Source organism: Peptostreptococcus faecalis, assembly GCF_900240845.1.
In the GTDB taxonomy this organism is placed as follows: Bacteria; Bacillota; Clostridia; order Peptostreptococcales; family Peptostreptococcaceae; genus Peptostreptococcus; species Peptostreptococcus faecalis.
On sequence record NZ_OERU01000006.1, the window covers coordinates 1 to 53,834 of the forward strand.

The 53,834-nt window shown below is 29.5% G+C and carries 58 protein-coding genes, 3 tRNA genes, 1 other RNA gene and 1 other annotated feature; of the genes, 43 read left to right on the plus strand and 19 right to left on the minus strand.

All coding sequences use genetic code 11. The features are described from left to right. The 6 genes from C0982_RS08055 to rpmH all read right to left on the minus strand — a co-directional run. Positions 1-2,818, minus strand: a 2,818-nt coding sequence (locus tag C0982_RS08055; RefSeq protein ID WP_180946916.1) for a cell wall-binding repeat-containing protein, incomplete at its 3' end; no start/stop codon positions are given. 407 nt (positions 2,819-3,225) lie between these two features. Continuing rightward, positions 3,226-3,969, minus strand: a complete 744-nt coding sequence (jag, locus tag C0982_RS08060) for an RNA-binding cell elongation regulator Jag/EloR (RefSeq protein ID WP_101773718.1) — start codon at positions 3,967-3,969, stop codon at positions 3,226-3,228. 13 nt (positions 3,970-3,982) lie between these two features. After that, complete coding sequence (locus tag C0982_RS08065) at positions 3,983-4,684, minus strand: YidC/Oxa1 family membrane protein insertase (protein WP_101773719.1); 702 nt, start codon at positions 4,682-4,684, stop codon at positions 3,983-3,985. 47 nt (positions 4,685-4,731) lie between these two features. Further along, a complete protein-coding gene (gene yidD / locus C0982_RS08070) occupies positions 4,732-4,941 on the minus strand; it encodes a membrane protein insertion efficiency factor YidD (RefSeq protein WP_101773769.1) in 210 nt (69 codons plus the stop codon). Positions 4,942-5,006: 65 nt separating this feature from the next. Continuing rightward, positions 5,007-5,360 (minus strand): ribonuclease P protein component, encoded by a 354-nt coding sequence (gene rnpA / locus C0982_RS08075; RefSeq protein ID WP_101773720.1) that lies wholly within the window; start codon positions 5,358-5,360, stop codon positions 5,007-5,009. A gap of 99 nt (positions 5,361-5,459) precedes the next feature. Beyond that, positions 5,460-5,594 carry a 50S ribosomal protein L34 gene (rpmH, locus tag C0982_RS08080; protein ID WP_101773721.1) on the minus strand — a complete coding sequence of 45 codons (135 nt, stop codon included), beginning with the start codon at positions 5,592-5,594 and terminating at the stop codon, positions 5,460-5,462. 520 nt (positions 5,595-6,114) lie between these two features. Between rpmH and dnaA the strand changes: the two genes are divergently transcribed. From dnaA to C0982_RS08145, 13 genes are all read left to right on the plus strand, one after another. Next, positions 6,115-7,485, plus strand: coding sequence for a chromosomal replication initiator protein DnaA (gene dnaA, locus C0982_RS08085; protein WP_101773770.1), 1,371 nt, complete (start codon positions 6,115-6,117; stop codon positions 7,483-7,485). A 269-nt stretch (positions 7,486-7,754) separates the two neighbouring features. Continuing rightward, positions 7,755-8,858, plus strand: coding sequence for a DNA polymerase III subunit beta (gene dnaN / locus C0982_RS08090; protein ID WP_101773722.1), 1,104 nt, complete (start codon positions 7,755-7,757; stop codon positions 8,856-8,858). Positions 8,859-9,100: 242 nt separating this feature from the next. Continuing rightward, a complete protein-coding gene (yaaA, locus tag C0982_RS08095) occupies positions 9,101-9,307 on the plus strand; it encodes a S4 domain-containing protein YaaA (RefSeq protein ID WP_180946917.1) in 207 nt (68 codons plus the stop codon). 75 nt (positions 9,308-9,382) lie between these two features. Next, positions 9,383-10,498: a DNA replication/repair protein RecF gene (gene recF, locus C0982_RS08100; RefSeq protein WP_101773723.1), complete on the plus strand. Its 1,116-nt coding sequence runs from the start codon at positions 9,383-9,385 to the stop codon at positions 10,496-10,498. Continuing rightward, positions 10,499-12,406, plus strand: coding sequence for a DNA topoisomerase (ATP-hydrolyzing) subunit B (gyrB, locus tag C0982_RS08105; RefSeq protein ID WP_101773724.1), 1,908 nt, complete (start codon positions 10,499-10,501; stop codon positions 12,404-12,406). It begins immediately after the preceding gene. 17 nt (positions 12,407-12,423) lie between these two features. Then, positions 12,424-14,871 (plus strand): DNA gyrase subunit A, encoded by a 2,448-nt coding sequence (gene gyrA / locus C0982_RS08110; RefSeq protein WP_101773725.1) that lies wholly within the window; start codon positions 12,424-12,426, stop codon positions 14,869-14,871. 15 nt (positions 14,872-14,886) lie between these two features. Further along, a complete protein-coding gene (locus C0982_RS08115) occupies positions 14,887-15,204 on the plus strand; it encodes an STAS domain-containing protein (RefSeq protein ID WP_101773726.1) in 318 nt (105 codons plus the stop codon). Positions 15,205-15,227: 23 nt separating this feature from the next. Further along, positions 15,228-15,644: an ATP-binding protein gene (locus C0982_RS08120; RefSeq protein WP_101773772.1), complete on the plus strand. Its 417-nt coding sequence runs from the start codon at positions 15,228-15,230 to the stop codon at positions 15,642-15,644. Next, complete coding sequence (locus tag C0982_RS08125) at positions 15,613-16,392, plus strand: SigB/SigF/SigG family RNA polymerase sigma factor (protein WP_101773773.1); 780 nt, start codon at positions 15,613-15,615, stop codon at positions 16,390-16,392. Before C0982_RS08120 ends, C0982_RS08125 begins: the two co-directional genes overlap by 32 nt. Positions 16,393-16,492: 100 nt before the next feature. After that, positions 16,493-17,314: a mechanosensitive ion channel family protein gene (locus tag C0982_RS08130; protein WP_101773727.1), complete on the plus strand. Its 822-nt coding sequence runs from the start codon at positions 16,493-16,495 to the stop codon at positions 17,312-17,314. A 60-nt stretch (positions 17,315-17,374) separates the two neighbouring features. Then, positions 17,375-17,583 (plus strand) — a binding site (T-box leader). 101 nt (positions 17,584-17,684) lie between these two features. Then, positions 17,685-18,965: a serine--tRNA ligase gene (gene serS / locus C0982_RS08135; protein WP_101773728.1), complete on the plus strand. Its 1,281-nt coding sequence runs from the start codon at positions 17,685-17,687 to the stop codon at positions 18,963-18,965. A gap of 313 nt (positions 18,966-19,278) precedes the next feature. Beyond that, positions 19,279-19,749 carry a nucleoside deaminase gene (locus tag C0982_RS08140; protein ID WP_101773729.1) on the plus strand — a complete coding sequence of 157 codons (471 nt, stop codon included), beginning with the start codon at positions 19,279-19,281 and terminating at the stop codon, positions 19,747-19,749. A 57-nt stretch (positions 19,750-19,806) separates the two neighbouring features. Continuing rightward, positions 19,807-19,896: transfer RNA gene (locus C0982_RS08145), tRNA-Ser, on the plus strand. A gap of 152 nt (positions 19,897-20,048) precedes the next feature. On the opposite strand, the gene C0982_RS08150 is transcribed toward C0982_RS08145, so the two are convergent. The 4 genes from C0982_RS08150 to C0982_RS08165 all read right to left on the minus strand — a co-directional run bounded on the left by C0982_RS08150 (position 20,049) and on the right by C0982_RS08165 (position 23,783). Beyond that, entirely contained in the window at positions 20,049-21,233 is a 1,185-nt protein-coding gene (locus C0982_RS08150) for a tyrosine-type recombinase/integrase (RefSeq protein ID WP_101773730.1), read from the minus strand. A gap of 23 nt (positions 21,234-21,256) precedes the next feature. Further along, on the minus strand, positions 21,257-21,691 hold the full coding sequence (locus tag C0982_RS08155) for a type II toxin-antitoxin system death-on-curing family toxin (RefSeq protein WP_101773731.1): 435 nt from the start codon (positions 21,689-21,691) through the stop codon (positions 21,257-21,259). Next, the gene (locus C0982_RS08160; RefSeq protein ID WP_101773732.1) at positions 21,691-22,689 is read right to left on the minus strand and encodes a DNA-binding protein; all 999 of its coding nucleotides are present in this window, start codon (positions 22,687-22,689) and stop codon (positions 21,691-21,693) included. The genes C0982_RS08155 and C0982_RS08160 overlap by 1 nt, the downstream gene beginning before the upstream one ends. A 320-nt stretch (positions 22,690-23,009) precedes the next feature. Beyond that, positions 23,010-23,783 carry a helix-turn-helix domain-containing protein gene (locus tag C0982_RS08165; protein ID WP_101773733.1) on the minus strand — a complete coding sequence of 258 codons (774 nt, stop codon included), beginning with the start codon at positions 23,781-23,783 and terminating at the stop codon, positions 23,010-23,012. A 174-nt stretch (positions 23,784-23,957) separates the two neighbouring features. On the opposite strand from C0982_RS08165, the gene C0982_RS08170 reads away from it, so the two are divergent. The 11 genes from C0982_RS08170 (at position 23,958) to C0982_RS08220 (ending at position 30,922) form a co-directional block, all read left to right on the plus strand. Further along, the gene (locus tag C0982_RS08170) at positions 23,958-24,164 is read left to right on the plus strand and encodes a helix-turn-helix domain-containing protein (RefSeq protein ID WP_101773734.1); all 207 of its coding nucleotides are present in this window, start codon (positions 23,958-23,960) and stop codon (positions 24,162-24,164) included. A gap of 36 nt (positions 24,165-24,200) precedes the next feature. Next, positions 24,201-24,947 carry a Rha family transcriptional regulator gene (locus tag C0982_RS08175; protein ID WP_101773735.1) on the plus strand — a complete coding sequence of 249 codons (747 nt, stop codon included), beginning with the start codon at positions 24,201-24,203 and terminating at the stop codon, positions 24,945-24,947. Between the two features lie 77 nt (positions 24,948-25,024). After that, entirely contained in the window at positions 25,025-25,453 is a 429-nt protein-coding gene (locus C0982_RS08180) for a hypothetical protein (protein ID WP_101773736.1), read from the plus strand. A gap of 43 nt (positions 25,454-25,496) precedes the next feature. Continuing rightward, on the plus strand, positions 25,497-25,811 hold the full coding sequence (locus C0982_RS08185) for an excisionase (protein WP_101773737.1): 315 nt from the start codon (positions 25,497-25,499) through the stop codon (positions 25,809-25,811). A 12-nt stretch (positions 25,812-25,823) separates the two neighbouring features. Beyond that, positions 25,824-26,690, plus strand: a complete 867-nt coding sequence (locus C0982_RS08190; protein WP_145994512.1) for a hypothetical protein — start codon at positions 25,824-25,826, stop codon at positions 26,688-26,690. Between the two features lie 135 nt (positions 26,691-26,825). Further along, positions 26,826-28,166, plus strand: coding sequence for a DnaB-like helicase N-terminal domain-containing protein (locus C0982_RS08195; RefSeq protein WP_101773739.1), 1,341 nt, complete (start codon positions 26,826-26,828; stop codon positions 28,164-28,166). 175 nt (positions 28,167-28,341) lie between these two features. Next, a complete protein-coding gene (locus tag C0982_RS08200) occupies positions 28,342-28,653 on the plus strand; it encodes a hypothetical protein (protein ID WP_101773740.1) in 312 nt (103 codons plus the stop codon). Between the two features lie 20 nt (positions 28,654-28,673). Then, positions 28,674-28,985 carry a hypothetical protein gene (locus C0982_RS08205; protein ID WP_101773741.1) on the plus strand — a complete coding sequence of 104 codons (312 nt, stop codon included), beginning with the start codon at positions 28,674-28,676 and terminating at the stop codon, positions 28,983-28,985. Positions 28,986-29,058: 73 nt separating this feature from the next. Beyond that, positions 29,059-29,724, plus strand: a complete 666-nt coding sequence (locus C0982_RS08210; RefSeq protein WP_101773742.1) for a sigma-70 family RNA polymerase sigma factor — start codon at positions 29,059-29,061, stop codon at positions 29,722-29,724. Positions 29,725-29,747: 23 nt separating this feature from the next. Further along, entirely contained in the window at positions 29,748-30,398 is a 651-nt protein-coding gene (locus C0982_RS08215) for a hypothetical protein (RefSeq protein ID WP_145994513.1), read from the plus strand. A gap of 137 nt (positions 30,399-30,535) precedes the next feature. Beyond that, a complete protein-coding gene (locus C0982_RS08220) occupies positions 30,536-30,922 on the plus strand; it encodes a helix-turn-helix domain-containing protein (protein WP_101773744.1) in 387 nt (128 codons plus the stop codon). Positions 30,923-30,994: 72 nt separating this feature from the next. Here C0982_RS08220 and C0982_RS08225 read toward each other — a convergent pair whose 3' ends face one another. From C0982_RS08225 to C0982_RS08235, 3 genes are all read right to left on the minus strand, one after another. After that, the gene (locus tag C0982_RS08225) at positions 30,995-31,756 is read right to left on the minus strand and encodes an SDR family NAD(P)-dependent oxidoreductase (RefSeq protein ID WP_101773745.1); all 762 of its coding nucleotides are present in this window, start codon (positions 31,754-31,756) and stop codon (positions 30,995-30,997) included. Between the two features lie 418 nt (positions 31,757-32,174). Further along, positions 32,175-32,663, minus strand: a complete 489-nt coding sequence (locus C0982_RS08230) for an AraC family transcriptional regulator (protein ID WP_101773746.1) — start codon at positions 32,661-32,663, stop codon at positions 32,175-32,177. A gap of 32 nt (positions 32,664-32,695) precedes the next feature. Beyond that, positions 32,696-33,058 carry a helix-turn-helix domain-containing protein gene (locus C0982_RS08235; RefSeq protein ID WP_101773747.1) on the minus strand — a complete coding sequence of 121 codons (363 nt, stop codon included), beginning with the start codon at positions 33,056-33,058 and terminating at the stop codon, positions 32,696-32,698. 421 nt (positions 33,059-33,479) lie between these two features. On the opposite strand from C0982_RS08235, the gene C0982_RS08240 reads away from it, so the two are divergent. From C0982_RS08240 to C0982_RS08290, 11 genes are all read left to right on the plus strand, one after another. Continuing rightward, the gene (locus tag C0982_RS08240) at positions 33,480-34,457 is read left to right on the plus strand and encodes a hypothetical protein (protein ID WP_101773748.1); all 978 of its coding nucleotides are present in this window, start codon (positions 33,480-33,482) and stop codon (positions 34,455-34,457) included. Continuing rightward, the gene (locus tag C0982_RS08245; protein ID WP_101773749.1) at positions 34,426-35,145 is read left to right on the plus strand and encodes a TraX family protein; all 720 of its coding nucleotides are present in this window, start codon (positions 34,426-34,428) and stop codon (positions 35,143-35,145) included. The genes C0982_RS08240 and C0982_RS08245 overlap by 32 nt, the downstream gene beginning before the upstream one ends. Before the next feature lie 170 nt (positions 35,146-35,315). Further along, positions 35,316-35,900 (plus strand): hypothetical protein, encoded by a 585-nt coding sequence (locus C0982_RS08250; protein WP_101773750.1) that lies wholly within the window; start codon positions 35,316-35,318, stop codon positions 35,898-35,900. Positions 35,901-36,112: 212 nt separating this feature from the next. Then, positions 36,113-36,553, plus strand: a complete 441-nt coding sequence (locus tag C0982_RS08255; protein WP_101773751.1) for a GNAT family N-acetyltransferase — start codon at positions 36,113-36,115, stop codon at positions 36,551-36,553. 19 nt (positions 36,554-36,572) lie between these two features. After that, positions 36,573-37,007 (plus strand): GNAT family N-acetyltransferase, encoded by a 435-nt coding sequence (locus tag C0982_RS08260; RefSeq protein WP_101773752.1) that lies wholly within the window; start codon positions 36,573-36,575, stop codon positions 37,005-37,007. Positions 37,008-37,517: 510 nt separating this feature from the next. After that, on the plus strand, positions 37,518-38,213 hold the full coding sequence (locus C0982_RS08265) for a CPBP family intramembrane glutamic endopeptidase (RefSeq protein WP_101773753.1): 696 nt from the start codon (positions 37,518-37,520) through the stop codon (positions 38,211-38,213). Between the two features lie 463 nt (positions 38,214-38,676). Then, positions 38,677-39,375, plus strand: coding sequence for a pirin family protein (locus C0982_RS08270; RefSeq protein ID WP_101773754.1), 699 nt, complete (start codon positions 38,677-38,679; stop codon positions 39,373-39,375). A gap of 325 nt (positions 39,376-39,700) precedes the next feature. After that, complete coding sequence (gene hisA, locus C0982_RS08275; protein ID WP_101773755.1) at positions 39,701-40,432, plus strand: 1-(5-phosphoribosyl)-5-[(5-phosphoribosylamino)methylideneamino]imidazole-4-carboxamide isomerase; 732 nt, start codon at positions 39,701-39,703, stop codon at positions 40,430-40,432. 33 nt (positions 40,433-40,465) lie between these two features. Next, on the plus strand, positions 40,466-41,230 hold the full coding sequence (gene hisF, locus C0982_RS08280; RefSeq protein ID WP_101773756.1) for an imidazole glycerol phosphate synthase subunit HisF: 765 nt from the start codon (positions 40,466-40,468) through the stop codon (positions 41,228-41,230). Further along, on the plus strand, positions 41,227-41,913 hold the full coding sequence (gene hisIE, locus C0982_RS08285) for a bifunctional phosphoribosyl-AMP cyclohydrolase/phosphoribosyl-ATP diphosphatase HisIE (protein WP_101773757.1): 687 nt from the start codon (positions 41,227-41,229) through the stop codon (positions 41,911-41,913). Before hisF ends, hisIE begins: the two co-directional genes overlap by 4 nt. Further along, on the plus strand, positions 41,910-42,719 hold the full coding sequence (locus C0982_RS08290) for a histidinol-phosphatase (RefSeq protein WP_101773758.1): 810 nt from the start codon (positions 41,910-41,912) through the stop codon (positions 42,717-42,719). Before hisIE ends, C0982_RS08290 begins: the two co-directional genes overlap by 4 nt. Before the next feature lie 134 nt (positions 42,720-42,853). Here C0982_RS08290 and hisB read toward each other — a convergent pair whose 3' ends face one another. The 5 genes from hisB to C0982_RS08315 are packed head-to-tail and all read right to left on the minus strand — an operon-like array spanning position 42,854 to position 47,601. Further along, complete coding sequence (gene hisB, locus C0982_RS08295; RefSeq protein WP_306456942.1) at positions 42,854-43,459, minus strand: imidazoleglycerol-phosphate dehydratase HisB; 606 nt, start codon at positions 43,457-43,459, stop codon at positions 42,854-42,856. 59 nt (positions 43,460-43,518) lie between these two features. After that, complete coding sequence (hisC, locus tag C0982_RS08300) at positions 43,519-44,571, minus strand: histidinol-phosphate transaminase (protein WP_101773759.1); 1,053 nt, start codon at positions 44,569-44,571, stop codon at positions 43,519-43,521. Between the two features lie 22 nt (positions 44,572-44,593). Further along, positions 44,594-45,874: a histidinol dehydrogenase gene (gene hisD, locus C0982_RS08305; protein WP_101773760.1), complete on the minus strand. Its 1,281-nt coding sequence runs from the start codon at positions 45,872-45,874 to the stop codon at positions 44,594-44,596. Continuing rightward, positions 45,871-46,488 carry an ATP phosphoribosyltransferase gene (gene hisG / locus C0982_RS08310; protein WP_101773761.1) on the minus strand — a complete coding sequence of 206 codons (618 nt, stop codon included), beginning with the start codon at positions 46,486-46,488 and terminating at the stop codon, positions 45,871-45,873. Before hisG ends, hisD begins: the two co-directional genes overlap by 4 nt. After that, on the minus strand, positions 46,489-47,601 hold the full coding sequence (locus tag C0982_RS08315; protein WP_180946918.1) for an ATP phosphoribosyltransferase regulatory subunit: 1,113 nt from the start codon (positions 47,599-47,601) through the stop codon (positions 46,489-46,491). Between the two features lie 313 nt (positions 47,602-47,914). Between C0982_RS08315 and C0982_RS08320 the strand changes: the two genes are divergently transcribed. The 6 genes from C0982_RS08320 to C0982_RS08345 all read left to right on the plus strand — a co-directional run bounded on the left by C0982_RS08320 (position 47,915) and on the right by C0982_RS08345 (position 51,956). Continuing rightward, positions 47,915-48,496, plus strand: coding sequence for a TMEM175 family protein (locus C0982_RS08320; protein WP_101773763.1), 582 nt, complete (start codon positions 47,915-47,917; stop codon positions 48,494-48,496). Positions 48,497-48,711: 215 nt separating this feature from the next. Continuing rightward, positions 48,712-48,978: signal recognition particle sRNA large type (gene ffs, locus C0982_RS08325), an RNA gene on the plus strand. A gap of 62 nt (positions 48,979-49,040) precedes the next feature. Next, positions 49,041-50,699, plus strand: coding sequence for a DNA polymerase III subunit gamma/tau (gene dnaX / locus C0982_RS08330; RefSeq protein WP_101773764.1), 1,659 nt, complete (start codon positions 49,041-49,043; stop codon positions 50,697-50,699). Between the two features lie 40 nt (positions 50,700-50,739). After that, positions 50,740-51,084: a YbaB/EbfC family nucleoid-associated protein gene (locus C0982_RS08335; protein ID WP_101773765.1), complete on the plus strand. Its 345-nt coding sequence runs from the start codon at positions 50,740-50,742 to the stop codon at positions 51,082-51,084. A 26-nt stretch (positions 51,085-51,110) separates the two neighbouring features. Continuing rightward, positions 51,111-51,707: a recombination mediator RecR gene (recR, locus tag C0982_RS08340; protein ID WP_101773766.1), complete on the plus strand. Its 597-nt coding sequence runs from the start codon at positions 51,111-51,113 to the stop codon at positions 51,705-51,707. A 30-nt stretch (positions 51,708-51,737) separates the two neighbouring features. After that, positions 51,738-51,956, plus strand: coding sequence for a hypothetical protein (locus tag C0982_RS08345; RefSeq protein WP_101773767.1), 219 nt, complete (start codon positions 51,738-51,740; stop codon positions 51,954-51,956). A 62-nt stretch (positions 51,957-52,018) separates the two neighbouring features. Here C0982_RS08345 and C0982_RS08350 read toward each other — a convergent pair whose 3' ends face one another. Beyond that, positions 52,019-53,350: an MGDG synthase family glycosyltransferase gene (locus tag C0982_RS08350; protein WP_101773768.1), complete on the minus strand. Its 1,332-nt coding sequence runs from the start codon at positions 53,348-53,350 to the stop codon at positions 52,019-52,021. 276 nt (positions 53,351-53,626) lie between these two features. Between C0982_RS08350 and C0982_RS08355 the strand changes: the two genes are divergently transcribed. Then, a tRNA-Glu gene (locus C0982_RS08355) sits at positions 53,627-53,698 on the plus strand. Positions 53,699-53,711: 13 nt separating this feature from the next. Then, a tRNA-Gly gene (locus C0982_RS08360) sits at positions 53,712-53,785 on the plus strand. Positions 53,786-53,834 lie beyond the last annotated feature (49 nt).

Consider the following 53,834-nt stretch of genomic DNA (forward strand, 5'->3'; position numbering starts at 1 on the left):
TTTCAGTTGTAGTTGTAAGCTTGTTAGGATTTGTGATTAAAATTGGTACTCTCTTTTGAGTCGCAAGAGCTGATATTGTAATTACGTCAGGGAAGTTAGTTCCATCAACTAGCATTGCTCCATCAGTCTTTCCAGTTAAAGCTCTTACCTCTTTACCTATTTCTCTTGCAGTTCCATATCTATCTGATCCAGCATATCTTATCACGTTGAAATCTTTTAGCTGATCTACAACTTTTTGAGATACAGAATCTGGTCCTCCTGATATAATTACATCACCTATTCCACGTCTTTTTAATTCGTTAAAAGTCTCTGTAGTGATGTCGTTTGTATCTGTTAGAAGTATTGGACAATCTCTTTCGTTTGCTAGCACTGTAGCTGTCAATACGTCAGTATATTTCTTGCCGTTTGCAAGTACAGCAGTTGCTCTCTTTGTTGGAGGAGTTGTTCCACCTCCACCTCCACCGCCTGGTACTTCTGGATCTTCAGGCTTTAATACTTTGTCAGATACAAAACTAATATCATAGTTATTATATGCTAGGTGCTTACTTACATCAGCTGGCTTTGAAAGAGCTGTCAACCCTTTTATATTAGATTGATATATTTTATAAACTTCTGGATACTTACTCTTATCTAATTCAAATATACCTTTATCTGCTATATTTCCTGTAAATTTAGTATTACTTACCTTTAATGGACTATAATATACTGAATCTGCATCAAGAGTTAATCTATCTTCCATTGGTAGTACATTTATAGCGCCTCCAAGTATACCTGTCTTATTAGAATCAAATGTAGATTCTTTTACGTTGATATCTTTTTTACTCTCTATTCCTATAGCACCACCGTATTTATCTGACTTATTTTTTGAAAAATCTGTACTTGTAATATTTGCTGTAGTATTTGCATCTGCATATATTGCTCCTGCACTTATACCGGCTGTATTTTCTTCAAATTTAGATCCCTCTATATCTAACTTTACCATTTGACCATCTTCTAGGTCTTTTTTATCTTCTTCATAATTAAATACGTATGAATAGATTCCTCCACCATATCCACTTGTTGAGTTTTTAATAAATTCTGAGTTTTTCACTTTTACGTTTGAAGTAACTGCAACACCTGATTTAACAGGAACACGTACATATAGAGCTCCAGCTGTATTATTAGCTGAGGAATTTTCTCTGAACTTTGTATTGTTAAACTCAGTCGTAAGATCACTTTGATTTTGAATTACAACTGCTCCACCATAATTAGTAGCTTTATTTTTATCAAATTCTACCCCAGAAAAATAAAGACTTCCTCTATTTTGAGTTGTTGAATCATAGTAGAATATTCCTCCTCCTTTAGAGGCTTCATTTTCTATAAATTTTGTATCCTCTATAGTTGTTTTCATATCACCATGTATTAGAGCCGCTCCACCAAAGTTTTGAGTATCTGTATCTTCTGGATCACCTAATGATTTATTTTTTTCGAATAAAGAATTTTTAATTTCAAACACTGTATCCAAATCTTTACCAAATACATTAGTATATGCTGAGATAGCTCCTCCCCCTGCAATAGAAGTATTTCCTATATACTCATCATTGTCAATATACGTATTTATTAATCCAGTAGTTAAGATAGCTCCTCCATCAGAACTCCAGTTTAGACCAAAGGATTTATTTCCAATAAATTTATTATTACTACTCTTATATGTCTTAATATTATCACTTGAACTCACCGCTACTGCTCCACCTTGAGTTTTAGCACTGTTATTTTCAAATGTATTACCTTCTAATTTTATATCGAATCCATTTATTCTTAGAGCTCCTCCATGTGCATTATTCGACATATTTTCTGAGAGTATTGAGTTTTTAATGTTAAGTGTTCCTAATTCGTTTTTGCTATCAAGGTTAATTGCTCCACCTAATCCTCCTGAAGAATTCGCTACATTTGATTTAAAAGTCGATCCATCTATATTTATAGTTGGTACAGATTTACTATACTTTCCGTCAATGGCTCCACCAACATTTTCAGATGAATTTCCTTCAAATGTTGAGTTTGATATATACATTAATACGCTATCGCCCTCTTGATCTGTTGATAAAGCAGCACTTTGTCTTATTGCACCTGAATAAGAACTAGATTTATTATTCTTAAATGTTGAGTTTTTCACAACTATATCAGAAGGACCTTCTACAAGAATTCCTGCTGAATCCGAAGATGTCGTTGTATTATTTTCTATTAAACAATTTTCCAGAGAAATATTCAATCTATTATCTTTTTTGCCTTTAGTCTTTTCTTGAAGTCTAATTACAGTCCCCATTGAGCTTCTAAATCCTGACATATTACATTTTTTTAAAGTTACATTTATTTTATCTGATTTAATATAAAATAACCTATTCCTATGAGAATCTTCTGTAAAATCCCCCCTCTTAAAATTCACATTTTCTATATTAATTTCTTCTACTGAATCCGTTGAATAAAATATTCCTTCAGAATAGTTAGTAACTGCTTTTGGTACAGTCAGTGTTACATCTCCTTCTCCTACAATTGTTACCGAACTTGTAATGTTCATACGCTTTGTAATATCAAAACTAGACGTAATAGTAATATGCGGTGCTTTTGCTTTAAGTTGAGCTTCTAACTCATCTTCAGTGGATACTTTTACTGTATTCACTTCTTCTTGCGCAAATTGTTCCCCCTTAATATTTTGTTGCTCTTGCGTGTCTTGTGTATTATTTGGAAGCTTTTCTTCTACATATTCATTTGCACTTGATATTGGTACAAATGAAATGGCCAAAGCTAGCGATAACGCTATACACGATAATTTTTTTTTCAATTTTACCACCCCTTTTTTTAATGTTTTGCCTAGCTACTAGGCTATTAAAGTTTGTTTTTTAATTTTTCCTAATCGTCTATTACATTTCTATAAACCTTTAGTAAAATCGTTTTCCTAGGTTGTGCACATAACACATTATACCAAATAAGCAATGTTTTATGTTTTTATTTTAACATATGCTTATATACGTAAAATTCATATAAAAACGTTGTATTGGTTCGATATCCAATATTTTATATATTAAACATTTAATTGTATTTTTTTATATCTATAATATTTTGTACTATAGATATTATAACACATAATTGTATTTTTTTATATCTATAATATTTTGTATTATAGATATTATAACACATAAAAAATAGAATGTATAACTCTAAACAGGTTATACATTCTATATAAATTTACTATTTATGCTCAATAACTACCCTTCTATAAGGATCTGTTCCCTCACTATAAGTGATTACATATCTATCATTCTGAAGAGCTGAGTGAATAATCCTTCTCTCATATGGGTTCATATAGTCTAATTTTTTTGTTCTCTTAGTCCTTGCAACTTCTTTAGCAGCTTTATAGCTATAACGTTTTAAAGACTTTTCTCTTTTACTTCTATAATTTTCAATATCTATAAATACTCTTGTGTGAGCATCTTTATTTACTTTATTCAAAGCAAGTCCTGTTAAAAATTGTATAGCATCTAGAGTTTCACCTCTTCTACCTATAAGAGCACTTGCTTCTTCCCCATTTATATTAATCTTTATAAGATTATCTTCTATTTTCACATCTACATCTGCTGAAATATCTGCATTTTTTAAAATTTCAACTACAAATTCTTTTGCAATTTTTATTTCATCTTCTTCTGTTATGTTTACTTTTTCTTCCTTAGATACTTCAGTATTTTCAATTTCTGTTGAATTTAATTCTTCTATTGATTTTACTTCTAATTCAATCTCTTCAATTTCAACTTTTGATTCTTCCAGTAAATTATAATGTATTTCAAATACACCATTTTTAGCTCCAATACCTAAAAATCCTTTACTAGGCTTTTCCTTAACTGTTATTTGAATACTAGCTTTATCTGCATTTGTAGATTTTAATAGTTTTTCAACAGCTTCATCTGAACTTTTTGCGTTTATTAATTTTGATTCCACTATTATATACCTCCTACTTTTTGCCTTTTATAGCTTTCTTAGCGTCTCTTTCTTCTTTTTCTAGTGCCAGTCTTTTCTTCAATGGTCTAGTGATAACAAAATATTGGGCAACTGAAAATAGATTCGATACAGTCCAATAAAGAGCTAATGCTGCTGGGAATATGAATCCCCAGTAAAATGACATACCAGCCATTACCCATGTCATTATTTTCATAGTACCTTGTAGCTGATCCTTAGGAGTCATAGCTATCTGCATAAAATATGCACTGATACCTGAAAGTGCTGCTAATACATAGTCTGGCTTTATTAGTGACTGAATCCAAAGGAAATTTCCATTTGCTGCCATAAAAGCAGCCTTATTTGCAAATACTCCATGTGCAACTGGATCTCTAAATACATAGAATAAACCAAATAATATTGGCATTTGAATTAACATTGGTAAACAACCAGCAAGAGGATTAAATCCTGACTCTTTATACAGTCTAGATATTTCTTCATTCTGCTTTTCTGGTTTATTTTTATACTTTTCTTGAATTTCTTTTATCTTCGGATTGATTTCCGACATTGCAAATGTCGATTTAGTCTGTTTAATAGTCAAAGGAGTAAGTATAGCCTTCACTATAACAGTAAATATAATAATAGAAAGACCATAACTTCCTACTGCACCATAAATATAACTTAGTATCGTTCCAAAAAAACCTGCTATAATTCCCATTAATACCTCCTAAATAAACATGCCCCAACTTTTGAGACATAGACCTTCTACTTCAAAGGATCATATCCACCAGGATGAAATGGGTGACATTTTCCTATTCTCTTTACTGTCAACCATGTACCTTTGAAAAAGCCGTATTTTTTAAATGCTTGGATAGAATATTGAGAGCATGTAGGATAAAACCTACAACTAGGACCAATTAAAGGTGAAATTAATTTTTGATAAATTCTAATTACACCTATACAAGCATTCGCCATAATCTTCCCCAATGTTACAAAAAACGGTTTTATTGTTTTCATAAAATCACTCCAATAAAAACTAATTACTTCTTTATATTTATCATTTTTGCCCTTTTAGTGATATTTTTTATAGATTTTTCGATATCTTTGTAACTTGCACTACTGCTATTTACCCTGGCTATAAATACAATATCGTATCCATTTTTAATATTGGCATCTATATTTATTCTATAAGCTTCTTTTATATACCTTCTAATTTTGTTTCTCACGTTAGCTTTTCCAACTTTTTTAGAAATTGATATACCTATTCTAGATTTTTTTTTGCCATTTTGTAATGTATATATCACTAAATTTCTATCCGCAACAGATTTACCCTTTTGATAAACCCTTCTAAAATCAGAATCTTTTTTGATTCCATCGGTGTTATTAAATTGCATCAATAACCTCCATTTCCTGTTTTTTAATGAATATTACAAAAAAAACCACTTAATAAAGTGGTTTTTTATTATTATTAATTCTAAACAGGTCTCAACTTATTAGTGTGTTAATCTGTTTCTTCCTTTGGCTCTTCTCTTCTTTAAAATATTTCTTCCGTTAGAAGTTTTCATTCTTTTTCTGAAGCCATGTTCTCTTTTTCTCTGTCTTTTCTTTGGTTGGTACGTTCTCTTCATTCTTGAACACTCCTTTCATTAAATCGTAATCGTAAACATAACAATATAATTATAATGATTTTATAGGTAAAAGTCAATCAATTTTAATATTATTTTATTCAAAGTTATTGATATACAAGTATTTGATATTTATTTTAGTATATATATTAAAATTTATACATCTATTATAATTTTTTTAAAAAAAAGTTATCAACAATATACAGAAATATTTTTTAATATTATCCACATAAAATACAATATGTGGATAATATTAAATTTTAATAACAAGTTATTCACATTTTGTGTATAACTTTGTGGACAAAAAAATAGATTTAAGCTATATAATATATTTATGTTTTTAATTACAGGATATTTTGCTGTTGATAATATGTATATTTTATATACACATCCTGTTAATAATTTTTTTAATTTCATAATCATAATATATATTATCAACACTTTTTATACACAGGTATTATACAATAAATAAACACAATTTGCGAGAGAAAAGGAGGTCATTTTATATATGGATGCAAAATATATGGATGCAAATAAACTGTGGACTTCGATAAAAAATAAAATGAAGGGCACTTTTTCAAAATCAGTATTTAAACTGTACTTTGAAGACAATAAATTTATACCGATTGCTATAAAGGACAATGTACTATTTCTAAGAGGTGATGAAAGTGCTAAAAACTTCTTTAACACTAGAAAGAGTATTCTTTTAAATGCTGTTGACGAGTTGGCTATAAATATTTCTGACATTGAGGTAATTACAGATCCTGATGAAGAAAGGTTTTTATCTGACAACAAGGAAAATGCACAAAGTAGCAATACTAAAATAGATAACCAAGACAACATCATTAACAGAGCAAAGAGCATATCTTCTGCCAACCTAAATCCAAAGTATACATTTGATACTTTTGTAGTTGGATCAAGTAATAATATAGCAGTAGCAGCTTGTCAAAGAGTTGCCGGATATGACGAAACATCAGGAGATAATCCACTTTTTTTGTACGGGGGAGTTGGACTTGGTAAAACACATCTAATGCATGCAATTGGTCACAAAATACTAGAAAGAGACCCTTCAAAAAAGGTATTATATGTATCCTCTGAAACCTTTACAAATGAACTTATAATGGCTATTAGAGAAAAGAAAAATGATGAATTTAGAAAAAAATATAGAAGCGTAGACGTCTTTATGATAGATGACGTCCAGTTTATATCTGGAAAAAACTCAGTTCAAGAGGAGCTGTTCCATACATTTAATGATGTACATGGATCTGGAAGAAAAATAATACTATCTAGTGATAAACCTCCAAAAGATATACCGGACCTTGAACTGAGACTAAAATCTAGATTTGCTGGTGGTCTTATGGCAGATATTCAGCAGCCAGACTACGGTACTAGAATGGCTATACTTCAAACAAAAGCAGAAAGTGATAACTTAGACCTACCAAAAGAAGTAATTGAATATATTGCTGACAACGTAAAGTCCAATATAAGAGAATTGGAAGGTGCTCTAAACAAAGTTATTCTTTATGCTGAATTGTTGTCTAAAGATTTAAACTTAGACACTGCTAAAGAAGCACTAAAGGATATTTTGGTATCATACAATACAAAAGAAATAAATATGCTTAGAATAAAAGAGATGGTGGCAGATGCATATAATGTATCTGTAGATGATCTCAACTCAAAGAGAAGAACAAAAAATATTGCATTCCCAAGACAAGTTGCAATGTACCTTGCTAGAAAAATGTTGGATATCTCTCTTCCTGGAATCGGTGAAGAATTTGGAGGAAGAGATCATACTACAGTAATGCACGCTATTAAGAAAATTGAAGATGAAATTAGCAAAAACGAACTTACTAAAGTAAAAATAGAAAAAATTACATCAGATTTAAATGGATAGTTATACACATTAATAATGTTGAAATCCTGTTTATTTTATGTGTATAATTATTTATAAAAAGTTATACACATTTTATCACAATTTTATCTTTGGATTAGTAACAGAGTTTTACACAGCCAAAATCATTGTTATTCTAGTGTTTCAAGTATATTTAAACACTTTCAACATATACTACTACTATTTCTACTACATATATTATATATTTATATATATTAAGGCAGAAATTAGTTATCTACAATTTTACTTTTACAGAGAAAGGATGATATACATTGGAAATATTATGTAATCAAAAAAAACTAGCAAATGCAATTACAAATGCACAAAAAGCTATTAATAATAAAACTAATATAGAACTACTTAGAGGAATACTAATTACAGCAAAAGACAATAATCTTATAATCACTGGATATGATAGTGAAATAAGTATAGAAACAATTATAGAAGCAGAGGTAATTAAAGAGGGTAGTGTTGTTATAAATTCAAGACTTATAGGAGATATTGTAAGAAAGCTACCAGATACTTTTATATCTATTGAAACTGATGCAAACTACAATGTTTTTATAAATTGTCTTAATTCAAGATTTAAGATAAAGGGAATATCAGCAGAAGATTTTCCTAGACCAGTAGATGTATCTATTGATAGCATGGTCAAATTTAGCCAACCTGAAATGAAAAATATGATAAAGCAAACTGTATTTGCAACTGCACATGAACCTATAAACCCAACACTTGCAGGTGAGTTATTTGAATTAAATAGCGAACAGGTAAATATGGTTGCAGTAGATGGATATAGACTTGCTGTAAGAAAATCTGATATAGATGAAAAGGTCGAAAATGACATAAAGGTAATAATACCTGGAATAACATTGAATCATCTAAATGGTCTACTTTCTGATGAAGGTGAATTTTTTATAGGTGTGGACTCTAAAAATATTATATTTAAACTTGATAATACAAGAATAGTTGCAAGATTGATTGAAGGTAATTTTACTAATTATGAGGGATTACTTCCAAAAGACCATATAACAAAGATAAAAGTAAATACAAAAAAACTACAAGAGTCTATAGAAAGAGCTGCTTTATTATTTACTGGGGATAAAAATAACCTAATAAAAATATCTGTAGGTGAAGATATAATGTCAATTACTTCTAATAACGAAAATGGTAATGCTTACGAGGAAGTTGAAATAGAATTTGAAGGTGAAATTATAGATATAGCATTTAATTCAAAATACTTCTTAGAAGGAATAAAAAATATAGATAGTGAATTTATTTCTATAGAGTTTGGCGGATCTGTTAATCCTTGTATAATAAAACCAGTTGATGGTGTTGAATATATATACCTACTACTGCCTGTTAGACTTAACAATTAATTAACAAAAAGAAGTTTTAAATATTTATTTAACAATATAAAAAATATAAAGTTTTTAAGTTAATATATTAAATAGATAAACGCCTGTGTATTTACGCAGGCGTTGGTTTGTAGAGTAGAAACAAACATTTATAAAACTGATTATAAATATTATTGTAAGTATGATATAATATAATAGATGTCGTATGCTAAAAAAATGTTTTTATAGAAACATTACATTATGAAAAAATAGAGGTAAACAATATGGAACAGTTGAATATAGAGACTGAATATATTAAATTGGATCAGTTTTTAAAAATAGTTGATTTAGTATCATCAGGTGGTGAAGCTAAAATAATAATTATGAGTGGAGAAGTGAAAGTAAATGGAGAAGTTGCCACTCAAAGAGGAAAAAAACTGAGACAAGGTGATATTGTTGAAGTCGGAGGAAGAAAAATTAAAATAGGCTAATTTTATATTTCAAAATTCATAGATTTATTTATTTAGGATTTTGAAATTTGTTTAAGTTTAAAAGTAGGTGTTATATTGTACATAGATAGCTTAAAACTTATAAATTATAGAAATTACGATAACTTACATGTTGAATTTAATAAAGATATAAATTTGATAGTAGGTAAGAATGGTCAAGGAAAAACTAATATAGTAGAATCGTTGACGTTAATGTCTATAGGTAAATCATTTAGATCTAGTAAGGATAAAGAAATAATTAAATTTGGAAAAGACAATCTCTATTGTGGATGTACATTCCTAAAAAATGGACTAGGCAAGAAAATAGAAGTGATGGTTACTAAAGATAAAAAAGGAATAAAAGTCAATGGCGTGTCTATAAAATCTATCCAAGAATTGCTGGGAACTTTAAACGTTGTAGTTTTTTCACCAGAAGATTTGAAATTAGTTAAAGATGGACCAAAAGAAAGAAGAGGATTTATAGATAGGGAAATAAGTCAAATTATGCCTAGATATTACAGTAATTTGACAATGTATAACAAAACTATAAACCAAAGAAATAAAGTATTAAAATCTAATAAAATCGATCATAATTTGCTAGATGTATATGATGAACATTTATCACTATACGGTAGTGAAATATATAGTACTAGAATGAAATTTATAGAAAAATTATCTAAAATATCTAATAAACTGCATAATAGTTTAACCTCAAATTCAGAAAATATGTCTATAATATATAAGAGTCAAATAAATATAACTGAAGATGATACAGTAGATACAATAAAAGATAAGATGGATGTAAAATTAAAAGACAGTAGAGAACACGATATATTTTATAGAAGTACTAAAATTGGTCCTCATAGAGATGATTTGAGCATATTTGTTAATGATATTGATGTGAGGCTTTATGGTTCTCAAGGTCAACAAAGAACCGTATCTATTTCTTTAAAATTGTCAGAAATAGAATTAATTAAACAAGAACTAGGAGATTATCCAGTGCTTATTTTGGATGATGTTTTTAGTGAATTAGATCAAACTAGGCAGAGAATGTTAGTAGAAAAGTTAGGGGACATTCAGATGTTTGTAACATCAGCTGACCCACTTCATAAAAATATATTGGGGAAAAAAAATTATACAATATTTAATATTGAAGAAGGAAAAATAGTTGATATAGAAAATGGAGGTAAATAGATGGCAAAACAAGAATATGGTGCAAATCAAATTCAAGTTTTAGAAGGATTGGAAGCTGTTAGAAAAAGACCGGGAATGTATATTGGATCAACAGGGCCAAAAGGATTACATCATTTGGTTTATGAAGTAGTTGATAACAGTATAGATGAGGCTTTAGTAGGAAATTGTTCTGAAATATATATAAGTTTGAATAACGATAATAGTGTAACCGTGAAGGATAACGGAAGAGGTATACCGGTAGAAGTTCATCCTAAGACAGGTCTATCTACACTTGAAACAGTACTGACAGTGCTTCATGCTGGAGGTAAATTCGGTGGAGGAGGCTACAAGGTTTCAGGTGGTCTTCACGGAGTTGGTGTATCAGTTGTAAATGCTCTTAGCACATGGATGATAGCAGAAGTTGCTAGAGACGGAAATGTGTATAGACAGGAATATGCAAAGGGACATCCTACTACAAAACTTGAAGTTGTTAGAGAATCTAAAGTTGAAAGTGGTACATCTATTACATTTATGCCAGATGACACAATTTTTGATGAATTAGAGTTTAGTTATGAAACTCTAGAACATAGATTTAGAGAATTATCTTTTCTAAATAAGATGATAACAATTATTTTTGAAGACAAAAGAGAAGATAAAGAAAAAACAAAAACATTTAAACATACTGGAGGTTTAGTTGAATTTGTTAAATATCTAAATAGAACAAAGACAACACTTCACGATCAGATAATTTATGTAGACAAAGTAGCTAAAGATTGTACTATAGAATTTGCAATGCAATATACAGATGCTTATTCTGAAAATTTACATTCATTTGCCAATAATATAAATACTCAAGAAGGTGGAGTTCATTTATCAGGATTCAAAACGGCTCTTACAAAAGTTATGAATGACTATGCAAGAAGAAATAACATATTAAAAGATAAAGATGCAAACTTGTCTGGAGAAGATATTAGAGAAGGTTTAACTGCTATAATATCTGTTAAACTTCCTGATCCTCAATTTGAAGGTCAGACTAAGACAAAACTAGGTAATACTTTTATGAGAGGTCTAGTCGATAGCATTACAAGTGAAGAAGTTGGCTCTTTCATGGAAGAAAACCCAAGTGTTGCAAGAATAATTATAGATAAGTGTTTGAGAGCTCAAAGAGCTAGAGAAGCTGCCAAGAAGGCGAGAGAACTTACTAGAAGAAAAAGTATACTAGAAACTACATCACTTCCAGGTAAGTTAGCTGACTGCTCTGAAAAATCTCCTGAAAAGAGTGAGATTTTCTTAGTCGAAGGGGATTCTGCCGGTGGTTCAGCTAAGGGAGGTAGAGATAGAAATATACAAGCTATACTTCCACTTAGAGGAAAAATATTAAACGTTGAAAAATCCAGATTAGATAAAATATTATCTTCTGATGAAATAAAAAATATGATAACTGCATTCGGTTGTGGTATAGGTGATGATTTTGATGATTCAAAATTGAGATATCACAAAATAATAATAATGACGGATGCGGATGTCGATGGAGCGCACATAAGAACTTTGCTGCTGACATTTTTCTTTAGATACATGAAGCCATTAATTGAAAATGGTTATGTATATGCAGCACAGCCACCGCTATATAAAATTAAAAAGTCAAAGAAAGAGTACTATGCATTTTCTGACTCTGAATTAAATGGCATTTTAAACGAAATAGGAAGAACTGGAACAGAAGTTTCTCGTTATAAAGGGCTTGGAGAAATGAATGCTGAACAGCTTTGGGAGACTACTATGGACCCTGAATCTAGAACGCTACTTCAAGTTACGATTGATGATGCAATAGTAGCCGATGAAGTATTTTCTATGCTTATGGGAGACAAGGTTGCTCCTAGAAGAGAATTTATTGAAGAAAATGCTAGATACGTAAGAAATTTAGATATATAGGAGGTAGGCTTAATTAAATGGATAAAAATACAAGCAGGATAATTCCAATAGAAATTGCTGATGAAATGAAAAAATCTTATATAGATTATTCTATGAGCGTAATAGCAGGTAGAGCTCTACCTGACGTAAGAGATGGTCTAAAACCAGTTCATAGAAGAATATTATATTCTATGAGTGAACAAGGTATAACACCTGATAAACCTTATAGAAAATCAGCGCGTATTGTCGGGGACGTACTGGGTAAGTATCACCCACATGGTGACAGTTCAGTATATATGGCTATGGTAAAAATGGCTCAACCATTCTCTACAAATGGATTACTAGTAGATGGTCAAGGTAACTTTGGTTCAGTAGATGGTGATAGTCCAGCCGCAATGCGTTATACAGAAGCTAGAATGAGTAAACTTGCCTTAGAATTACTAAGGGATATAGATAAAGAAACTGTAGATTTTGGACCGAACTTTGATGAATCGTTGAAAGAACCTAAGGTGCTTCCAGCTAGATATCCAAATTTATTGGTAAATGGTTCAAATGGTATAGCAGTAGGTATGGCAACATCTATACCACCTCATAACTTAGGTGAAGTCATAGATGCGACTATATTTTATATAGATAACCAAGACTGCGAAATAGACGATATATTGACGTATATAAAAGGACCTGACTTCCCTACAGCAGCAACAATTGTAGGAATGGAAGGTATTAAGGATGCTTATAGAACTGGTAGAGGAAAGGTAAAAGTAAGAGCTAAAGTTGAAATTGAAGAACTTCCAAAAGGAAAGCAACAAATAATAGTTACTGAAATACCTTTTCAAGTAAATAAAGCTAGATTGGTAGAAAGAATAGCTGATTTAGTAAAAGAAAAAAGAATAGAAGGAATATCTGATCTTAGAGATGAAAGTAATAGACATGGAATGCGAATTGTAATAGAATTAAAAAGAGATATGAATGCAAACATAGTTCTAAATAATTTATACAAGCATTCTCAACTCGAAGACACGTTTAGTATAATAATGTTGTCATTAGTAAATGGTACACCAAAAATACTAGATATAAAGTCTGTTATATATCATTATGTTGAGCATCAAAAAGATGTAATAACTAGAAGAACTACATTTGACCTAAATAAGGCTAAAGCAAGAGCCCACATATTAGAGGGACTAAAGATAGCCTTAGATAATATAGATCGCGTAATAAGCATAATAAGAGGATCTAAAAATGGTCAAGTTGCTAAGGAAAGATTAATTGAAGAATTTTCATTTTCAGATGTTCAAGCACAAGCTATCTTGGATATGAGACTTCAGAGATTAACTGGACTAGAAAGAGATAAGATAGACAATGAGTACAATGAATTAATGGTAAGAATTGAATATCTAGAGAGTATACTAGCAGATGAACTTAAGCTGTTGGGCGTAATAAAAGATGAAATGTCTGCAATTAGAGATAAATATGCGGTTGATAGACAGACTGAAATTATACCTGCTGAAGGTGAATTTAATGTTAAGGATTTACTTGAAGAAGAAGAAATTGCAATTACACTTACTCATCTTGGATACATAAAGAGATTACCAGCAGATACTTATAAGAGTCAAAAAAGAGGTGGAAGAGGTATTACAGCTCTTACAACAAAAGAAGAAGACTTTGTAACTGACTTAATATCTACAACAACTCATTCATTGATGTTATTCTTTACGAATAGAGGTAGAGTATATAGATTGAATGCATATGAAATACCAGAAGGAAAGAGAAGTGCTAAGGGGACTGCTATTGTAAACCTACTTCAATTAAATCCTGGAGAAAAAATAGCTAGAATAATATCATTTAATCCTGATGATAAAAATAATGATGATTCTAAATACCTATTATTTGCAACTAAAAATGGTATAGTTAAAAAGACTTTGATACAAGAATTTAAAAATATAAATAAATCAGGTCTAATAGCTATTAACTTAAAAGATGGTGATGAACTTATTGGTGTAAAAAGAACTGAAGGTGATGAAGACGTAGTATTAGTAACAAAAAATGCAATGTCTATTAGATTCAGTGAAAAAGATGTTAGACCAATGGGAAGAACAGCAACTGGAGTAAAGGGGATCACTCTATCAAAAGATGATATAGTAGTATCATTAGATTTGACAAGTGATGGAACAGAACTATTAGTAGTGAGTGAAAAAGGTTTTGGAAAAAGAACAGACATAGGTGAGTACAGACAGCAAATAAGAGCTGGTAAAGGTATAAAGACTTATAACATAAATGATAAAACAGGTAAAATAGTAGGTGCTAACTTAGTTAATGAAGATGATGAAATGATGATGATTAACTCAGATGGAGTTTTGATTAGAATCAGAGTCAATGAAATATCTATCTTCGGTAGAATAACAAGTGGCGTTAAACTGATGAAAACAAACGACGAAGTAGAAGTTGTTTCAATTGCTAAATTAAAAAGAGAAGATGATATTGAATAGCAAAGGAGGTTGGTTATGTCGTTAAATATGGTTTCTAACTATGAAAATAACAATGATATTTGGACCGTAAAACTTTCAGGGGAACTAGATATTTCTAGTTCTGAAGATTTGACCAGAGAGCTAAATAGCGATATAGATAAAAAGATTTCAGACATAAAATTGGATATGTCTAATCTTGACTATATTGATTCAACAGGGATAGGTGCAGTAGTTGTCGCTATGAAAAGGCTAAAGGAAAATAATAAAGAAATTTATATTTATAATGCGAAGGACAATGTAAAAAAGATATTCAGAATTACTGGTTTAGACCAGATAATACGTATGGAGGGATAACTTTGAACTGTGAAGTAATTAGTATGAAAATGACAGTTAATCCTAATTTTGTTTCTGTGATTAGGTTGACCACATCTGGTATCGCTAGTAGCATGGGATTTGATCTTGAAGAGATAGAAGATATAAAAGTAGCTATATCAGAAGCTTGTACAAATGCAATAAAACATAGTAAACAAGATGAATTTGAACTAACATTTTATGTATATAATGATAAATTGACAATGGAAGTAAAAGATGAAGGAATTGGCTATGATGTAAAATCAGTAGCCTCTCCAAACTTAAAAGAGCCAAAGGAAAATGGTCTAGGTTTATTTATAATACAAAGTCTAATGGATGATGTTGAAATAAATTCTTGCGAGGAATGTGGGACAATTATTAGAATAACAAAATGGCTGGAGTTGAATAATGATGAATCGTTTATCCACAGAAAAAAAATATGATGAAATGAGTAGTAAAGAACTCTTCAAAATTTTTTCTGAAGATAGGAGCAACACAACTTTAAGAAACATTCTAATAGAGAAGCATCTTTATCTAGCAAAGATAATATCTAGAAAATATATGAATAAAGGTGTTGACTATGAAGATATTTTTCAAGTTGCATCATTAGCCCTTATCTATGCTATAGATAGGTATGATATCTCGAGAGGGTTTGAATTTTCAAGTTTTGCTACTCCTACTATTGAAGGGGAAATTAAGAAGTATTTCAGAGATAAAGTTTGGACAATGAGAGTTCCTAGAAGAATACAAGAATTAAGTAAAAAAATAAGCAATGCAAAAGAATACTTAACTCAAACCAACAATAAAGTGCCTATGACTTCTGAAATAGCTGAATACTTGGGCGTAACAGAAGAATCAGTACTAGAAGCTATGGAAGCTTCATTTGGTTATCAACCTATATCATTAGACACATCTACTGGTGGAGATGATTCTGACGATAAGGACATGACTTTAGGGGATAGAATTGGTGTAGAAGATAAGGAATTTTCAAGAGTAGTAGAAAAAGATTTTCTGGATAACTTTATGACTACTTTAAATGAACTGGAGATAAAAATTATGGAAGGAAGATTTTTCCATAATAAAACGCAGTCTGTAATAGCAAAAGAGATCGGAATATCTCAAATGACTGTGTCTAGAATAGAAAAAAAGATTATTGAAAAGCTTAGAAAAGAATATAAGCGAGTTATTTAGTAAATAATTAGATCAGATATAATAATAAATAGTGCTGGATTTTTCCAGCACTATTTATTATTATATTAAGTGATAAAGAGTACGATAGGAGGATATTTAAATGGGAGAATCTATAGAGAAACAAACCTCTATAATGAATAAATACTTTGATATATTCATTGAAAAGTTACCATCGATAATTGTTGCAATTATTACAGTAATAATTGGCGTATTAATAGCGAAAATGGTAAAAAAAATAATGCATAGAGTCTTGAACAAATATAGAACAAGTATAGGAGTTGTAAGTTTTCTTATAAACTTTGTACAGGTTTTGATAATAGTATTTGCAGTAATGCAGGCTTTTTCATTAATGGGATTTAATACTACGTCCCTAGCTGCTATATTAGGTGCTGCTGGTTTTAGTATTGGTTTAGCATTTAAGGAAGTATTGTCAAACTTTGGATCTTGTTTGATAATACTTTTTTTCAAACCGTTTCAAATAGGAGACTATATTAGCTGCAACGAGATAGAGGGTACAGTAAGCGAAATACAAATGTTTTCTACAAGTTTAAAAACAGTAGACAACAAATTGATAGTAATGCCTAATTTTCAGATAACATCAAATCCTCTTATAAACTACACTGCTCAAGATAAGAGAAGAATAGACTTTGTATTTAGATTTGAATACGATACAGATGTGAAGTTATTGTATGATATAGCAAAAAAAATATTTGAAGAAGATGATAGAATTATTAAAAATCCACAACCATTAATAGGTATAGATTCAATGGAAAATAACAGTATTACATTTGTGGCTAAACCTTGGACAAAGACTGATGATTATTGGGATGCGTATTATGATATTATGGAAAAATTTAAAAATGAGTTCGATACAAATGAAATCAAGCTTTCAAACGTTGCTTTAATTAATACAATAAAATAAAAATAAAAATAACTTGAAAAAAATGTTTTAATATTATATAATTAACTCATAAACTAAAGGACAAAGGCTATGATGGAACTTAGTAAGCAGTGTTTTGTTTTCTAGAGAGTGGGTGTACGCTGCAAATCCACATCAAAAATTGCTGAATCTACTCCTGAGCATCTAGTTTGAAATAGTACTAGACGTATACCTGCGATAAAGGTCTGAGGTGAATTGGCCTATGCCAATTAATTAGGGTGGTAACGCGGATAATGACTTTCGTCCCTTATAAGGGGATGAAGGTCTTTTTTTATACAATTTTTTATAACACTTTGTCTTAAAATACTATAAAATTAAAAAATATTAAATATACTAGGAGGATGTTGTTGATATGTTAGATATTAAAAGAATTAGAGAAAACTTAGATGAAATTAAAGTATTGATGGGAAGAAGAGGAGAAGGCGAATTTAATCCTAAAGATCTAGATGATGTAATTGAGTTAGATGATAAGAGAAGAGCAATATTAAAAGAAGTAGAAGTAATGAAGAATGAGTCTAATGTTGAGTCAAAGAAGATTCCAGTAATGATGAAAAATGGAGAAGATATCACAGAAATTAAAAATGAATTAAAAGTGCTATCTGATAAAATAAAAGAACTAGATACAGAGTTAAAGGAAGTTGAAACGAACTTAGAATATAAACTACTTAGAATACCAAATGTTCCTAATCCTGATGTACCACAGGGAGAAACTGATGAAGACAATGTAGAAATCAGAAGATGGGGTGAACCTACTAAATTTGACTTTGATTTCAAAGCCCACTGGGATGTTGGAACAGATCTTGATATACTTGACTTTGAAAGAGCAGGAAAGATTACTGGCTCAAGATTCACACTATACAAAGATAAAGGCTCAAGACTTGAAAGATCATTAGTATCTTTCTTCTTGGATTATCATACAGAAAATCATGGGTACACAGAAGTATTACCACCTTTTATGGCAAACAGAAACAGCTTTATAGGTACAGGTCAGCTTCCTAAATTTGCAGAAGATATGTTCAAACTAGAAGATGTAGAATACTTCTTAGTTCCAACTGCAGAAGTTCCTGTTACAAATATATATGCAAATGAAATTGTTGCTTTTGAAAAATTACCAATTAAACATTGTGCATATACACCATGCTTTAGATCAGAAGCTGGTTCAGCTGGTAGAGATACTAGAGGACTTGTTAGACAGCATCAATTTAACAAAGTTGAATTAGTTAAATTTGCAAAGCCAGAAGATTCTTATGAAGAATTAGAAAAATTAACTAATGATGCTGAAAAAATGTTACAGTTATTGGGATTACCTTACAGAGTTGTAAAAATTTGTACTGGAGATCTTGGATTTACAGCAGCTAAAAAGTATGACTTAGAGGTTTGGATGCCAAGTTACAACAGATATGTTGAAATATCTTCTTGTTCAAACTTTGAAGACTTCCAAGCTAGAAGAGCAAATATCAGATTTAAGAGAGATAGAAACTCAAAGACTGAATACGTACATACATTAAATGGTTCAGGACTTGCTGTAGGAAGAACTTTCGCAGCTATATTAGAAAACTATCAACAAGCTGATGGAAGTGTAGTAGTTCCTGAAGTTTTAAGAAATTACATGGGATGCGATGTAATAAAGTAAGTTGAATATTTAATAATTTATACTGAAAAATAAATAACAATATAAAAAATACGAAGAAGAATGTGATATAAAATTCTTTTTCGTATTTTTATGTGTAGAGATAAAAAATGTGTTAATATAAAAGCTATCAATAACGTCATTAAGAAGAATAGATAAAAAATATCATGAAATAGCAAAAAGATATCCACATTATCCACAATTAAGCTTGAAAGGTCTGTGGATATGTCTGAATTATTTAATATATAAGCGACAATTTTACACAAATCAAAGTATAACATAATTAATAAAATAACAAAAAGGAAGTATTATTTGTATGAATGTAGAAGATTTTAAAGTTGAATTTATGAAAGAAGCTATGATAGAGGCAAGAAAAGCATATTCTATAAAAGAAACTCCAATAGGTGCTGTGGTAGTACATGAAAATAAAATTATTGGAAGAGGTTATAATCAAATTGAAATCGCTTCTAACCCAACACTTCATGCAGAAGTAGTAGCAATAAAGCAAGCAGCTGAAAATCTAGGAAGATGGAGACTAAATGACTGTGAACTATATGTAACTATGGAGCCTTGTTTTATGTGTGCTGGAGCAATTGTAAACTCTAGAATAAAAAAAGTATATGTAGGAGCTAAGCACAGTAAAAACCATATGGTCAGCAAACATAATTCTTTTATACAAGAATTTTATAAAGATTATAAGGTAGAATATATCGATGGAATATTGGAATATGAAAATAGTTGTATTTTAACAAAATTCTTTTCTGAAAGAAGAAAAGAAAAAAAGTAACCATATAATGTTTACTAAGTAGAGCCATTTATGTTATTATTTATAAGTAGGCAATTTGGAGAGGTGTCCGAGTGGCTTAAGGGGCTCGCCTGGAAAGCGAGTGTGTGGGAAACTGCACCGAGGGTTCAAATCCCTCTCTCTCCGCCAGTTTTGAAATTAACATTGTGTACATATTGGAAATACTAGTCTTTAAGATTTTGTATTTCCTTTTTTTATGTCTAAATAACCCAACTATAACCCAACTGTACTATAACAGTAAAATATTATACAAAAAAAAGAGAAGTTTTAAATACTCCTCTCTAAAAATTAAATATGTTATTTAATGTATCTACAGCTTCTTGTTTTTGCTCTTCCATAACCTCTGTATATAGGTTTAATGTCATAGTAATATCAGCGTGTCCCATTAGTACTTGTACTGTCTTAGGTGGTACTCCGTTTTCAAATAATCTAGTAGCATATGTCTTTCTTAGTCCATGAAATTTAATAGGATCTATATTTATTTTCTTCAAAGTACTTTTTAAGTGTCTATTAGGCTTTTTATTGTCTATATTTTTGCCTAGTTTATCAGTAAAAACATAGTTATTCAAATAATAAGACTCACCATATTTAAGTTTATTTTCCATCTGTGCAAGCCTTAAAGCTTTGAGCTTAGGTATTAGCATATCAGGTATAGGAATTACTCTATATGCGTCATTTGTCTTAGGTGATTGGGTAACTAAAGTCCTTCTTCTATTGCCTTGTTCGTCATAAATGTATGTTGTTTGAAGATTCTCTTTTACTGTTATTTTCTTATTGTCTAATTCTACATGTTCCCATTTCAAACCTAGTATTTCACCTAATCTCATACCAGTACTAAGAGCAGTTAGAAATAATGTTTCTAGTTCACTATCTTTTATTTCTTCACAAAATAGTTTTTGTTCCTCTAGTGTTAATACTTGCTTTATTTTAGGTTTTTCATACTTCGGAAGGTCTACAAGTGTTGCAGGATTCCTTAATATTATTTCCTCTTTTACAGCTCCATTCAATCCAGTTTTAAATATCTGATTAATTCTTATAATTCTATGTGATGATGTGCCATTGTTTAGTAGTGATTTGTAGTATTTATTCAAGTGTGCTTGTGTTAGTTCTTTAAGCTTGATTTTACCTACTGGACTACCTTTTAAGTAGATTCTGTATATAGATTCATACCTTTGAAAAGATGAAGGTTTATACATATCTATTCTATCGAATAACCATTTATAAAAATAATCTTGAAATGTTATATTATCATAGTTCAAATCATATGAATTTAACATCAATTCACGCTTATAATTTTCTAGCTTTTCCTTTACTTCTTTTTGAGTTTTGCCATAAAACTGTTTTCTAATTGGTTTGCCATTTTCATTATAACCTATCATTATTCTTGCTCGCCAACTGATACATTTTCCGTTTTCATCAAACTTATATTTTGAAATATTTCCTTCACCATTCGCACGTTTAACCATGTTATCACCACCTTTCATAAAGGCTAAATATTAATTCTAGATATTTTTAATTTTACTTCGTATGATATCTCATCATTTTCTATTATTGATGTTATTATTTCTAATAACAAATCTTCACTGATTATGTTTTGAACTACCATAAGTACAATATTTTCCATTTCATCAATAAAAGTATCAGAGCAGTAACCGTAATCGTTTATATTTAAAAATAAAGCTCCTATTGCGATACTAGTTCTTTTGTTCCCATCCATAAAAACATGGAACTTTGCTATAGAAAAAACCAAACGTGAAACTTTAGATTCAAAAGAAGGATAATAAATGTCATTTTTTATATGGTCTAATAGGCTATCTAAAATTCCTAAGTCCATTATTCCATATCGACCTCCAATTTTTTTTATAAGCTTATCGTGTTCTTTTATACATATATCAGGTGTCAGGTAATTAATTTTTTCATTCATTATTTATCTTTTAACCTCAAAAATACGTCTTTATGGTCTTCAATTTGTTTTTCTAAAGATTTACTTTGCTCTCCAATAAAATTTTCAAACTCCTCTTGCGTTACCGGTGTAAGATATTCAGTAAGAGATGAATGAGACACATTTCTAAAGCAGTTATCTCTACTTGCCATTTTTGTCCTTGCATCATTTAAAAAAGGCTTTTGAGAAGGGTGGTTAGAAAAGTCTGATATTATTTGATTTACTTCGTCTTTATTTAGTAACCGTCCTTTTCTTTGAGATTCTTTTTCTATATCATATGCTAAGCCAGCTTCAAAGCTAGCTATTAACAATAAAACTTCACTGTACATTGTATCTCGAGCTTGTTCGTCAGGAGCTAGAGAAAGCATATTTTTATACTTACGTGCATTTTCCTTGAATATAGCTTTATAAACCTTGTCTGTAAAATATGGATATTTGTGGGTACCCATATCTACGAAATCATTTAAAGATTTTTTAAATTTTTCCCTTTCAACTGTTCCTATAAATCGATTATTTAGATAATCCTTATCTCTTTGGTTTATATACTTCACATATCCACCTGTTTTATCAACTAGTACATTTATTACGATATCAAGCATTCTAGATCTAACTTGCTTTGCTTTTTCACTATTAGAGAGTAACATTGCAAAATTCAAGAGCGTTCGAAAGGTTGAAATTCCTAAATTCCTTGTCTTGTGACCGACATTAATGTCGGTCGCAAATGATTTAAATTTTTCCAACTCATCACCTTTTAACAATTTGTAGTCATTTGATGATAACTCATCTTTATTAGTGTCTAGAATTCTTTCTATAGTTCTTATATCAACCTCAAAAAAATCGGCTAAATTTTGATTCGTGTAGTAATAAACACCATTCACTTCTATACCTTCTATATCAAACTCTTTCTCTGCTTCTTTAATAGCAACTGAATTGTTTAATATATTTTGTCTATCCACTTTTGATTTAATATCATTTTCCATTAAAACAACTCCTTTCTGAAATTTTGTTTATAAAAACAGTATAATTCTATAAAATAATAACTATCTTAAAATATAGCCTTAATTGGCGTTATAAGAAAAAATTTATAATGTTAATATAAATCTCATTGATACCTAATAAAATGCTTTACAGTTGATTCTAGAAGGTCATTTCTTGCAAAATTATAAAAATATAATATCATTCCCATAAATTCAATAATACTCGGAAATTACTCGGTTAATTCAATGCACGTAAGAGGCGAGTTCACTCTGTGACTTATAAATAAGTAATATTATGCTTTGATAATATTTACGTGTCTGTTTTATAATTTTTTTAATTGATCCAACGCTTCTGAAATTAAATTTTCTCTATCCTTATAACTATCAAAAATATTTTTAACCGTATCAGAAAGTTTGTTTATAAGAGGGTAGTGTAAATTATCTCCTAGAGACTCTATCTTATTATTATGAATATTTAAAATTTCTAAGTAAGTTATTTCAAATATTTCAGGCATATTGCCGTCTTCATTTGGCTTAGTCATAACGCTGACATTTATAATCATATAAAATAATCCTTCAATTTCACAGAAAAAGCTCTCACTATCACTAATGCTCCAAATAGCATCTTCTTTTTTAGCTATATTATAAATTTCAAACAATGCTTGCTTATAACTACTTTCGATATTGTTTATAATATATTCTTGAAAGTCTTCTATTTTTATGGATTCTTCTAAAGCTGTAGGCTTAAATTCAAATGTAAAATTAAAAGATCCAGGTTCGAAAGAGAATGTTTTATTAAATAATTTATTCCAAGAAATGGTATTATTAACTGTTTTTTCTATGAGAATATTAATAATTTCTCTTGTACTGTCTAGGTCTGCATTGTTACCATTTATAACAGTATCTTCTAATCCAATTATGTGCAAAGGTGAAACATTTAAAGCTCTTGATAATGAGAGTATGTTATTTTGTCTCATATTGGCAATATCTCCAGATTCCCAGCGTGATATAGTTGCTTCGCTAACACCTGTCAAGTTTGCCAATTCTTTCATTGTGTACCCCAATTCTTTTCTTCTTTTTGTGATTATACTTTTCATTTAGTATGGACCTCCTCGCAAAGTATCGCTAATAAGTATATTATATATTTAAAGTTGCTTTTTCGCAATAAAATTAATCAATAAAAAACAAAACTTACGAAAAAGTATTGACATATTATTTAAAGCTGGATATAATTGACTTACGCTAACGTAATAAAGAAAGGAGGGATAGGTATGATAGATAAATATCTTTTAAAAAGCTATATGAGTAAAAAGAGAAAAACATCTAAGGATATGGCGGAGAAATTGAATATTAATGTGTCTACATTTTACCTTAAAATGAATGGGCATAGAGATTTTACTAGAAATGAACTGAGCATTATTTTAAAAACATTAGAACTATCTACGGAAGAAGTGGGAAATATTTTTTTTGCAAACTAACTTACGTTAAAGTAATAAAGGGGGGAGGGAGAGTAAATGCAAGAATTAATGAAAAAAGAAAATATGACAAGCTTAGAGCTTACAGAACAGATTAATATTTTTAGAAAAGACATGGAAGGTAAAAAAGACTTACAGCATTATGATTTATTGAAGATAATAAGAGATGAATTTGAGGAAGAGATAAACGACGGAAAAATTTCCTGCGTCTCATATATAGGCGGAAATGGACAAGAAAGACCAATGTTTATATTAACGTTTGAACAGTCTAAGCAAGTATTAGTAAGAGAAAGTAAGTATGTGAGAAAGGCTGTAATAGCTTATATAAACAAGTTAGAAGATAGAATAAAGAATCCACCAATATTAACAACAGAAGAGATATTAGAGCTTAATTTCAGATACTCAAAAGAAATAAAAGAAAAAGTAGATAACATTGAAAATGTAGTTGATAATATGGCTGATATCATTTCACTTAATACAGATAACTGGAGAAAAGAAACCAATTCACTAATAACTAAAATAGCAATAAATGGATTTGGAGGTGTAGATGAAATTTCAACGGTAAGAAATGAAATATACAGAGAACTAGAAAATAGAGCTTCATGCAAACTAGATGTAAGGTTAAATCATAGACGTGAAAGAATGGCTGAAATTGGAATTTGCAAGTCTAACAGGGAAAAAATAGGTGTTTTAGACGTTATAGAAGAAAATAAAGCATTAAAAGAAATATATGTAGCAATAGTAAAAGAATACGCAGTTAAATACAAAGTAAAGAGATTAGCGTAAGTATAAATCAAATTAAGTGATGGACAAAAATGTCTGTAACTTGAAACATTATATAAAAAAACTAAGGAGAAAATAAAATGAAAAACTTAAAAACAATAATCGAAAATGGATACGCATTCGTATATGACAAAGAAACAGGATTTATAGATGTATATAATTATGCAGATAATACAATTCAAGAATGGGTTACAGAACTTTCCATAAGTTCAAAATCAGAACTAAAAAATACAATAAAAGAATATGCTAAAAAACAAAGTAATCTAATAAAATCATACGAAATATTATACAAAGATGGAGAACATGAAATAGTAACACCTGAAATGCTAGAGGCTATTAGAATCGGAACACTTACTTTTATTTATGATAAAGACATAAATACTTGCTTGGTTTTCTTTGGTGAAGATAATTTAGAGTATTTAAACGAATTTAAAACAGATATTTTCACAAGGGAAGATTGTATTGAATTCATGAAAGAAAATATAAATGTAAGAAAGATTGAACATTAATACGATATATATGCTTGATATCATATAAGGGAGGTGGAGTTAAGTGAAACTTGAAGAACTAAAAGCAACTAAGAATGTATTAGAGGAAGTTATAGAAAAGCAAGAGCAAGAAGAATTTGAAAGAAAAGGATATAAAGAAGTACCACAGCCTTCTAGACAAGAGTTAAACCTTAAGACAGTAAAGGAGATAGCTGAGAAATACTCTATCGGTCAAGGAAGGCTTAGAGAGTTAGCAAGGGCAGATAGAGAAGTAAGCTTGAATTTCCCAGTACTACGTATAGGAAAAAAGATATTAATACCTGAAGCACTGTTTGAGGAATGGTTAATCGAGGCTTGCAAAACAGGATTAAAGTTATAAGAAGGTGATATGGTGGCTAAAGGTTTTTATAAAGCTAATAACAGAACAAGACAATTAAAGTATACAAAAGGCGACCGAACTACAATGTATGTGTTAGAGGCTATTGAATCACTGGAGAAATATCAAAATATAGATAGTATAGAAAATAGAGGTTTGGTATCTGTTAGCATAAGAGAGCTTCAAAGAGTTATAAAAGGCAGAAATGATATAGATTTAGCCCCAACTACTATTTCAAAATACATAGGCGTATTACTAGAAGATGGAGATTTAAAAGTAGTTAAAGATGCAATAAATCAATATGGTAAAAGAGAGTATTTTTTGACTTCATTTTCAGATGAGTGTACAGCAAAATGGACAGCAAACGCCAGTAGTACCAATGGTGAAGATGATATTATGCGTACAGCAAAATGGACAGCGAAAAAGTGTACAGCAAAATGGACAGCAAAACAAACAGCAAACACAAGTTATAGCAAAGTGAACAGCGATTTAAGTAAACAGCAAAATGGACAGTATAATAAGAACAATAATAAGAATAATATATATAGTGCAAATAATGAAGAATCTATTAATAGTATTTGGAAGTTGTATCCTGAGAAGAAAGGCAAGATAAATGCTATTAAGAGTATAGGTAAACTACTAAAGGAATACACTGTAGAAGAAATAGAAAAAGCTATTGAAAGATATAAGCAATATGTATCTAGCAAGAGAAGTACAGGATTTGAATTAAGGTATCAACATGGTAGTAGTTTCTTCAATAAAGGCATATATGACTACTTAGGTGATGATATAGAAGATACAGAGGTAGTACAGGATAGTATAGGTAAGATTGAAACTGTAGAAGATACAATTAATAAAAATGAACAGATAATAAAATACTAGGATTTGATAGGGTTAGTTTAAATACTGGAAAGGTTTAGGAAAGGTATTACTTAAAAAATATTAAATTAAAAGTTAGGTTTTGCTAGGTTCTAGTTTAAACATTACTAAGATTTCCTAAGGTATGGAGGTGGATTAATGGAAATAATAGATGTAACAGATATATATAACACAGAAGCAGAACAGAGTGTAATAGGGGCAATCTTAATGGAGAGTAGCTCAATAGTTAAAACTATTAGAAGTGGACTAAAAGCAGAACATTTTTATGAAGAGTATTACAGAGAGATTTATAAGGTTATGTTAAAGCTTTATAACGAAAAGAAAGAAATAGACATATTAGCAGTAAAGACAGAACTAGAAAAAGGGGGCATAGAGGTCGATACAAGCTTTCTAACCGATATTGTAACAAATACTATTACAACAAAAAATTTAGACTACTACGCTGATATAATAAAGGATTTTAGCACTAAGAGAAATATAGAAGAAATAACTAGATCCCTTTTAGTAAACATGAAAAATAAAAGTTTAGATGAAATGAAAAGAGAGTTTGAACTTGCAGTAGCATATTGTAGTTGTAAAAGTGATATGAAAAATATAATTAAAAATTTAAAGATAGCTGAAAATCGAGAAAAGATATTAAAAATAAGTACAGGATTTAAAGAATTGGATAAGCGTTTAGATAGATTGCATGGAGGGACTCTCACAGTATTAGCAGGAGACTCCGGTTCCGGCAAGAGTACCCTTATAAGCCAGCTATTAGCAAATATTATGTTTAGTGGAACAAGTTGTTTTATATATAGTGGAGAGCTTACAAATAAGCATGTAGGCGAGTGGATGGGAAGAATGATAGCAAATGATAGTGATTTAAAAGAAGTACCTACAGGATATGGAAGCATTAATTACACTGTATCGAAAGAAGCTAAGTATAAAATTAATAATTGGCTAGAAGGAAAGTTGTACATACTTAGTGATGAGATTAAAAGCGATTTAGATACAATAATAAACTCTATTGAGTATTCTTATGAAAGATATGGAGTGAAGTTCTTTGCTATAGATAATTTAATGACTATAACAACTAATAAAAGCGATAAATTCGATAGACAAGAACAGATAGTATTTAGACTGAAAGAAGTAGCTAAGCGTTTAGGAGTGGCAATATTACTTGTAGCACACCATAAGAAGGGGAAACAGGGTACAGATGGAACACCATCAATGTATGACATATCAGGAGCTAGCGAGATAACCAATTACGCAGACCATATTATAACGATTAGAAGGGATTTATCAATAGAAAACAGATCAGTTATTAGCATAACTAAGAATAGAACTACAGGAGTGTTAGAAAAGACAATCCCAATTAAATTCGATTCTAAAAGAAAGAGATTTTTTGAATACTTTGATAATGAATTAGACTTTGATTATGGATATGACAAAGATATATGCAAAGAAAATCAAATAAAGATAAAAGCAGATAAATAAGTTAAAGGTGGAAGTGATGAAATATAAAATTACGCATAAAAAAAGCGAGGTTACGGCAATAACCTCACTAATGGCGATATATTAATATATCATTTCCACCACAAAATGCAACTTAATATTATCTCAAAATAAGAAAAAAATCAAGCTAAATATAAAAAATAGGAGATAAAAAAATATGAATATTATGAGTGATGAAAGAATAACAGAATCAAAAAATGGAATATCTAATGCATATGAAATGCTGGATTTTATGATAAAAAACCATACTTTATTAGATAACAATGACATGAAAAGAGAAGTGTTCTTTCATACTATATGTGAAATGTTAGAGAAGGCTACAGAAGGTATTAGAAATTGCTTACATGACCCAAATGGAACAGATATAGACGTAGAAGTTATAAATGACTTAGCAAGGCGAACAGGGGCAGAATTTAGCGAGGTATATAGTGTTATTAGTAATTTGGGCGTAAATAAAACGATAAATTAATAAATATTAGGAGATAAAATATGAATACTGTTAGAGAAGAAGAGAATATAGATCCAGTTAATAAAGGTTCACATAAATATAAAATACTAGATTTTACTACATTGGACAAGATAATGTACTTTGATGAAATAGATGATGTAAGTGCTAAAACAGGGAGCATAGATAGTATGAATGAAATTAAAGAACTATATATTCATGCATTTAATAAAAGGGTTAATGCAGGTCAGACTTGCGAAGAATGGATTTCTACAAGTAGTTTATGGAGTGTATATATGATGGGATATATTGAAGGGAAAAGAGAAGAACGTAAAAAGAGAAAAGGCAGAGAGTAAACTCTCCACCAATTAAAAAAATAGCGAAACAAATCATTTGTATAAGTCTATTATACCACATAGGAGGCTTTATATGAATGATTCAGACATATTAAAATACGAAAGAATGATATACAAAATAATAGGTAGATATAAGTCTAGGCACTTAGATAGAGATGATTTATATCAAGAGGGGGTGATAGGAGTAATCTATGCTTATAATAATTTTGATGAAACAAAGGGAATGAAATTTGATAACTGGGTTTATAGTTATATAAATTGGCATGTACTTAGAATGCTAAGAAATGCTAGGGTTAAAAATGAATCTAAAACAATATCAATTAGTACAAGTATTGGAGATACCGAAGATTTAACATATGAAGATACTATAGCTGATGAAAGCGTAAATATAGAGAATACAGTTGGTGAGAGATTAATTGAACAATTCTATTTGAGAGAGTTTGAAAGACTTCTTGATGGATATGAGAGGGATTTAATCCACTATATGTATTCCAATAAGGTATTTAATATGGTAATTCTAGCAGAAATATTTAATATGGATCATGAAAAAGTAAGAAGACATTTAAGAAATGCTTATAGAACGCTTAGAATGAAAAGTAAGTATATAAGAGAGCGATACGCAGAAATTAAAAAGGTGTATAGACCTTCTGATATGTATAAATGTAGTGCTGATAAGGTGGCATTAGACAAGGTATATGATGATTTAATGCTAGATTGGGCGAAGATACAAAACAAATAAATATAATGAAAAGAGGTAGTAATATGACATATAAGGAATTTTTAGAAAAGAAGATAGTAGCAGTAGATGGAACTTTAAAGAAGTTTGAGGATAAAACAAAAGTAAATATGAGTAATATTGCAAATATAGAAGCAGATTATAAAATGTCTGAGGACTATAAAAGTGAGATAAAAGAAAAAGAACTACTTGCAATAGATAAAATAGCTATTGATTGTCAAAATGATTTAGTTAAGATAAAAGATGAAATAAAAACAGAAATATTCAAAGTTCAGGGATTTGAGTTTGAAGAATATAGCCTATCAGAATTAAACGAAACTTTAAACTTAATAAAAACATGCAAGGAAATAATGACTTCTGAAATGCTTAGAAGGTTTATAAAGAAATATGTTGATGGATTTGATATTGATAATTTAAAGGTTATATATAAGTTTGTAGAGAGCCAACATTCAACTGATGAAAACTTTAAAGAGTTATTTGATGAATTTTCTATATTACCAATTTATGAAACGATTAATAAGGATTTAGATGATTTGGAAAGGTTTATAAATGCTAATGGTCATGGTATATTCAGAAGATGTTTATACAAGCAAGATTATGCGAGTGTAGTTTTCCATATTGAACAAACAAAAACTCTTATAGAATGCCTAAAAGATTTGAAGATAGTTAAACAATAAAAGAAATAAATGTATTGGAATGTAGGGTCTCTAAGAGGCTCTATGTTGCTATATATGAGTAATAAAGGCTAACAAATGCTAACTATTACAGCATATATAAAAGTCAATAAAAGTCAATTTTAAGGGGGTGTATATAAATGAGTGAAAAGATGAAAAAGTGTATATTTCTAATGGTTAGAACAGGATTGACACAGAAAGATATAGCAAAGGAGCTTGACATAGCAGAAGAGACTATTTCACGTTGGAAAAGTAAAGATGAATTTAAGGAATTAAAGCTAGAAGAAGAATGGAAATATCTAGGAGAACTAACATCTCCATCTATTAGAACTATGGAACAGTTATTAGAGGCTGATAGCGAGCATGTGAGGTATAGCGTGGCAAGTAATATATTGGATAGAACAGGATATAAACCTACTGAAAAGCGAGATATAAGCGTTGAGGCAGATGTAAAACATAATGATCCATTTAAGGAAATGACAAGAGAAGAACTATTAAAGCTTGCTGGTATGGAAGATATGATTTAAGAAGATGATAGTATATAAAATAAAAGTTAAAAAGGACTTAGTTAAAAAAAACTAAGTCCAAAAAGTATAGTGTTATGGGCGTAATCCAGAACCACCTTGTATTGTTATTGTTTCTCCTGTAATATAATGTCCTTCTTCGCTACATAAAAAAGTACACATAGGACCAATATCAGTCATTGGGTCGGCAAATCTTTGCATAGGAACGCTTTGTATAGTACGATTATATAAATCTGGGTACTCTTCTTTCCACTGAGCAAGACTTTCAGTCATAGCTAATGGACAGATTACATTTACATTAATATTATCTGGACCAAATTCAGTTGCTGCACTTCTACTCATACCTCGTATACCTTCTTTTGCTGCAGCATAACTAGACTGTCCTTCTTTTCCAAATAAACCAGCACCAGATGCGAAGTTAATAACAGAACCCTTAGATTCTTTTAAATAAGCATAAGCCTCTCTCATATAATAAAAAGTTGCGTATAATCCAGAGAGAATAGCTTTATCAAAATCTTCATTGGTGTGATCTTTTAATAAAATTCCAGATGCAGAAATTTGTGCATTATTTACAACTGCATTTATTTTACCAAATTTTTCAATGGCTTTTTTTATAACGTTTTTAACGTCACTTTCTACGGCACCATCTGCAGTTACTACAAGTACTTTTATACCAAACTGTGCTTCTAATTCCTTTTGTGCATTCTCTAGCCTTGATAATGTCCTTCCTGTGATTACCAAGTTTGAGCCTTCCTTAGCAAAAGCTTTAGCAAGTCCAAAGCCAATTCCCTTTCCACCACCAGTTATAATTGTTACATTACCATCTAATCTTCCCATAATTGCCTCCTAATTTTCAATGATATTATTATAAGTATACCACTATAATCAAGATAGGATAAGATGTTTTTTAAAAATTCACTCAATTTCTAAAATGAAAAATTATTAGAAAGAATAAGATATAAGTCAATTGGAAAAGTAGAAATAAGCGAATATATAATATTATGGGATACAGAGAAGATGAATAATTGAATATAGATTATGTAGAGGTACTTTTATAGTATCTCTACTTTTATGTGTGAAAGTATAGTAGTTCACATTTAGATAAGTTCATAAAAGGTAGGAAAATATATGATAAAAGATAAAAGTTGTTGTAATTGATTTAAGCTACAGTATATTCATGCACATTATTTTTGATTACAATAACTATGGAAATGTACATGAATACGCTGTTGTAGATTAAGTATAATTAAATAATTTATTCTATTGGAATGTATATATCTGTAAGGCTTTTACCTTTGAAGTTTTTAGGGGGTTCAGTTACGTATAACTCAAATGGAATAGAATCTCTAGGAGTTTGATCACCTTTAAACAGCCATTCTTCGTACATATATTTCCAAGCTTCCTCATACTCTTTTAAAGAAATATCAAAGTGACCAATAGCGAATTTACCAGACAAAGACGATACACATATTTGCCCTTCTTCTAGTATCTCTACATCTTTTGGTATAGTCATTGCAATACTAGTTCTCAAATTATTATCACCTGTTATAAAGGGATTATCATTATAAATAGTCATTACTTTTGTTACCTCTGGAATTATTAAATCGTTTTTTTCTGCAAATGCGAAGAGCTCTTTAAATAACTTATTGCTGCTTTTTCTAAACTCTAGATATGTTCCTCTAAATCTAATATAAATAATTCTCATTTCTACATTATTTTCTATTGAGATGCTTGGTTTGTTCATTTTAGTGCCTCCTTATTTTTTTATTAACACTATTATAACTTTTTTAGAGTTTTATTAATTGTCATATCTTGCTTTTTTCTAAACTTAGATGGACTAATACCAAAATGTTTTTTAAAAGCTCTACAATATGAACTAGAATCACTATATCCATATCTATAAGAAATATCTGTAATTGAAATCTTTTGATTGACTACTAAAAATATACTTGATCGTTCCATTTTTATTCGGTTAATAAATTGATTTAAAGTTTCCTTCGAATAGCTTTTAAATATTCTATGAAAATGAAATTCTGTATAGTTTACATTCTTAGAGAGTTCTTTTAAGGTTATTTTTTTATCTAAATTGTTTTCTATATAATCTTCCGTTTTATTTATTATTCTGATATAATCTTTCACTTTTTCACCTCATAACTATATGAACTTATGATTACAATATACTACAATATATAGTCAATTTAAATACAATTATGTTTTTCTTATGTTATAATTTAATCATACGATTGCATAACTTTTCATAACTATCAATAATATTACATAAATTAATATATAAGGCATTTTTGAACAATATAATTAATTATTAAAACAATGTTGTGAAAATATGATAAAATACATTAGATTATAAAAAATAGTGAAAGTTAATATAATAAAGTTTGGAAGTTATGAAAAACAAAGGTGGTATTTGCAATGTGTTGAGACAACTATTCCGAAAAACGTCATTTAGGGAATAGTTATGGTATGTATCAAAATATTTTAATATCTGTTCAATAAATATGTAATCATTAATATAACTATGAAAAAAAAGAGGTGAATTTAGGATATGAGTTTAAAGAAAAATAAAATAAATGAATGTAGCTATAAAGTGATATTTGCATTACTTATAATATTATATATGAAATATTTTTTAGAAGTTCCATTTTTTAGCAAACCATTAGTGTATGTTTTTGATGTTCTAAAAACATCAAGTAATAAGCAGATATTGTTAGGAAATGAAACTTTCTTTGTTAATTGGCAATATTTTTTTTATAGGACGATTTATAGTATATTGATATATATACCCTTTGGAATAATTATAAAAAAAACGTTTGGGAAAAAAATTAAGAACTTTAATTTAATTATAATACCAATAATATTAAATTTAATTTCATTTGTATTGAAATTTGATGATTTAAATACAGTGATTTTAGTTGCAAATACAATCGGTTTTTTTATTGGATTGAAAGCTTATGAAAAAATTATATTTAAATTTAGTGAGAAACAAACAATAATATTTTTCTTTATATGCGTAATATTATGTGCTTTTTCTGGCATGAGCGATGATGGAGGTGATTTTATAGGGACTGCAAGTGGTAAATATAATTTCGCAATGAATGATGCCCAATGGTCAGAGATGACAGAGTTAGAACGTAAGGATAACAGTGATTCTTTACCTTATGACTCGTATAATAAGTTTATAAATAATTATAAAAAAGGGGCTTATATTGAAGGTTCATTTGGGGGATATAGTAGTAATGGAGATATAATTACTGTGAGGATAGATGGTAAAAACAACATATTCAAATTAAGTCGAGACGCAGAATATATATCTAAAGTTAGGTATAACAATGGATTTGAATTATATGTGTCTAATATCAAAAAAGAGAATGTATATAATTATGATGATAGTGACATGAGTAGATTTATACATTTTTCGAACTCTATGTACCAAACTGTCAATTTAAAAGCAAAAGTTATAATTTGCCTAAATAAAAAAAAGGAAGTGAAGTATGTTTATACAGATGAAAGCTTGTTTGATTAATAAGTGTAGTGGGATTATGCAAAACTTGAAAATTAACATGAACTTTTTAAAAATTGTGGCAATAACGGGGATGTTTTTGCAACATTTTGCAGTGATAATATTAGATCCATCAAAAGTTTTAACTAATATTTTGATAAATATTGGTGTAGTGACATTTCCAATAATAATATTTATTTTAGTAGAAGGCTTCATCTATACGAGAAATATATATAAATACTTATTTAGAATCCTAATCTGTGGATTAGTATCAGAGATTCCGTTTCGCATGATTTTTCCAATGGATGAAATATTTTTTGGAAATATAATGATTACACTATTTGTATCATTGTTGTGCCTATATTTACTGAAAAAAATAAATAATCCAATACTTATGGTATTGACGATTATATTAATGAGTATTATATCTTTAGCACTAAGAGTAGATTACTTTTTCTATGGGATACTTTTATCTATAAATTTTTACTATTTTCGAAATGAAAAATCAGTAAAGTATATTTTAGGATTATTGATAATTATAGTTCTTACTAAATACAATTTTATTATGTCAATAATATCAATTATATTAATAAGTCTATATGATGAAAAGAAAGAATATATAAAACCAACAAAAACAAAACAGATGTTTTTTTATTTTTTCTACCCTGTTCACTTTATTATAATAGCAATTATAAAACAACTACTACAATAGATGTTTAATTGATCTAAAAATACTATCAATTGGAATGTAAAAAAATAGCAGAATCATAACAGAGCTGTACTGAAATATATTATAAAAACAAGAGTAATAGCGTAATTAGAGGTTAATAAACCTTGAAATATAAATAAATATTTTATATTAAATGTTAAAGGAGGTAGTTTATGCATAAAAACATTAAAAAGATAAGCGTTTTATTTTGTGCTTTTATTTTTACGGTTTCATTAGTAGGGTGTGCAAAGGAAAGCAAGGATAAAAGTGCTGATAAGATTGTGAGCAGTAGCGAATTATGGAAGAAGAATCCTGTTGAAGTAGTATCTAGATACGTGAATAGTCTTAATACAGAAGATTGTTATAAGTATGTTTATGCTGATATGAATGAAAAAAACAAAATATATTCTATCGGAGAAGATTATTTAGGCGATGATGGATATTATTACTTAGGTAGATTTATAAATGAGGAAACTATAAAAAAAGAAATTGAGCATAGAAATAAAATTATAAAAAGTTATAAATTTATTGGAGCAAAACCATCTCTACAACAAGAATTAATTAAAAATCCTATAAAAATTAAAGGTAAAAATGGAGAAGTTAAAGAGTATAAGAATCCTATAGTTATTGAAGTTTGGTTTGAAGTTAGACATCAAGGTGGCGAAGGGCTTATATTTGAAGAAGGAGAAAATATGATGGAATATACCTTAATACAAGATATGAATGGTGATTTTAAAATACTATCAATTGGTAGATAAAAAAAATAAATACTTTCAAGGGAAGTAATGCATACAAAATGACAGAACTATAACAGAACTGTACTACAATATATTATAAAAGTATAATTATTAAAGGATTTAGAGGTTAACAAACGTTGAAGTATAAATACACATTAAGATAGAACTCATGTATTTTATAGAATTTTTTAATTACGAATATATGTTCAATAAGATAATTTAAAGGAGTAAAAATGATTAGAAATTTAAAAAAAAATGATATTGATAAAATAATGGGAATATGGTTAACAGAAAATATAAAAGCACATTCTTTTATTTTGAGGAGCTACTGGGAAGATAATTATAATTTTGTTAAAGAAGTACTGCCTCAGGCAGATGTATTTGTTTATGAAAATATTGAAGGAGAAATAGTAGGCTTTTTAGGACTAGATAATAATTATATAGCAGGTATTTTCGTTTCGGGAAGTGAAAAGTCAAAAGGTATTGGTAAGAATATTATTGATTATGCAAAGTCTATAAAGGATGAATTATGTTTAAAGGTATACACAAAGAATACAAGGGCAGTAGGTTTTTATAAAAGAGAAGGTTTTAAAATTGAATCCAATAGTATAGACGATACTACGGGAGAAGAAGAGCTATATATGGTTTGGAAAAGTGGAAAAAGCAACTTATAAAAAAGGTAGGTGATTTGTTATGTTAAATCAGAAAGCATTTAAACCAAGTGATACTGAATATTTAGTTGATTTATGGGAGCGGTCTGTTAGAAAAACACATTTATTTTTATCAGAAAGAGATATTTTATCCATAAAAAACGATATACCAAACCATTTAAATAATTTAGATGTGATAATATGGGAAACTTTAGATGGTACAATTGTAGGTTTTAGTGGGATATATAAAACTCATCTTGAAGCGTTATTTATAGATCCAGTACATTTCAGAAAAGGATATGGAAAGTATATAATAAGAACTTTAATAAATGAATTTGGAATTAAAACAGTAGATGTAAATAAAGATAATAAAGGTGCATTTGAGTTCTATAAGTCATTAGGATTTATGGTTGAGTCAGAATCTGCAATTGATAATGAAGGAAGAAACTTTCCTTTATTGCATCTTATTTTAGAATAGATAAATTTAAAAATAACCCAACTGTAACCCAACTGTACTAAAATATATTATAAAAGTATAATTAATAGCGTACTTTGAACATACAAAACGTTGAAATATCAACATATATAATTTTATAGAATTTATTAAAATACTATTCTTAAAATCCCTCTCTCTCCGCCAGTTTTGAAATTAATATCGTGTATATATTGGAAATACTGATCTTTAAGATTTTGTATTTCCTTTTTTTATGTCTAAATAACAGAACTATAACACAATTATATTGTAACAGTGAAATATTATAAGGAAATGAGGAAATTGATGTAGCAGAAGAAACGATTTTGCGTTGGAAGAATAAATATGAACTTAAATTGTGGAGAAGATGAATAATTGAATATACCTTTAGATAAATATTATAAAAGGTTGGAAAATATGGGCTAATAAAGCATATACGAAAAATATACCTTGATAGACATTTATAAAATAATATAATAAATATATAAATATTTTTTATTGAGGAGTGAATTTAAATTGGAGCAGAAATTAGACAGGGTGGGAAAAGTATTATCAGAAGTTCCAGTAATATTATTAATGATAGCGGTTTATTGTATACCTTCAACAGTGTTAGATTTTGTGTCTGAATTTATTAGAAAAACAGATACTCCGGATAAACTTGTACCAATTACAGGGATTAATACTATAATACCAATAATAGCAATTCTACTGACTGTTTCTATGTATCTATTAATAGCCAAAGAAATAAATATATTTAAATTTGACAAATCCTTCATTAACATGAAAAATATATTAATAATATTAGTAGGGACTATATTAGCTCGTTTAATTGTTTATTCAGGAATATTGGCTTTAATGGTACAGGGAATAGAATCAACTCAAAATGATGTTATATTATCAGAAGTATTAAAAGGATATAGTTGGTATTTAATAGCGTCTATAGGTGTTTTACTAGCTCCTATTACAGAGGAAATAATTTATAGAGGATATATAATGGGACACTTGTTTAAAAATAGTAAACCAATCATAGGTATATTAATTAATTCATTTTTATTCGGATTAATGCATAACGTTAATAACCTGACATCACTATTATTATATTCCTCAATTGGGATACTCCTTTCTGTTTCTTATCAAAAAACAAAAAGGCTTGAAATTCCAATTGCTATTCATATGTTAAACAATTATATTGCTTTTTTTACAGTATTATAAAAGTTATTAGAACTTTAGACAGGAGGCTCATATGAAAAATGGAATAAAGTTATATATAATATTTTTAATTTTATACGTAATAGTGACTCTATGTTTTTTCACGTATATGAAGATTTATGAAGACATTTTAATATCACATTATGAATTTTTAATTTCATATATGATATGATACTATTATTGATTTTTATGTAATTTTAATTTTAAATGAATATTTGTTATCTAAATATAAATATTTAATTCAAAAAAAGACTAATTAATATCAATTGGTCTTTTTTTGAATTTATATAACTCCTCAATTTATAAAAGCTTTGAATTTATAAAAGTGATTGTTTATAATAAAATAAGATGGGCAAAAAGTTATTATCAATTGAATTTCAATTCAATTTAATTAACAGTTGTAATTTATTTATCAAAAAGGTATGTAAATTCATAAGTAATATTTAATTTTGAGGAGGTACTGTTCATGAAAGTAATTAGTTCTAAAAAAATGGGTAAAAGTAATTTAGGTTGGCTTAATAGTATTTTTCATTTTTCTTTTGCAGAATACTACAATCCAGAAAATATCAATTTTGGAAAATTAAGAGTAATCAACGATGATTTGGTTGATAGCGGAACAGGTTTTGGTACGCATTCTCATCAAAATATGGAAATAATATCTTATGTAGTAGATGGAGAACTTACTCATGCTGACTCTATGGGGAATAAGAGAGCATTAAAAAGAGGGCATGCTCAGTACATGAGTGCAGGAACAGGAGTTAGACATAGTGAGTACAACCTTGGAGAAAACACATTAAGATTTCTTCAGATTTGGATATTACCTGATAAAGATGGACATACTCCTAATTATGGAGATTATATGTTTGAATGGAATGAGAGGGTAGATAACTGGTTGCATATGGTTTCTCCTAAAGATGGTGGCGCTCCAATTAGAATAAATCAAGATGCAAATATATATGTGACTGAAATTGAAGCGGGAAAAGAAGTTGAATTTTCTGTAGGTGAAGGAAGACAAGTTTACCTTGTTCAAGTTGAAGGAAACTCTGAGATAAATGGACAAGAAGTGTCTGCAAAAGATGGAGTAGAGTCTATTGAAGAAGATCTAAAGATCAAGGCTAAGGATAAGTCACATTTACTAGTAATTGAAATGAGAAAAGAAGATTAGTTATATTTTGATAGAAAATATAGCTTAATATATGAGTATAATTAAATAAGATGATAAAAGAGAACTAATATAAATCAGTATTTATAAGAAATTAGTTCTCTTTTTTTGTAATTAAATATAAAATATTTGAATTTTCAGGTTAGTATGATAAAATAGAAATAATAATTAATCATTGGAGTTTTATTCAAGGTTTTTTATAATAATAAACCTTATAAGCCTACCAATGATTGTTTTTTATTTTTATACTAAATTAATTTGACAAACTAATAGTATAATAAAAAACAATTTAATATATAAAATATGGAGGGGTGGGGGAAAGTATAATATGAATATTTATCCAGCAATAGATATAATTAATGGGCAAGCAGTTCGTCTCACGGAAGGTGATTATAATAAGAAAAAAGTTTATGATGAAGACCCATTAAACGTAGCTAATAGCTTCTATAAAAAGGGTGCAAATCATTTACATGTAGTTGATTTAGATGGAGCTAAAGGCGGAGGAATGTCTAATTTAGAGACTATTTCAAAGATAATAAAAAACACATCGATGTTTGTTGAAGTCGGTGGTGGTATTAGAGATGAATCTCGTATAAAGGATTTGATTTCAATTGGAGTTGGAAGAGTAATTCTTGGAACAGTTGCAGTTAAAAATTTTGAATTTTTAAAAGAAATGGTAGAAAAATATGGAGAAAAAATATCTGTAGGAGTAGACACAAGAGATGGATATGTAGCAGTTGAAGGTTGGTTAGAAACTACAAAGGTATCAGGATATGAATTTTGCAAAAAACTGAAAAGCATAGGTGTAAAATCAATTATATATACTGATATCGCTACAGATGGTGCTATGAAGGGGACTAACTTAGACGCATTTAAAGAATTATACAAGATTTTAAATGATGACGAGGAAAGCAAAGTAGAGATTACTGCATCAGGGGGAGTTGTTTCTATAGAAGAGGTAAAAGAGTTAAAAAAAATAGGGATAGACAGCGTTATAATAGGCAAAGCTTTATATGAAGGTAGTATAGGCATTGAGGAATTGATGAAAATAGGAAAATAATTTCTAATTTATTTTAAGATGGGAGATTGAGTTATGGAATATAAAAAGATAATACCTTGTATGGATGTTAGAGATGGAAAAGTTGTAAAGGGTACAAACTTTAAAAATATAAGAGAAATAGCAGATCCGATAGAAATGTCTAAGTTTTATGATAAAAGTGGTGCAGATGAACTTGTGTTTTATGATATTGGAGCAAGTATGGAAGGAAGAACTGTATTTATTGATATGTTAAAAGATATCGCATTTAATGTATCTATACCTCTTGTTGTTGGTGGAGGAATCAGTTCTATGGAAGATGTAGATAGAGTGATGAGTTCTGGAGCTGATAAGGTAAGTATCAACTCTGGAGCAATAAAAAATCCTCAATTAATAAAGGATGCTTCAGAAAAGTATGGAAAAGAATGCGTTATATTATCTGTGGATGTGTCTAAAGTGGACGGAAAATACCATGTATTTACAAAGGGTGGTTCAGAAGATACAGGAATGGACGCAATTGAGTGGGTAAAGAAATTAGAAAAATTAGGTGCAGGGGAATTAGTTTTAAATAGTATAGATACTGACGGTGTGAGAAATGGTTTTGATTTAGATATGCTAAGAGACTTTGCATCTGAAATAAAAATCCCTATTATAGCATCAGGTGGAGCTGGAAAGAAAGAAGATTTTAGTGAATTATTTAAAATAGATGGGATATCTACTGGATTAGCAGCGGGTATATTCCACGAAAAAGTAGTAGATATAGCTGATTTAAAGGATTATTTAATAGAGAATGGCGTAAATGTAAAGAGGAATGTGATATGAATATAAAGGATTTGAAATTTGATGAAAAAGGACTTATTCCAGTAGTAGTTCAAGATTATTATTCAGATGAAGTACTTACTGTGGCATATATGAATAAGGAGAGTCTGGATATTACAATTAAGGAAGGTCGTACTTGCTTTTGGTCTAGGAGTAGAAATGAGCTTTGGAGAAAAGGTGAAACAAGTGGAAATGTACAGCATGTAGTATCTATAACATCAGATTGTGACAATGATGCTCTTGTAGTGAAAGTAATAAAAGATGGTCCTGCATGCCACCTAGGTAGCGATAGTTGTTTTTCTAATCTATTATATTTAAAAGTAATCGATAAATCAGATTTGAATGATGAAAAAGAAATAAAAAAAATAAGTGAAAAATCATTGCTATCAAATCTTTATGACTTATTAAATCAGAGATATGTAGACAGACCGGAGGGAAGTTATACAACTTATTTATTTGATAAGGGATTAGAAAAAATATTAAAAAAAGTTGGAGAAGAGTCTGCTGAAGTTGTAATTGGTGCAATGAAAGACGATAAAGAGGAAACTATCTATGAAATATCAGATCTTTGCTATCATATCTTAGTGTTAATGGTAGATATGGGAATTTCAGTGGAAGATGTATTAAAAGAATTGGATTCTAGGCATATTATAGATAAAAAAGTGAAACAGGAGACTATGAAATGATAATTAAATCTACTATGCATAATCACAGTACTTGGTGTGATGGTAAAAGTTCTGTAGAAGATATGGTAAGAGCTGCCATAAAGTCTGGATTTACAGATATTGGATTTTCTAGTCATAGTCATGATCCCAAATTTCCAGAGTCTTTAAACGATGAGGATGGATATATCAGAGAAGTTTTGCAAATGAGAGAAAAGTATAAAAATGATATACGCATATATTGTGGGATAGAGCAAGATTATTTAAGCGAACCACCAAGAAAAGAATATGATTATATAATCGGTTCTGTACATTATGTTCCTATAAAAAATGGAGATACATTTTGTGTAGATGAGTCATTTGAAAGTTTTTCATCTGCAATATTAAAATATTATGATGGTGATTCTATTTCTATGGTTAGAGATTATTTTGATTCAGTGGTAGATAATGTAAATAAGAATAAGCCAGATATAATAGGACATTTTGATTTGTTATTGAAATTCAACTCTGGAAACAAACTTTTTGATGAAAATTCAAATGAATATAAAAAAATAGCAATAAAAGCATTAGATAATTGTATGCAAATTGGAGGGTTAATTGAGATAAATACAGGCGGTCAATTTAGAGGGTATAGAAACTTTCCATATCCTCAAGACCATATACTGGAGTATTTATGTAAGTACGATTATCCAGTTATGATAAATACAGATTGCCACAATATAGAGGGCATTGATTTTGGAATTGAAGATGCACTCTATAGAATGAAAAAAATAGGATTCAAAAGAGTTCATCAATATATAGGCGGAGAATTTATATCAGTAAATATTTAATTAATTATAATTTGGTTATAACTTGAAAATAATTAATTATGTTTAATCTAATTAAAAAAGATTCCTTGGAATTTCACCTAGGAATCTTTTTTTTGAAAATATTATCTTTTAAATAAATTTATTTACTTTAAAATTTAAATATCTAGAATACCCTTTGTAGATGGAATTTCATCTTTAAATTCTTCATCAATTGATACAGCCTTACGTAGAGATCTTGCAAGTGCTTTGAAAGCCGCTTCTATTATGTGATGACTGTTAGTTCCTGCAAATTGATAAAAATGTATATTTGATTTAGATTTTCTAGAAAAAGCAACCATAAACTCATTAATTAATTCTGTGTCGAAGTTACCTACTTTTTCAGTTGGAATTTGTAGGTTATTTACTACGTATGATCTTCCTGACAAGTCAACTACAGCCATTACCATCGCCTCATCCATTGGTATAGATATTTCACCATATCTACATATTCCTTTTCTATCCCCTAGAGCAGTTTGAAAAGCATCTCCAAGCACCATTGCAATATCTTCAGTTGTGTGGTGATAGTCAATATGGGTATCTCCTACACATTTTATGCTAAGGTCAAATCTACCATGTCTAGCAAAAAGTTCCAACATATGATCTAGAAAACCAGATCCTGTATGTATATCATATTCACCTGTTCCGTCCAAGTTTAATGATATTTCTATTTGAGTTTCCTTACTATTTCTAGTCAAATTAGCTTCTCTTTTAATAATAATCACCTTCTTAAAATAAAATATGTTCTATATTGTAAATTTATTTTTATACTTTATCGATATTATTAAATAATATCTTTTAGAGCTTCTATTAATTTATCCATTTCTTGGTCAGTTCCAATAGATATACGTATATATTTATCTATAAAAGGCTTGTTCCAATATCTTACAAGGATTTTTTTACTTTTTAGTTCTTCATAAAAATATTCGCCCAATTTATCATTAGGGCATTTTGCAAAAATAAAGTTAGCCTTGCTGTCTGTCAAATCAAATCCTAAATCTATAAGTTCTTTAGATATGCGCTCTCTGGTAGATATTATCTTATCTACGCTTTTTTGAAAGTCTTTTTTATTTTCAAAGACTTTTCTAGCTATCGTTTGGGATAGAGTGTTTACATTATAAGGATTAAAATTATACTTGATAGTATTTAAATCATTAATCAGCTCTGAATTACCTAGTGCATATCCTACTCTTGTTCCAGCTAGTGAACGTGATTTTGACATTGTTCCAACTACCAATAAATTATCGTATTGATTCAGCAAGCAAACTGAACTCTCAGCTCCAAAGTCAACATATGCCTCATCTATTATTACTAATCTGTTTTTATTCTGCTCTAATAGTTCTTTTATTTTATCTATACTCAAAGCTAGTCCAGTAGGTGCATTAGGATTTGCAAGTATTATAGTCTCAGATAAATCTTTATAATCATTTATATTTACTGACAAATCATCCATTAAAGGTACTTTTCTATGTTTTACTCTAGCTACATTAGACATATTAGAATAAAAACTGTATGTAATATTAGGGAAAGCAACTCCATTTTTTCCATATGCCATCATGCAAAATGCTAAAACTTCATCTGATCCATTTCCGGCATATACCATATCACTTGAAATTTTGAAAGTATTTGAAAGAGTCTCATATAAACGTGTGCATTTTGGGTCATTATATAATCTAAGATTTTTAATTTCATCTGTAACATTTGATATAAAACTATCGCTATATTCATATGGATTTTCGTTTGTATTTAATTTTATCCAGTTATCTATGTCTCTTGGTTGTTCACCAGGGACATAAGGAGGTATATTTTTAAGTTCTTCATTTATAAATCTACTCATTTCACATTCCTTTATAAATTATTTATTTGTTAAATCTAATTTCTATGGATTTTGCATGGGCCTCTAGACCCTCTTCTCTAGCAAATCTAGACACTTTTTCCTCTACCTCTTCCAAGGCTTTTCTGGAATAATATATAAATTGAGATTTTTTTACAAAATCATCAACAGATAATGGGGAACTAAACTTAGCTGTTCCACTAGTAGGTAATGTATGATTTGGACCGGCAAAATAGTCGCCTAAGGCTTCAGGCACATTGTTTCCTAGGAATATGCTTCCCGCATTTTTTACTTGATTTAAATATATGAAAGGGTCATCTGTACATATCTCTAAATGTTCAGGTGCGATTACATTTACGACGTCAATAGCATCGTCAATATTATTAGCGACTATTATTTTTCCTCTATTTTCTATTGATTTTCTTGCAATACTTTCTCTTTTAAGATTTTTTAGTTGTATTTCTATTTCACTTTGAACTTCTAATGCTTGCTGTTTACTTGTGCACACTAATATTGCGCTTGCAAGTTCATCATGTTCTGCCTGTGATAGCATATCTGCAGCAATATATGATGTGTTGGCAGTTTCATCAGCTAGTACCAAAATTTCGCTTGGACCAGCAATCATATCTATATCCACTCTACCAAAAACTTTTCTTTTTGCTGTTGCAACAAATATATTTCCAGGACCTACTATTTTGTCTACTTTTGGAATTGTCTCTGTTCCATATGAAAGAGCTGCAACAGATTGAGCTCCTCCAACTTTGTATATATTATCAACTCCAGCAATTTTAGCCGCTGCTAGTATTACATCTGGAATACTCCCATCTTCATTTGGTGGAGTAACTATAGATATGTTATTTACTCCAGCAATTTTAGCTGGTATAGCGTTCATAAGAACAGTACTTGGATACCTTGCCGTTCCTCCAGGTACGTATATTCCCACGTGATTTATGGGAGTTACTTTTTGACCTGTAATACGTCCCTTACCACTATCACATATAAAATCATTTTTTACTTGCTTACTGTGAAAAAGCTCTATATTCTCAGCAGCTTCTTTCAAAATAGATATAAAATCAGGATCTACATTATTCCAAGCAAGTTCTATTTCATCTTCACTAACGACCAAACTATCTATCTTAGCTTTATCAAATTTTTCTGTGTACTTTTTTACTGCTAAATCACCGTTTCTCTTTATGTCATCGATTATTTCATCTACAGCTAATTCAATTTTTTCATCTAGAGAAGAGTCTTCACGTAATAGGATTTCTTCTATGCCTATATCATCTAAGTTAAATATCTTTATCATACCAACTCTCCCATTTTTTTACATATTTCATCTATTTTGTCATAGTTAAATTTGTAGCTGCTTTTGTTTGCTATTAAACGTGCACTTATTGGCATTATATGTTGGTGAACTACTAGGTCATTCTTTTTTAGAGTAGTTCCAGTTTCCACTATATCTACGATTATATCTGACAATCCTAGAAGCGGTGCTAATTCTATACTTCCATTTAGTTTTATTATATCTATAGGTCTACTTTGTTCTTCAAAGTATTTTAAAGCAACCCTGGTATATTTAGTTGCAACTCTCAATGGCAAATCTAAATCATCTGTCCAATCTTTTTTTGCAGCTACTACCATATTACATTTTCCTATATCCAAGTCTAAAAGTTCGTATACTTCAGCAGAAGTTTCAGCCAGTATATCGCTACCGACTACTCCGATATCAGCAGTTCCACGTTCTACATAAATAGCTACATCAGAAGGTTTTACAAGTAAATATCGTATACCTTTGTCCTTTACTTCAAATACAAGTGCTCTGGTATTTGAAAGTATTTCGCTACATTCTAGTCCTATTTTTTCAAACATGCTATATACGCTGTCTCCTAATCTACCTTTAGGTAAAGCAATGTTTATCATCTATAATTCCTCCAATTCATCATTCTTGATAATATATAAGTGTTCATATGGAATGTTTTCAGGCATATGTTTTAGAATTAAAAGTTGTTTATGTTTTTCCTGAAGTTTTTTACGATATTCCATTACTGTATTTTTATCAGCATCATTATATACAAGTATAGCTTCTGTTATTTTCTTATTTTCATTTTTGTGAAGAATACTTTTTAAATTAGTTATGTATATGGCAAAACCTAAAGCAGGATGTTTTTTTCTGAATTTTTCCATCAGCTTATCATATCTTCCGCCTGCTAGAACATAGCTAGGTGATCCTGCAACATAACCCCTAAATACCAAACCATTATAGTAGTCAGAGTCATTATTTATAGAGAAATCTATGTAAAAATGTTCTCCTAGATTATTTGACTTTAGTAACTCAAATAAATCTAGTAACTCATTTACAGCTTTTGTCATATAAGGGTTGCAATCGATACTTTTTATTTTATTTAAAACCGATTCAAATGGACCTTCTAAAGACATAATCTGTATAATTCTATCTATATCACTTGAAGATAAATCTGTATTAGCAACAAAACTCTCTAGTTTATGTATGCTTTTTTGTTCCATTATAGATAAAATTTTTATCTGTTCACTTTCTGTAAGTTTGAGTTCATCTAAAAATGAAGATATAAAGCCCATGTGACCTACATCGATAATATAATCTTTATTTACAAAGTCTAAGCTTTTAGCAGCTAAAGATAGAACTTCGTATTCTGAAATAATATCTTCAGCACCAATGTATTCTAGACCGATTTGTCTTATTTCTTGACATTCCTTGCTATTTTTACCTATACGATAAACATATTCGTCGTAAAAGAATTTTTCTTCTTTGACATTCGATTGTGTATTTTTTGCAATGCTAACAGTCACATCAGGTCTTAGTGCCATTAAGCGACCAGTTGCATCTGTGAAAGTAAGTATGCCCTCATTGCTAAGAAAACGTTTGTGTTCTAGGTAAATATCGTAAGGCTCAAATTTAGTCATCGAATACTTTTTATAGCCATTATTTTTATACAAGTCGCTTAATTTAAAAGCGAAAATTTCTTCATTTGATAGATTTAGAATTTCTGGAATCAAAAATATACCCCCTTTAAAAAATATAATTGTATCAAATAGTATCACTATAAGCCAGTTAAGTCAAGCATTTTAAGAGTTTTTAAATTGTTTTTTTTTTTTTTAATTAATGCTTATTTTGACAGGATTTCAAAATAAATTGCTTAGTTTATTTCCTGTGAGTGGAATTATATTAATTTTAAGAAAAATAGGAATTAAAAGAAAAATACATACAATATCCTAATAAAAAAAACAGAAAAAAATAATGAGATTTGTATGTTCAATTATAGAACATAAGATATAATAGTAGTAGTTAAAAATTAGGAGGATACACAATATGACAAAGAGTAGAATGGAAGCATTTACGGATGCAATAATAGCCATTATTATGACGATACTGGTACTTAATTTGACACCACCAGTAGGGGATTCTATACGTGATTTGGCAGGAGTAGAGCGCAAGTTGTTAGTTTATTTGTTTAGTTTCGCAATACTAGCTGTTTATTGGATAAATCATCATCACTTATTTCAGTTGGTAAAATCAGTAAATGCTAGAGTTTTATGGGCGAATAATCTATTGATTTTTTGTCTTACATTATTTCCTTTCACAACTGCTTGGATAAGTACGCACTTATTTAGTTTAATTCCCCAGTTTATGTATGGAACGGTAATATTGATGGCAGATATAGCCTATTTAATACTATCACTTTCCTTGATAGATGTTAATCAAGAGTGTAAAATCTTATATAATCGTGAATTATCTAGGAAAAAGAATTTGATATCTATTTTATTCAATATATTAGCTTTAATTTTAGGAGTTTTGATAAATCCAATATTTGTTTGTGTAGTCAACTTCTTTATGATATTAATGTGGGTTGTACCTAATAAAAAAATAGAAAAGAAATTAAGTGAACTTTAGAATAGAAAAAATAAGATAATTCATGTAAGTCTATGTAAATTAGTTGAACATTTAAAAGCGACTTATTTATATTTCTATTGAATAATTTTTTTGTGTGTGATATTATTTTATATGTATTATATACAAATATATACATATAAAAGTTATAGTTTCAATTTTATGTATTAACTTAGATTGAAATTAGAATATGTTAAACTACATTGGTTATAATTTTGCTGTACTAGATGGGGAGATAGCGGTGCCCTGTAACCCGCAATCCGCTTTAGCGGGGTTGAATTCCATCCGTAGGCAGTTTTACTTGTGATGCAGCACCTATGCAAGTAGTGTTGATGTGTAGGTCCTAAGCAATAGAAACCCATGAATCCCGTCAGATTCGGAAGAAAGCAGCGGTAAGTGATCATTTTTATGTGACTTGGGGAAGCCTACATGGAGCTAACTACATAGGTAACGATTGGAGGTAGCTGTCAATGGATGGTGTACAGTTTAAACATATAAATTCACAATCCCAGTTAATGGGATTGTTATTTTTTTTGGAGGGATATTTATGCATAAGGCTTTGTACAGAGAATATAGACCGCTTGTATTTGATGATGTAATAGGTCAAGAACACATTATCAAAACTTTAAAAAATCAAGTCAATGAAAACAATATAAGCCATGCATATATGTTTTGTGGAACTAGAGGTACGGGTAAGACCTCTACTGCAAAAATATTTTCTAGAGCAGTAAACTGTACTAGTAATCTGATTGACAAACCATGTAATGAGTGTAAGGAATGTAAGTCTATTTTAGATTCATCAAATCTGGATGTGGTAGAAATAGATGCGGCATCAAATAATAGCGTTGATGATATTAGAGAATTAAGGGATACAGTTAAATATACTCCAAATAATTCAAAGTATAAAGTTTATATAATAGATGAGGTTCATATGCTTTCTCAAGGGGCTTTTAATGCATTATTAAAAACGCTAGAAGAACCGCCTTCGTACGTTATATTTATATTAGCTACTACTGAACCAAATAAAATACCTGCAACTATTCACTCTAGATGTCAAAGGTTTGACTTTAGAAGAGTTTCTATAGAAGAACTTGTGAAAAAAATGAGTGCTATAAGTCAAAAAGAAGGTATAGAGATAGAAGAAGATGCGTTAAAGATAATAGCAAGAAATGCAAATGGATCTGTGAGAGATTCACTTAGCATATTGGATAAGTGTACTTCTTTTAGTTCAGAAAAAATAACATCTTCTGACGTATTGGATATACTAGGTTTTGCAGATCCGCATCAACTCTTTGAACTATCTAAATCAATTATAGATTCGGATGTGGGCAAGTCCATGGAATTAGTAGAAGACTTTTTTATGTGGGGGAAAGACATTAAAATACTAGTTGAAGAATTGGTATCTTTCTTTAGAAGTATAATGATGATAAAAATATTCAATTCATCTGAAAATTTTGCTGAAATTATGCAAGACTACACAGAACAGATGGAAGAAATATCCAAAAATATGGATAAGAATGAAATAATAAGAATATTAAATACTCTATCAGAATTACTAGATAACTTAAAATATTCATCAAATCAGAGGATGGCTTTAGAAATATATATAATGAAATTATCTTCTCCATCAACTGATAGTTCATACGAATCCTTATATAAAAGAATAGAAAATATAGAAAAATTAATTGAAGATGGAAAGATAAATATAAAGTCAAATATACAGACAGTTAGTACGAATATAAATACACAAATACCTAATAGTACAGTAGAAACTACTGATATAGAAGAGAAAACACATGTGCAGCCTAGTGCAAAATTTGATATAATAGATGATGAGGAGTTAGATTCTATTATATCTGAATGGGATAAGTTGCTAGAGCAGATGAAAAGAGATAAAAAGATGCCACTAAGAGCATTTTTAGCAGAGAAGAGCGACTTAAAATACAAGAATGAAATATTATATGTGATTTTTAGTGATGAGTTCTCATTTGCATTAGATAGATTGGAAGAGCCAGAAAATAAAACTTATATTCAAAATATAATGAAAAAAGTTTTTGGACTTAATATTGAACCAAGGTTTATACTTAAGTCGAATATATCTAAAATGGACTTCAACAAAGCAGATAAAGCTACCGACGAAGAGGAAACTTTAGATGAGAAGTTGTTAAAAGATGTGCTTGGAACCAGTCTTGAAATAGAAAAATAAAAAATAAATATATTTTTGAGGAATATAGGAGGAAATAACAATGGCAAAAAAAGGTGGATTTTCAGGGGGAATGCCTGGAGGAATGAATATGAATAACCTACTAAAGCAGGCTCAAAAAATGCAGGAAGATATGCAAAAATCTCAAGCTGAACTAGAGTCAAAAGAAATAGAAGCTTCAGTTGGTGGAGGAGCAGTAGTAGTAAAAGTTAATGGTAAAAAAGAAATAGTGGATATGACTATAAAACCAGAAGTTGTGGATCCAGATGATATAGAAATGCTTCAAGATTTAATTATAAGCGCTGTAAACCAAGCAATAAGAGATATAGAAGAAATGCAAAAATCTCAGATGAGCAAGCTTACAGGTGGAATGAACTTGCCTTTTTAATAGGTTAATTAAAGGATAAATATTATATGGAAAACTATAGTGAACCAATTGATAGATTGATAAATGAGTTTTCTAAGCTTCCAGGCGTTGGAAGAAAAACTGCTCAGAGGTTGGCTTTTCATGTTATAAATATGAATCCAGCCGATGTAGAAGGTTTAGCAAAAGCTCTTGTCGATGTAAAAAAAGAAATAAAATACTGTAAGGTGTGTTGTAATATTTCAGATTCAGAGATATGTTCAGTATGTTCCAATCCAAATAGGGATGCAAGCATAATTTGTGTTGTTGAAGATCCTAGAGATGTAGCAGCAATGGAAAGAACAAAAGATTACAAAGGTAAGTATCATGTATTAAACGGTGTAATAGCTCCTATGGATGGTGTTGGTCCGGAAATGCTTAATATAAAAGAACTTTTATCAAGGCTTGGAGATGGAGTAAGTGAAATAATAATGGCAACTAATCCAACTATAGAAGGAGAAGCTACTGCAATGTATATATCTAGATTAGTAAAACCGATGGGAATAAAAGTCACTAGAATTGCCCATGGGTTGCCTGTTGGAGGAGATTTGGAATATGCCGATGATGTTACAATTTCTAAGGCTCTAGAAGGTAGAAGAGAGATATAGCTATTTTTAGTTGTAAAAGGAGTTTTTAATATGAAAAATGACAAATACGATGAAAATAAAGCACTAGATTTATTAGTAAAAAAGAAATATAGTAACAAAAAAGATTCTTCTAAAAGTAAGTTAAAAAATAAAGACTCAGAGAAAGATTCTGTATTCAGAAATAATGAAAGAAGATTTGAATATGATTATGAAGAAGACCATTATGAACCACCTTTGGGAGAAGAAGATTACGAACCACCAGTAGATTAAAATTATAAAAAGAAAAGGCATATAGCTATAGCTATGTGCCTTTATTTTTTATAATCTTATTATTATAATAGTCTTAATCTAGCATTAAACACATCAAAAAAATGATGTGAACCTTTTAATGAAAGATATTTTTTATCAAAGAAGTCAAAAGAATTCATTTCATTAGAAAGTCTTTCATAGTTAACGTAATGGCTTTCAAAAATTTCAAATGAGAGTTTTGCTATATTTTCAGCAGCATCTAATTTTTTTATACCTCTCATGTTTTCCTTAATTCTATAAAGTCTATCTGGATTATCAAGCAATACCTTTATAACAGATTTTATAGAAAATTTATTTGTAGTTCTTATTGCTACACCACAGTTTGTTAGAAAATCTAAGTTTTCGCCTTCTTGACCAGGTATGTAATAAGGAACTACCATAGGAACTTCTTTAATCAGTGCTTCTGTTGTAGTCAAACCACCTGGTTTTGTAATTAATAAATCTACTGATGACAAAATATCATTCATAATACTTGTGAATCCAAGTATCTTTATTCTTATATCTGTTTCGTATTCAGATACTCTATCTAATAGTTCATTCTTTAAAGACTCATTTCTTCCTGTAATTACAAGTACTTGGAAATCTCTATCTACAGCCGCTATTTCATCAAGAGTACCCTTGATATTACCAGCACCAAAACTACCCCCCATTAAAAGAACAGTCTTTTTGGAAGGATCTAGTCCAAGTTCGTTTAATACTATTTCTTTAGGTCTATTGCTCATAAAGGATTTTTCAACAGGTATACCAAATGGCATAATTTTGTCTGCTGATATTCCATCTTCTATTAGAAGTTCTTTTACATATTCATCTCCACATATATAGTAATCAATTTCATTTTGTAAATATGAAGAGTGAGCAGTATAGTCAGTTAGTACTGAAATCAACTTTGGAAAGTTAAAGACTTCCTCACATGAATTTGAATTTGCAGCAAAGTCTGAGAATAATTCATCAAGCTCTTCACCTCTAGCTGCTTTTTTAAGTTTACTTAGCGCTACTAAAGGGAATGCATGAGTACCTATTATCAAATCAGGTTGTTCCTCTAATATAAGTTTTTTAAACTTTCTCGCCATCAATAGAGAAAGCGGATTATTTTTAAATTCATTAATAGAAAATATTTTTTTATCTGAAAGGTTATATATTTTACCATACGCAGAAGGTGTATATTTTGCAGATATTTCGTACCCCTCTGAGATAACCTTGTCTATTGTTTTATTTATTAGTTTAAAACTATCTACTATTTTACATTCAATTTCTTGGCCGTGAAAATCTAATTTTTCAAGCTCTTCTATTATAGCTTTAGCGGCTCTATTGTGTCCCCCTCCAGTTGAAGCGGTCATTATTAATACTTTTTTCATTTTAATTCCTCCATTCACCAACACTTATAAAAAGAAAAATGAATTTTGTCTATAATAAATTATAAAGCAAAGTAAAAATAAATAAAAGTAGTTTAAGAAAAATATAATATAACTTAAGATAATCTTTATAAATTTATTTAATTAAATATTGCATTTAAATACACAAAAAAAACAAAAAAAACCTATTGACTTTTAATTCTATATTTGATAATATAATACTTGTCCAATATCTCACAAGTTGAGATAAATTGATAAGCTTGATAGCCAAATTACTTTGGCTCATTGGTCAAGTGGTTAAGACTCCGCCCTCTCAAGGCGGCAACAGGGGTTCAAATCCCCTATGAGTCATTAAACTTAATATGCGGGTGTAGCTCAATGGTAGAGTTCTGGCCTTCCAAGCCAGCTGTGAGGGTTCGATCCCCTTCACCCGCTCCAATATATGTGGGAGTATAGCTCAGCTGGGAGAGCATCTGCCTTACAAGCA

What these genes read in the sequence shown, in the direction of transcription:
- C0982_RS08160 (WP_101773732.1), bottom strand. Translation starts at nt 22,689, where the DNA reads ATGGAAAATGATATTAAATCAAAAGTGGATAGACAAAATATATTAAAC.
- yaaA (WP_180946917.1), top strand. Translation starts at nt 9,101, where the DNA reads ATGGAACAGTTGAATATAGAGACTGAATATATTAAATTGGATCAGTTT.
- rnpA (WP_101773720.1), bottom strand. Translation starts at nt 5,360, where the DNA reads ATGCAATTTAATAACACCGATGGAATCAAAAAAGATTCTGATTTTAGA.
- rpmH (WP_101773721.1), bottom strand. Translation starts at nt 5,594, where the DNA reads ATGAAGAGAACGTACCAACCAAAGAAAAGACAGAGAAAAAGAGAACAT.
- C0982_RS08290 (WP_101773758.1), top strand. Translation starts at nt 41,910, where the DNA reads ATGATAATTAAATCTACTATGCATAATCACAGTACTTGGTGTGATGGT.
- C0982_RS08215 (WP_145994513.1), top strand. Translation starts at nt 29,748, where the DNA reads ATGACATATAAGGAATTTTTAGAAAAGAAGATAGTAGCAGTAGATGGA.
- serS (WP_101773728.1), top strand. Translation starts at nt 17,685, where the DNA reads ATGTTAGATATTAAAAGAATTAGAGAAAACTTAGATGAAATTAAAGTA.
- hisG (WP_101773761.1), bottom strand. Translation starts at nt 46,488, where the DNA reads ATGATAAACATTGCTTTACCTAAAGGTAGATTAGGAGACAGCGTATAT.
- C0982_RS08210 (WP_101773742.1), top strand. Translation starts at nt 29,059, where the DNA reads ATGAATGATTCAGACATATTAAAATACGAAAGAATGATATACAAAATA.
- C0982_RS08260 (WP_101773752.1), top strand. Translation starts at nt 36,573, where the DNA reads ATGTTAAATCAGAAAGCATTTAAACCAAGTGATACTGAATATTTAGTT.
- C0982_RS08155 (WP_101773731.1), bottom strand. Translation starts at nt 21,691, where the DNA reads ATGAATGAAAAAATTAATTACCTGACACCTGATATATGTATAAAAGAA.
- C0982_RS08320 (WP_101773763.1), top strand. Translation starts at nt 47,915, where the DNA reads ATGACAAAGAGTAGAATGGAAGCATTTACGGATGCAATAATAGCCATT.
- hisC (WP_101773759.1), bottom strand. Translation starts at nt 44,571, where the DNA reads ATGAGTAGATTTATAAATGAAGAACTTAAAAATATACCTCCTTATGTC.
- hisA (WP_101773755.1), top strand. Translation starts at nt 39,701, where the DNA reads ATGAATATTTATCCAGCAATAGATATAATTAATGGGCAAGCAGTTCGT.
- C0982_RS08240 (WP_101773748.1), top strand. Translation starts at nt 33,480, where the DNA reads ATGAGTTTAAAGAAAAATAAAATAAATGAATGTAGCTATAAAGTGATA.
- C0982_RS08195 (WP_101773739.1), top strand. Translation starts at nt 26,826, where the DNA reads ATGGAAATAATAGATGTAACAGATATATATAACACAGAAGCAGAACAG.
- C0982_RS08175 (WP_101773735.1), top strand. Translation starts at nt 24,201, where the DNA reads ATGCAAGAATTAATGAAAAAAGAAAATATGACAAGCTTAGAGCTTACA.
- C0982_RS08205 (WP_101773741.1), top strand. Translation starts at nt 28,674, where the DNA reads ATGAATACTGTTAGAGAAGAAGAGAATATAGATCCAGTTAATAAAGGT.
- C0982_RS08115 (WP_101773726.1), top strand. Translation starts at nt 14,887, where the DNA reads ATGTCGTTAAATATGGTTTCTAACTATGAAAATAACAATGATATTTGG.
- C0982_RS08180 (WP_101773736.1), top strand. Translation starts at nt 25,025, where the DNA reads ATGAAAAACTTAAAAACAATAATCGAAAATGGATACGCATTCGTATAT.
- hisF (WP_101773756.1), top strand. Translation starts at nt 40,466, where the DNA reads ATGGAATATAAAAAGATAATACCTTGTATGGATGTTAGAGATGGAAAA.
- C0982_RS08250 (WP_101773750.1), top strand. Translation starts at nt 35,316, where the DNA reads ATGCATAAAAACATTAAAAAGATAAGCGTTTTATTTTGTGCTTTTATT.
- C0982_RS08220 (WP_101773744.1), top strand. Translation starts at nt 30,536, where the DNA reads ATGAGTGAAAAGATGAAAAAGTGTATATTTCTAATGGTTAGAACAGGA.
- gyrB (WP_101773724.1), top strand. Translation starts at nt 10,499, where the DNA reads ATGGCAAAACAAGAATATGGTGCAAATCAAATTCAAGTTTTAGAAGGA.
- C0982_RS08120 (WP_101773772.1), top strand. Translation starts at nt 15,228, where the DNA reads ATGAAAATGACAGTTAATCCTAATTTTGTTTCTGTGATTAGGTTGACC.
- recR (WP_101773766.1), top strand. Translation starts at nt 51,111, where the DNA reads ATGGAAAACTATAGTGAACCAATTGATAGATTGATAAATGAGTTTTCT.
- C0982_RS08150 (WP_101773730.1), bottom strand. Translation starts at nt 21,233, where the DNA reads ATGGTTAAACGTGCGAATGGTGAAGGAAATATTTCAAAATATAAGTTT.
- C0982_RS08245 (WP_101773749.1), top strand. Translation starts at nt 34,426, where the DNA reads ATGTTTATACAGATGAAAGCTTGTTTGATTAATAAGTGTAGTGGGATT.
- C0982_RS08230 (WP_101773746.1), bottom strand. Translation starts at nt 32,663, where the DNA reads ATGAACAAACCAAGCATCTCAATAGAAAATAATGTAGAAATGAGAATT.
- C0982_RS08345 (WP_101773767.1), top strand. Translation starts at nt 51,738, where the DNA reads ATGAAAAATGACAAATACGATGAAAATAAAGCACTAGATTTATTAGTA.
- dnaX (WP_101773764.1), top strand. Translation starts at nt 49,041, where the DNA reads ATGCATAAGGCTTTGTACAGAGAATATAGACCGCTTGTATTTGATGAT.
- yidD (WP_101773769.1), bottom strand. Translation starts at nt 4,941, where the DNA reads ATGGCGAATGCTTGTATAGGTGTAATTAGAATTTATCAAAAATTAATT.
- C0982_RS08125 (WP_101773773.1), top strand. Translation starts at nt 15,613, where the DNA reads ATGAATCGTTTATCCACAGAAAAAAAATATGATGAAATGAGTAGTAAA.
- C0982_RS08140 (WP_101773729.1), top strand. Translation starts at nt 19,279, where the DNA reads ATGAATGTAGAAGATTTTAAAGTTGAATTTATGAAAGAAGCTATGATA.
- C0982_RS08065 (WP_101773719.1), bottom strand. Translation starts at nt 4,684, where the DNA reads ATGGGAATTATAGCAGGTTTTTTTGGAACGATACTAAGTTATATTTAT.
- C0982_RS08350 (WP_101773768.1), bottom strand. Translation starts at nt 53,350, where the DNA reads ATGAAAAAAGTATTAATAATGACCGCTTCAACTGGAGGGGGACACAAT.
- dnaA (WP_101773770.1), top strand. Translation starts at nt 6,115, where the DNA reads ATGGATGCAAATAAACTGTGGACTTCGATAAAAAATAAAATGAAGGGC.
- C0982_RS08165 (WP_101773733.1), bottom strand. Translation starts at nt 23,783, where the DNA reads ATGAAAAGTATAATCACAAAAAGAAGAAAAGAATTGGGGTACACAATG.
- C0982_RS08270 (WP_101773754.1), top strand. Translation starts at nt 38,677, where the DNA reads ATGAAAGTAATTAGTTCTAAAAAAATGGGTAAAAGTAATTTAGGTTGG.
- C0982_RS08255 (WP_101773751.1), top strand. Translation starts at nt 36,113, where the DNA reads ATGATTAGAAATTTAAAAAAAAATGATATTGATAAAATAATGGGAATA.
- hisIE (WP_101773757.1), top strand. Translation starts at nt 41,227, where the DNA reads ATGAATATAAAGGATTTGAAATTTGATGAAAAAGGACTTATTCCAGTA.
- C0982_RS08225 (WP_101773745.1), bottom strand. Translation starts at nt 31,756, where the DNA reads ATGGGAAGATTAGATGGTAATGTAACAATTATAACTGGTGGTGGAAAG.
- hisD (WP_101773760.1), bottom strand. Translation starts at nt 45,874, where the DNA reads ATGATAAAGATATTTAACTTAGATGATATAGGCATAGAAGAAATCCTA.
- C0982_RS08200 (WP_101773740.1), top strand. Translation starts at nt 28,342, where the DNA reads ATGAATATTATGAGTGATGAAAGAATAACAGAATCAAAAAATGGAATA.
- C0982_RS08335 (WP_101773765.1), top strand. Translation starts at nt 50,740, where the DNA reads ATGGCAAAAAAAGGTGGATTTTCAGGGGGAATGCCTGGAGGAATGAAT.
- C0982_RS08130 (WP_101773727.1), top strand. Translation starts at nt 16,493, where the DNA reads ATGGGAGAATCTATAGAGAAACAAACCTCTATAATGAATAAATACTTT.
- C0982_RS08170 (WP_101773734.1), top strand. Translation starts at nt 23,958, where the DNA reads ATGATAGATAAATATCTTTTAAAAAGCTATATGAGTAAAAAGAGAAAA.
- gyrA (WP_101773725.1), top strand. Translation starts at nt 12,424, where the DNA reads ATGGATAAAAATACAAGCAGGATAATTCCAATAGAAATTGCTGATGAA.